Origin of the sequence: Alcaligenes phenolicus, assembly GCF_032063905.1 — a bacterium.
In the GTDB taxonomy this organism is placed as follows: Bacteria; Pseudomonadota; Gammaproteobacteria; order Burkholderiales; family Burkholderiaceae_B; genus Alcaligenes; species Alcaligenes phenolicus.
In genome coordinates this window covers 55,988-113,658 of the sequence record NZ_DAMBOE010000001.1, presented here as the reverse complement: position 1 = coordinate 113,658, position 57,671 = coordinate 55,988, and the positions used below count along the sequence as shown (strand labels likewise).

46 protein-coding genes (2 of these 46 running past the window's edge) are annotated in these 57,671 nt (G+C 56.2%); 21 read left to right on the top strand and 25 right to left on the bottom strand.

The features are described 5' to 3' along the window. From U2949_RS00510 to U2949_RS00470, 9 genes are all read right to left on the bottom strand, one after another. Positions 1 to 1,888 carry the 5' portion of a DUF3141 domain-containing protein gene (locus U2949_RS00510; RefSeq protein ID WP_407654142.1) on the bottom strand. The gene continues 923 nt to the left of window position 1, outside the view, so only the first 1,888 of its 2,811 coding nucleotides appear in the window; its start codon is at positions 1,886 to 1,888; the stop codon falls past the left edge of the window. Between the two features lie 28 nt (positions 1,889 to 1,916). Then, on the bottom strand, positions 1,917 to 3,101 hold the full coding sequence (locus tag U2949_RS00505; protein WP_321285533.1) for an acetyl-CoA C-acetyltransferase: 1,185 nt from the start codon (positions 3,099 to 3,101) through the stop codon (positions 1,917 to 1,919). 70 nt (positions 3,102 to 3,171) lie between these two features. Next, the gene (phbB, locus tag U2949_RS00500) at positions 3,172 to 3,918 is read right to left on the bottom strand and encodes an acetoacetyl-CoA reductase (protein ID WP_026484632.1); all 747 of its coding nucleotides are present in this window, start codon (positions 3,916 to 3,918) and stop codon (positions 3,172 to 3,174) included. Between the two features lie 5 nt (positions 3,919 to 3,923). Next, positions 3,924 to 4,364 (bottom strand): phasin family protein, encoded by a 441-nt coding sequence (locus U2949_RS00495; protein WP_230940634.1) that lies wholly within the window; start codon positions 4,362 to 4,364, stop codon positions 3,924 to 3,926. Positions 4,365 to 4,418: 54 nt separating this feature from the next. After that, complete coding sequence (locus U2949_RS00490; RefSeq protein WP_021446932.1) at positions 4,419 to 5,543, bottom strand: ABC transporter permease; 1,125 nt, start codon at positions 5,541 to 5,543, stop codon at positions 4,419 to 4,421. 1 nt (position 5,544) lies between these two features. Continuing rightward, positions 5,545 to 8,283 carry a ribosome-associated ATPase/putative transporter RbbA gene (gene rbbA, locus U2949_RS00485; RefSeq protein ID WP_257723583.1) on the bottom strand — a complete coding sequence of 913 codons (2,739 nt, stop codon included), beginning with the start codon at positions 8,281 to 8,283 and terminating at the stop codon, positions 5,545 to 5,547. Positions 8,284 to 8,286: 3 nt separating this feature from the next. Then, complete coding sequence (locus U2949_RS00480; RefSeq protein ID WP_321285529.1) at positions 8,287 to 9,366, bottom strand: HlyD family secretion protein; 1,080 nt, start codon at positions 9,364 to 9,366, stop codon at positions 8,287 to 8,289. Further along, positions 9,363 to 10,868: an efflux transporter outer membrane subunit gene (locus tag U2949_RS00475; protein ID WP_321285526.1), complete on the bottom strand. Its 1,506-nt coding sequence runs from the start codon at positions 10,866 to 10,868 to the stop codon at positions 9,363 to 9,365. Before U2949_RS00475 ends, U2949_RS00480 begins: the two co-directional genes overlap by 4 nt. 136 nt (positions 10,869 to 11,004) lie before the next feature. Beyond that, the gene (locus U2949_RS00470) at positions 11,005 to 12,759 is read right to left on the bottom strand and encodes a PHA/PHB synthase family protein (RefSeq protein ID WP_026484637.1); all 1,755 of its coding nucleotides are present in this window, start codon (positions 12,757 to 12,759) and stop codon (positions 11,005 to 11,007) included. Positions 12,760 to 13,228: 469 nt separating this feature from the next. Here U2949_RS00470 and U2949_RS00465 point away from each other — a divergent pair, with 469 nt between their 5' ends. From U2949_RS00465 to queC, 3 genes are all read left to right on the top strand, one after another. Beyond that, a complete protein-coding gene (locus tag U2949_RS00465; RefSeq protein ID WP_321285523.1) occupies positions 13,229 to 13,894 on the top strand; it encodes a TetR/AcrR family transcriptional regulator in 666 nt (221 codons plus the stop codon). Between the two features lie 250 nt (positions 13,895 to 14,144). Further along, positions 14,145 to 14,819 (top strand): 7-cyano-7-deazaguanine/7-aminomethyl-7-deazaguanine transporter, encoded by a 675-nt coding sequence (locus U2949_RS00460; RefSeq protein WP_022983354.1) that lies wholly within the window; start codon positions 14,145 to 14,147, stop codon positions 14,817 to 14,819. Further along, positions 14,816 to 15,529 carry a 7-cyano-7-deazaguanine synthase QueC gene (gene queC / locus U2949_RS00455; protein ID WP_321285520.1) on the top strand — a complete coding sequence of 238 codons (714 nt, stop codon included), beginning with the start codon at positions 14,816 to 14,818 and terminating at the stop codon, positions 15,527 to 15,529. The genes U2949_RS00460 and queC overlap by 4 nt, the downstream gene beginning before the upstream one ends. Before the next feature lie 8 nt (positions 15,530 to 15,537). Here the strand turns inward: queC and U2949_RS00450 are convergent, their stop codons facing one another. From U2949_RS00450 to serC, 3 genes are all read right to left on the bottom strand, one after another. Further along, complete coding sequence (locus U2949_RS00450) at positions 15,538 to 16,350, bottom strand: DUF6216 family protein (protein ID WP_321285519.1); 813 nt, start codon at positions 16,348 to 16,350, stop codon at positions 15,538 to 15,540. A 51-nt stretch (positions 16,351 to 16,401) separates the two neighbouring features. After that, positions 16,402 to 17,691 (bottom strand): serine hydroxymethyltransferase, encoded by a 1,290-nt coding sequence (gene glyA, locus U2949_RS00445; protein WP_257723589.1) that lies wholly within the window; start codon positions 17,689 to 17,691, stop codon positions 16,402 to 16,404. 73 nt (positions 17,692 to 17,764) lie between these two features. Then, on the bottom strand, positions 17,765 to 18,847 hold the full coding sequence (gene serC, locus U2949_RS00440) for a 3-phosphoserine/phosphohydroxythreonine transaminase (RefSeq protein ID WP_321285516.1): 1,083 nt from the start codon (positions 18,845 to 18,847) through the stop codon (positions 17,765 to 17,767). A gap of 126 nt (positions 18,848 to 18,973) precedes the next feature. Here serC and pdxR point away from each other — a divergent pair, with 126 nt between their 5' ends. Next, on the top strand, positions 18,974 to 20,479 hold the full coding sequence (pdxR, locus tag U2949_RS00435) for a MocR-like pyridoxine biosynthesis transcription factor PdxR (protein ID WP_021446938.1): 1,506 nt from the start codon (positions 18,974 to 18,976) through the stop codon (positions 20,477 to 20,479). An 11-nt stretch (positions 20,480 to 20,490) separates the two neighbouring features. Here the strand turns inward: pdxR and U2949_RS00430 are convergent, their stop codons facing one another. Continuing rightward, on the bottom strand, positions 20,491 to 21,786 hold the full coding sequence (locus tag U2949_RS00430; RefSeq protein ID WP_321285514.1) for a serine hydroxymethyltransferase: 1,296 nt from the start codon (positions 21,784 to 21,786) through the stop codon (positions 20,491 to 20,493). Between the two features lie 664 nt (positions 21,787 to 22,450). On the opposite strand from U2949_RS00430, the gene U2949_RS00425 reads away from it, so the two are divergent. The 5 genes from U2949_RS00425 (at position 22,451) to U2949_RS00405 (ending at position 28,152) form a co-directional block, all read left to right on the top strand. Beyond that, on the top strand, positions 22,451 to 23,404 hold the full coding sequence (locus tag U2949_RS00425) for an AurF N-oxygenase family protein (protein ID WP_035272004.1): 954 nt from the start codon (positions 22,451 to 22,453) through the stop codon (positions 23,402 to 23,404). After that, positions 23,401 to 24,453, top strand: coding sequence for a 2Fe-2S iron-sulfur cluster-binding protein (locus U2949_RS00420; protein WP_321285511.1), 1,053 nt, complete (start codon positions 23,401 to 23,403; stop codon positions 24,451 to 24,453). Before U2949_RS00425 ends, U2949_RS00420 begins: the two co-directional genes overlap by 4 nt. Before the next feature lie 33 nt (positions 24,454 to 24,486). After that, positions 24,487 to 25,209: a glutamine amidotransferase gene (locus tag U2949_RS00415; RefSeq protein ID WP_321285508.1), complete on the top strand. Its 723-nt coding sequence runs from the start codon at positions 24,487 to 24,489 to the stop codon at positions 25,207 to 25,209. Further along, positions 25,206 to 26,075 (top strand): pyridoxine/pyridoxal/pyridoxamine kinase, encoded by an 870-nt coding sequence (gene pdxK, locus U2949_RS00410; protein WP_321285504.1) that lies wholly within the window; start codon positions 25,206 to 25,208, stop codon positions 26,073 to 26,075. The genes U2949_RS00415 and pdxK overlap by 4 nt, the downstream gene beginning before the upstream one ends. Before the next feature lie 85 nt (positions 26,076 to 26,160). Further along, entirely contained in the window at positions 26,161 to 28,152 is a 1,992-nt protein-coding gene (locus tag U2949_RS00405) for a BCCT family transporter (RefSeq protein WP_035275289.1), read from the top strand. Here U2949_RS00405 and soxR read toward each other — a convergent pair. Further along, positions 28,149 to 28,625 carry a redox-sensitive transcriptional activator SoxR gene (soxR, locus tag U2949_RS00400; protein WP_026484650.1) on the bottom strand — a complete coding sequence of 159 codons (477 nt, stop codon included), beginning with the start codon at positions 28,623 to 28,625 and terminating at the stop codon, positions 28,149 to 28,151. The two genes, U2949_RS00405 and soxR, sit on opposite strands and share 4 nt — an antisense overlap. Positions 28,626 to 28,906: 281 nt before the next feature. Between soxR and U2949_RS00395 the strand changes: the two genes are divergently transcribed. The 3 genes from U2949_RS00395 to U2949_RS00385 are packed head-to-tail and all read left to right on the top strand — an operon-like array spanning position 28,907 to position 34,523. Then, positions 28,907 to 29,980: an efflux RND transporter periplasmic adaptor subunit gene (locus U2949_RS00395; RefSeq protein ID WP_321285502.1), complete on the top strand. Its 1,074-nt coding sequence runs from the start codon at positions 28,907 to 28,909 to the stop codon at positions 29,978 to 29,980. Beyond that, entirely contained in the window at positions 29,977 to 33,093 is a 3,117-nt protein-coding gene (locus U2949_RS00390) for a MexW/MexI family multidrug efflux RND transporter permease subunit (RefSeq protein WP_257723596.1), read from the top strand. Before U2949_RS00395 ends, U2949_RS00390 begins: the two co-directional genes overlap by 4 nt. After that, entirely contained in the window at positions 33,090 to 34,523 is a 1,434-nt protein-coding gene (locus U2949_RS00385) for a TolC family protein (protein WP_321285500.1), read from the top strand. The genes U2949_RS00390 and U2949_RS00385 overlap by 4 nt, the downstream gene beginning before the upstream one ends. Before the next feature lie 2 nt (positions 34,524 to 34,525). Here U2949_RS00385 and U2949_RS00380 read toward each other — a convergent pair whose 3' ends face one another. From U2949_RS00380 to U2949_RS00365, 4 genes are all read right to left on the bottom strand, one after another. Then, positions 34,526 to 34,912, bottom strand: coding sequence for a hypothetical protein (locus U2949_RS00380; RefSeq protein WP_321285498.1), 387 nt, complete (start codon positions 34,910 to 34,912; stop codon positions 34,526 to 34,528). A gap of 212 nt (positions 34,913 to 35,124) precedes the next feature. Continuing rightward, a complete protein-coding gene (locus tag U2949_RS00375) occupies positions 35,125 to 35,814 on the bottom strand; it encodes an ANTAR domain-containing response regulator (RefSeq protein WP_321285496.1) in 690 nt (229 codons plus the stop codon). Between the two features lie 3 nt (positions 35,815 to 35,817). Further along, positions 35,818 to 36,993, bottom strand: a complete 1,176-nt coding sequence (locus U2949_RS00370; protein WP_222653572.1) for a transporter substrate-binding domain-containing protein — start codon at positions 36,991 to 36,993, stop codon at positions 35,818 to 35,820. 111 nt (positions 36,994 to 37,104) lie between these two features. Then, complete coding sequence (locus U2949_RS00365; protein ID WP_321285493.1) at positions 37,105 to 37,587, bottom strand: AmiS/UreI family transporter; 483 nt, start codon at positions 37,585 to 37,587, stop codon at positions 37,105 to 37,107. Between the two features lie 677 nt (positions 37,588 to 38,264). On the opposite strand from U2949_RS00365, the gene U2949_RS00360 reads away from it, so the two are divergent. Further along, the gene (locus U2949_RS00360) at positions 38,265 to 39,125 is read left to right on the top strand and encodes a DMT family transporter (RefSeq protein ID WP_063691118.1); all 861 of its coding nucleotides are present in this window, start codon (positions 38,265 to 38,267) and stop codon (positions 39,123 to 39,125) included. Positions 39,126 to 40,219: 1,094 nt separating this feature from the next. Here the strand turns inward: U2949_RS00360 and U2949_RS00355 are convergent. Genes U2949_RS00355 through U2949_RS00345 form a run of 3 tightly spaced genes read right to left on the bottom strand, consistent with a single transcriptional unit; the run spans position 40,220 to position 43,072 of the window. Beyond that, positions 40,220 to 40,810: a c-type cytochrome gene (locus tag U2949_RS00355; protein WP_026484660.1), complete on the bottom strand. Its 591-nt coding sequence runs from the start codon at positions 40,808 to 40,810 to the stop codon at positions 40,220 to 40,222. Further along, on the bottom strand, positions 40,807 to 41,415 hold the full coding sequence (locus tag U2949_RS00350; RefSeq protein WP_026484661.1) for a cbb3-type cytochrome c oxidase subunit II: 609 nt from the start codon (positions 41,413 to 41,415) through the stop codon (positions 40,807 to 40,809). Before U2949_RS00350 ends, U2949_RS00355 begins: the two co-directional genes overlap by 4 nt. Positions 41,416 to 41,419: 4 nt before the next feature. Then, on the bottom strand, positions 41,420 to 43,072 hold the full coding sequence (locus tag U2949_RS00345; RefSeq protein WP_321285489.1) for a cbb3-type cytochrome c oxidase subunit I: 1,653 nt from the start codon (positions 43,070 to 43,072) through the stop codon (positions 41,420 to 41,422). A gap of 233 nt (positions 43,073 to 43,305) precedes the next feature. Here U2949_RS00345 and U2949_RS00340 point away from each other — a divergent pair, with 233 nt between their 5' ends. Together U2949_RS00340 and U2949_RS00335 are read left to right on the top strand one after the other, a co-directional pair. Beyond that, the gene (locus tag U2949_RS00340; protein WP_257723603.1) at positions 43,306 to 44,733 is read left to right on the top strand and encodes an aminotransferase-like domain-containing protein; all 1,428 of its coding nucleotides are present in this window, start codon (positions 43,306 to 43,308) and stop codon (positions 44,731 to 44,733) included. A gap of 41 nt (positions 44,734 to 44,774) precedes the next feature. Beyond that, on the top strand, positions 44,775 to 45,275 hold the full coding sequence (locus U2949_RS00335) for a lipocalin-like domain-containing protein (RefSeq protein ID WP_321285486.1): 501 nt from the start codon (positions 44,775 to 44,777) through the stop codon (positions 45,273 to 45,275). A 43-nt stretch (positions 45,276 to 45,318) separates the two neighbouring features. Here the strand turns inward: U2949_RS00335 and U2949_RS00330 are convergent, their stop codons facing one another. Beyond that, on the bottom strand, positions 45,319 to 46,242 hold the full coding sequence (locus U2949_RS00330; RefSeq protein ID WP_026484664.1) for a LysR family transcriptional regulator: 924 nt from the start codon (positions 46,240 to 46,242) through the stop codon (positions 45,319 to 45,321). Positions 46,243 to 46,342: 100 nt separating this feature from the next. Here U2949_RS00330 and aptA point away from each other — a divergent pair, with 100 nt between their 5' ends. Beyond that, positions 46,343 to 47,689 carry an omega-aminotransferase AptA gene (gene aptA, locus U2949_RS00325; protein WP_026484665.1) on the top strand — a complete coding sequence of 449 codons (1,347 nt, stop codon included), beginning with the start codon at positions 46,343 to 46,345 and terminating at the stop codon, positions 47,687 to 47,689. Between the two features lie 88 nt (positions 47,690 to 47,777). On the opposite strand, the gene U2949_RS00320 is transcribed toward aptA, so the two are convergent. Further along, positions 47,778 to 49,184 (bottom strand): amidase, encoded by a 1,407-nt coding sequence (locus U2949_RS00320; protein ID WP_026484666.1) that lies wholly within the window; start codon positions 49,182 to 49,184, stop codon positions 47,778 to 47,780. A gap of 41 nt (positions 49,185 to 49,225) precedes the next feature. Then, positions 49,226 to 50,239 carry a Bug family tripartite tricarboxylate transporter substrate binding protein gene (locus tag U2949_RS00315; RefSeq protein ID WP_257723607.1) on the bottom strand — a complete coding sequence of 338 codons (1,014 nt, stop codon included), beginning with the start codon at positions 50,237 to 50,239 and terminating at the stop codon, positions 49,226 to 49,228. A gap of 135 nt (positions 50,240 to 50,374) precedes the next feature. On the opposite strand from U2949_RS00315, the gene U2949_RS00310 reads away from it, so the two are divergent. The 5 genes from U2949_RS00310 (at position 50,375) to U2949_RS00290 (ending at position 57,195) form a co-directional block, all read left to right on the top strand. After that, a complete protein-coding gene (locus tag U2949_RS00310; RefSeq protein WP_257723608.1) occupies positions 50,375 to 51,268 on the top strand; it encodes a LysR substrate-binding domain-containing protein in 894 nt (297 codons plus the stop codon). Between the two features lie 69 nt (positions 51,269 to 51,337). Next, positions 51,338 to 52,174: a glutamate racemase gene (gene murI, locus U2949_RS00305; protein ID WP_321285482.1), complete on the top strand. Its 837-nt coding sequence runs from the start codon at positions 51,338 to 51,340 to the stop codon at positions 52,172 to 52,174. 524 nt (positions 52,175 to 52,698) lie between these two features. Next, positions 52,699 to 54,777, top strand: coding sequence for a LamG domain-containing protein (locus U2949_RS00300; protein WP_257723609.1), 2,079 nt, complete (start codon positions 52,699 to 52,701; stop codon positions 54,775 to 54,777). Positions 54,778 to 54,798: 21 nt separating this feature from the next. Further along, positions 54,799 to 54,996, top strand: coding sequence for a hypothetical protein (locus tag U2949_RS00295; RefSeq protein WP_035275294.1), 198 nt, complete (start codon positions 54,799 to 54,801; stop codon positions 54,994 to 54,996). Positions 54,997 to 55,017: 21 nt separating this feature from the next. Further along, entirely contained in the window at positions 55,018 to 57,195 is a 2,178-nt protein-coding gene (locus tag U2949_RS00290; RefSeq protein WP_026484670.1) for a phosphocholine-specific phospholipase C, read from the top strand. 156 nt (positions 57,196 to 57,351) lie between these two features. Here U2949_RS00290 and U2949_RS00285 read toward each other — a convergent pair whose 3' ends face one another. Next, on the bottom strand, positions 57,352 to 57,671 hold the 3' portion of the coding sequence (locus U2949_RS00285; RefSeq protein WP_026484671.1) for a hypothetical protein. The gene runs 157 nt beyond the window's last position; the window shows 320 of its 477 coding nt (coding positions 158–477); the start codon falls outside the window, past its right edge; it ends in the stop codon at positions 57,352 to 57,354.

Below are 57,671 nucleotides of genomic sequence, written 5' to 3'. Positions count from 1 at the left end.
CGCTGTTGCGCTGCTTGGCGATATGGAACAAACCGCGCAGTGCCGCCTCCAGCAAACCGCCTTCGTTCAACAAACCGTCCAGTCTGTGCATCTGCTGACGCACAAAAGCCAGATGCTCGGGGGAGCTGCCAGGATGCGGGCGTGCCGGTGCAGAGTCTCCCGGCGCATGGCCCGCCAGCGCCATCAGCAAGGGCGAGCCGTATACCGTGTCGAACCAGATCTGGTAGATGCTGTCGCGACGGTCACGGTAATTATTCAAGGCCCGTTCCATGGCCTGAGAGAAATTCTCCTGTGCTTCCAGGAACAGATTATCGTCATCCACAGTCTGGCGCTGCTGGCTGATGTTCTCGGCCCATTGATGAATCGTGGCAGCCCAAGGGTGGGCGCTGGTCCAGGACTCGTAGGACAGACGCATAGGGTGCAGCGCTTCCAGCAATGCCGCGGTATACGGCGTGGACAACGCTTTGACCCACGGTTGCAAGGTGCTCTTGTAGAAAGCCAGGTTGATTTCCGACAAGCGTGCAGCCGCTGCAAAGCGGCGGTCTGATTCAGGATCTGGCTGCACAATCTCGGCAATTTCCGCCAGATTGCTTTGACGCACCGACATCAAATAGGGGTCGTTCAGCAAAGTGTCGTCGTCAGGTGTTTCTTCAACCGTGGCCCGATAAATACCGGCAGGCAACAGATCAATCTGATCAATGGTGCTGGCAAATTTGCGGTGCTCCTTGCTGCCCACACTGCCGGACACAAAAATACCCAAATGCCCGATACGGTCATGGGTTGTGAACACGATAGTCTGGTCGTGACTGCGTACATCGTCGTCATCCAGATACAGATCGGTAATCCAGCCCAAAGCCTGTGCAGGCGGCGTGATGTTGTCGCCAAAGGAACTGAACACCACAATGGGCGAACGGATATTACGCAGGTCGATACGGATGCCGTCCGAGGTCATCAACTGGGCCGTAGACAGCTTGTTGCCAATGAAAAGGTTGTCCACGATGTACTGCATTTCCACATCGTTCAAAAAGACATAGCCACCCCAGTACTTCTCGAAACCGATATAGCGCTCGGCCTCGGTGTCGGCCTTGGCGTACACGTTGTACTGCTTGGACCACAAGGTATTGGCAGGGTCCAGGTTTTCAAAGTTCTTGACCAGCCACGCGCCATCAAAGCGGCCATTGCCCAGGTCGCTGGTCATGGCAGTCAACCAACTGCCGCCCAGCAAACCACCGGCATAACGCATGGGGTTGCGACCAGCCCAGTAGGACACGGGGGCCCCGGCCAGAATCAGAGGGCCAAACAACTCGGGCCAGACAGCGGCGGCCATCATGACCTGCCAGCCTGCCTGACAATTGCCGATCACCACTGGCTTGCCCTGACTTTCCGGATGCAGTTCAGCCGCTTTGCTGACAAAGGCAGCATGGGCACGCATTACATCCTCGACCGTCTGGCCGGGGACGGGGTCTGGTAAAAAACCGACGAAATAGCAAGGGTGCCCTGCTTGCAGCGCGGCACCAATTTCACTGTCGGATTTGAAGCCACCAATCCCAGGCCCATGCCCGGCCCGGGGGTCCACCACCAGGAAAGGACGTTTGCTGGGATCGGTAGGCTGATCTTCCGGTGCCAGAATACGCACCATCAGATAGTTGACCGGTCGGGGAAGAGTCAGACCCGACATGACCAGTTCAGCCGGGAAGTTCAGCACATTGGGCACTTCAACCTTGCGTTGGGCCTGGTACTGATCCCCGACCTGACGCTCGATATCGGCATACAGAATGGCGCGCTGCCAGGCGTCCACAAAGTACGAGGAGACGGTCTGACCCAGGTTCCAGGGATTCATCATCCAGGAGGACCAGGCCGTGCTGTCGTCACGAGACTTATCTGTCATCATCTTCTCCCTTCAATCAGCTATCTGTTCAAGCGGCCTCAATGGCAATCGCTACGCCTTGACCACCGCCAATGCACAAGGTGGCCAAACCTTTCTGGGCACCACGGCGACGCATTTCATGAACCAAGGTCACCAGCACGCGCGCGCCGGAAGCACCAATGGGGTGGCCCAAAGCGATGGCACCGCCATTGACGTTGACCTTGTCCATATCCCACTGCAAGTCTTTGGCCACCGCCAGCGATTGAGCGGCAAAGGCTTCGTTGGCTTCGATCAGGTCCAGTTGATCCAGTTCCCAACCCACCTTCTTCAAGACCTTGCGGCTGGCCGATACCGGGCCAATACCCATGATGGCCGGGTCTACGCCCGTGCTGGCCCAGCCACGAATCCAGGCCAGAACGGGCAGGCCCAATTCCTTGGCTTTCTCTGCGCTGGCCAGCAAAAGTACGGCTGCACCGTCGTTGATGGTGGACGCGTTCCCGGCGGTAACCGTGCCGTCTTTCTTGAAGGCAGGACGCAGCTTGGCCAAGGACTCCAGCGTGGTTTGAGCACGGGGCTGTTCGTCGGCCTCAACGCGCACAGGGTCGCCTTTACGCTGAGGTACGTCGATGGGGGTAATTTCATCCTTGAAGCGCCCGGCTTCCATTGCGGCTACGGCTTTACGCTGGGACTCCACCGCAAAAGCATCTTGTTGTTCGCGGGTGATGCCGTAGCGCTCGGCCAGGTTTTCTACCGTGATCCCCATGTGGTAGTTGTGGAAAGCGTCGGTCAGACCATCACGCAACAAGGTGTCGTCCATCATGGCGTGGCCCAGGCCCAAGCCAGTACGCGCCTTGTGTACAACAAAGGGAGCCAGGCTCATGCTTTCCTGACCTCCAGCCAGCACCAGATCGGCATCGCCCAACGCGATAGCCTGCGCCGCCAGATGCACGGCTTTCAAACCCGAGCCGCACAGCTTGTTCAGGGACATGGAGGGGACTTCATAAGGCAGACCGGAATTCACGGCGGCCTGACGGGCCGGGTTCTGACCAGCGCCGGCGGTCAGAATCTGGCCCAGAATAACTTCATCAATCTGTTCGGCTGCAACGCCCGTACTCTGGAGCACGGCGCGAATCAGTTGTGCGCTCAAATCGTGGGCGGGCACCGTAGACAGCCCCCCTTGAAAACGGCCGATGGGACTACGAGTCGCAGCAACAATGGCGATATCTTTGTGCATATCCATTCCTTTCATAAGTAGCAGGCCCGACAAGCGGACCCATACAGGCAGCAGCCGAACCGGGTGGGGCTCAATACATATGCTGGCCGCCATTCATGGCGACATTACTACCTGTCATAAACCCAGCTGCTTCGCTGGCAATAAAGGTGACCAGAGCGGCAATTTCCTCGGGCTTGCCCAGACGGCCAACTGGAATGCCCGCGATAATGCTGTTACGCACATCTTCCGGCACGGCCATGACCATTTTGGTGGCCAGATAACCGGGGGAAATTGTGTTCACGGTCACGCCCTTGCGCGCCACTTCCTGAGCCAGCGCCTTGGTAAAGCCGTGCATCCCTGCCTTGGCGGCCGAGTAGTTGGTTTGACCGAACTGTCCCTTGCTGCCATTGATGGACGAGATATTGATCACTCGGCCCCAGGTACGCTCCAGCATGCCGTCAATAAAGGGCTTGGTCACGTTGAACACCGAGTCCAGATTGACGCGCAGCACATCGTCCCACTTGTCTTTGCTCAGCTTGCGGAACGTGCCATCGCGCGTAATACCGGCGTTATTGACCAGGATGTCCACTTGCAGACCGTCCTTCTCGATGGCTTGCGCCATTTGCTGGCACGATTCGAAATCGGCCACATCAACGTGATAGCCCTGAAACACATAACCTGCATCGGCCTGCTCTTTAAGCCAGACCTGGGCATCGGCCTCGCTGCGCGAGTGAGTCACCAGAACTTGATGGCCCGCATCATGCAGGGCACGGGCGATCTCTTGGCCCAGACCGCCCATCCCACCTGTCACCAACGCCGTGCGTTTAACCGTAGACATACCGCTTATGCTCCCTTTTTAGTGTCAGAGGCGCTGGCAGCATTTGCCCAAGGTGCGCCCCACTGCTTGAAAATATCCATCATTGGCACGGCCGCACTGGTATTGCTGACTACCGCCATCACCGACTTCTGCCAGGCTTCCAGCGCTTCCTGCAAACCGGAGGTGAACTCGGTCTGGTTCTGAATCGCTAATTGATTGATGGTCTGGCTGTCGTTAACGCCGTGCTGGAACAAGCGCCAGAACGTGTCGGCGGGCAAAGTGGCCAAGGACTGCCAGTTACCCGTTTGCAACAAGCCTTCAATCTCGGCCGTGGTCTGCTCCATGCTGCGCAAATTACTTTTCTGTACGGACTCCAGCCAACGATGGCCGCCCTCCTGCAGCAGGCGCGTGATACGCAGTTGCAACTCAACATTGGCCTTGTACAGATCCAGGGGAAGTGTTTCCATGCTCATCGAAATCTCCTTAAAGGAAAAAAGTGCCCCCTGACGGGGCCCAGTCCATCAAGCCATCTGAGAGATGGTGTTACGAAAACGCCGCAGTGACAGAAGGAACAACGCCGTCCCGATCACCAGCAGGGCTAAAAAGGGTTGCCATACGGTTTCAATCCCTGCGCCACGGAACAAAATGGCCTGACCCAAGGACACGAAGTGCGTGGTGGGAGCCAGTTGCATCAGGTTCTGAACAATTTCAGGCATGCTTTCGCGGGGGGTGCGTCCACCCGAGAGCAAGTTCATGGGCAGCAAGGTCAGCATCAACAACAAGCCAAACTGCGGCATGCTGCGCGACAAAGTAGCCAGATAAATCCCCATGGAAGTCATGGCAAACAGACACAGAACGGCGCCGCACAGGAACAAGGGAATGGACCCCTCAATGGGCACGCCCAGCAGACCTCGCACCACAAAATTCAGCGAAGCCGCCGTCGCCACCAGAACCACCAACCCCATGGCCGTGACCTTGGACGCCATGATCTCGCCGGGTGTGACCGGCATCACCAGCAAGTGTTCGATCGTGCCGTGCTCGCGCTCCCGAATCAGGGCGGCTCCAGTCAGGATGATGGACAGCATCGCCACCGAGTTGATGACCTCGGCAATACTGCCAAACCAGGCTTTTTCCAGTGTGGGGTTAAACCGCACCCGCAAGGCCAGATCCACCGGCAAGGTGTCAATGCTGCGATACCGCCGCACAAACTCGTTAACCTCACCCATCACCACCTGCTGGATGTAGTTATTGCCGGTAAAGGCCTGACTCATGCGGGTGGCGTCAATGTTCAACTGCACTTCGGGGCTGCGTCCGGCCAGCACATCGCGCTGAAAGTTCGGTGGAATGTTCAGCACAAAGGTGAACTGCCCCGTATCCATGCCCGAGTCCATTTCCCCATACTCGATCATGTGCGGGTGGATGAATTCAGGCGGATAAAAAGCCGACGTAATGCGCGCTGACAAGGGGCTCTGGTCCTGGTCCACAATCGCGATGGGCGCATTGTTCAAGGTTTCGGGCTGCGCGGTCGCGGAGGTGTAAATCGAGACCGAAAACACGTACACAATGAGCAGCAGCATCATGGGGTCGCGCGCCAGACTCCACAGCTCCTTGCGGCCCAGCAACAGTACATTCTTGAGTTTTCTCATCTCACTTCTCCTGCTTTTTCAGCAGCATGACCGCCGCGCCCAACACCACCGGAATGGCCAGCAACAAGGCAAACAAGGCCCCGTGCAGATCCGAGAACGTCAGCGCTTTGTTAAATACCCCGCGACTGATGTTGAACATATGCGTAGCCGGATAAATCTCGCCCGCCCAACGGCTGATCCCTTCCATGGAGGACACCGGGTTCAGCAAACCGGACAATTGCGTGGCTGGCAGCATGGTGCCGATCATGGCAAAGAACATGGCTGCGATCTGACTTTTCGTCACGGTGGAAGCCACCAGCCCCATGCCGGTAGAAATCACGCAGAACATCAAGGTGGCCAGGCTCAAGGTCAGGAAGCTGCCCTTGATGGGCACATCAAACACCGTGATGGCCAAGAGGCACATGCACAGAAAGTTGATCATCGCCAGGCCGATATAGGGAATCTGCTTGCCCAGCAAAAACTCCACTCGGGTGACCGGCGTGACGTACAGGTTGATGATGGAACCCAGTTCCTTTTCACGCACCACGGACAGTGCAGTCAACATCGCGGGCAGCATCAGCAGCAGCACCGGAATCACGGCAGGCACCATGGCCGGCAAGCTCTTGACGTCCGGGTTGTAGCGGTAACGGTCCTGAATACTGGCGGGCACGACCAAAGCCCCTGCCCCCAGACGCTCCTTGGCTTGAGTAATCAGCCATTGCTGATGCATAGCCTTCACGTAGCCTTGAATGGTTTCGGCACGGGTAGGCATGGAACCGTCCACCCAGGCGGCGATTTCCGGCTTGCTGCCGCGCAGAACATCACGTCCAAAACCGGGCGGAATTTCGATCGCCAGCGCAATCTTGCCGCGCCGCATTCTGTCGTCCAGATCCTGGTAATCCGTTAAGGGGGCCTGCTCCAGAAAGTAGCGTGAGCCGGACAGGTTCAAAGCGTAGTTCTGGCTGATACTGGTCTGGTCGCGGTCCAGCACGGCGTAGCGCAAATCCTCTACGTCCAGCGTGATCCCGAAACCCATCACAAACAGCAAAATCAGGGAACCGGCCAAGGCCAAAGTGGCTCGTACCGGATCACGGCGCAGCTCCAGCGCTTCGCGCCAGGTGTAGCTCAGCAAGCGCTGCAAGCTGAAGCGTTCGCGCTTTTCGCTATGAGCTTCGTTTGCCACCACAGCCTGTTCTGTCGCCGGTTCCACTTCAGGCTCGGGGCCACTGGCTTCCAGCAAGTAGCCAATAAAGGCTTCTTCCAGATCAGCGGCGCCGCGCTTTTTCACCAGGTTCGCAGGCGTATCGCTATCGAGCACTTTACCGGCGTGCATCATGGACATGCGGTCGCAACGCTCGGCCTCGTTCATGAAGTGGGTGGAGATAAAAATCGTGACCTTGTCGCGACGGGACAACTCAATCAGCAAGCGCCAGAAGTTGTCGCGAGCCACTGGGTCCACACCGGAAGTGGGTTCGTCCAGGATCAGCAGCTCTGGCTTATGCACCATGGCCACCGCCAAGGACAGACGCTGGCGCATCCCCAAAGGAATGGCATCGGGCAAACGGTCCAGAATCTGGCCCAGCTCAAAACGCTCCACCATTTCCGCCACACGGCCTTCCACCTCGTCCTCGGGGACGTGGAACAACTGGGCGTGCAGCACCAGGTTTTGCCGGACCGTCAGCTCGCTGTACAGGGAAAAAGCCTGTGACATATAGCCCACACGACGGCGGGTATCGATGTCTTTGGGATCGACCTCGTGGCCAAACAACCAGGCCTGACCTTCGGAGGCAGGCAACAGCCCCGTCAGCATCTTCATGGTGGTGGATTTACCGCAGCCGTTCGAGCCCAGAAAACCAAAAATTTCGCCACGACGTATCCGGAAGGACACATTGTCCACGGCGGTAAAGTCGCCAAAGCGAATCGTCAGCCCTTCGGCCTCAATGGCAATATCGTCCGCATCCACATCCAGTGGCGGGATTTCTACGGCCTTATGGCCTTGACGCTTGTCCTCGGGCAAGAGGCGAATAAAGGCCTGCTCCAGACTCTTGCTTTCCGTGCGCTCCAGCAGCTCTTTGGGCGAACCTGTTGCCAGAATCTGGCCGTCGTCCATGGCAACCAGCCAATCAAAGCGCTGGGCCTCGTCCATATAAGCGGTGGCGACAATCACGCTCATGCCGGGACGTTCGATGCGAATACGCTCGATCAGATCCCAGAACTGCTTGCGGGCCAATGGGTCCACGCCAGTGGTAGGCTCGTCCAGCAGCAGAAAGTCCGGATCGTGAATCAATGCGCAGCACAGCCCCAGCTTTTGCTTCATACCGCCCGAAAGCTTGCCTGCGGGCCGTGTCAGAAAAGGATGCAGGCCCGTGCTACGCGTCAAATCGTCAATTCGACGACGGCGCTCGGCAGCATCATGCCCGAACAATCGACCAAAAAACTGCAGGTTCTCTTCCACCGACAAGGTGGGATACAGGTTCTTGCCCAAGCCTTGAGGCATGTAGGCAATGCGCGGGCAAATCTGGTCGCGATGGCTTTTTTCCGCCATATCGCCACCCAGCACTTCAATACGGCCTTCCTGAATCACACGGGCGCCCGCCAGCAAGGACAGCAAGCTGGACTTGCCCACGCCGTCAGGACCAATCAGTCCGACCATGCAAGCGGCAGGCACATCCAGGCTTAAACGATCCAGTGCGAGCGTGTCGCCATAACGCTGGCTAAGTTCAACAACGCGAGCAACCGCCGCCGCTTGCTGCTTGGGCATGGTTTACTCCGTCAAGGTGGAAGTCAGCGACTCAGGCCAGCTGGCATTGGGGTCCAGCTTTACCCAGGCCACACCGGGCAAGCCGGTCTTGACTTGCTCCAGGTGCTTTTTCAACAGTTCGGGGGCAATCTGGGCCTTGACTCGGAACATCAGTTTTTGGCGCTCCGAGGCCGTTTCCACACTCTTGGGGGTGAACTGGGCGGAACTGGCCACGAAGGACACGGTAGCTGGAACCGGGATATCTGGAATGGCATCCAGCACCAGACGCACCTCGGTGCCCAACGCCACCTTGCCGGCCACTTCGCTAGGCAGGAAGAAGGTCATATATACATCGGACAGGTCCAGCACATTCAGCACACGGCCACCCGCACCCAATACTTCACCGGGCTGGGCGACACGAAACTGCACGCGGCCATCGCGGGGGCTAACCAATTCACTGTCGCGCAAGTCGGCTTCGATACGAGCCACAGCCGCCTTGGCGGCTTCCACTGCAGATTGAGCACCAATCAACTGAGCTTTGGCAGCATTAATGGCGGCTTCTGCGGCATTGGCCTGAGCCTTGGTAGCGGCTACCGCAGCCTGGGCACCACGCACGCGGGCACGGTCATCATCCAGTTCCTGTGCCGAAGCGGCACCTTCTTTGGACAAGGTAGTGGAACGCGCCAGACGACGTTGGGCCGCATCCAGTTCGGACTCACGCTGACCAATCAAGGCTTTGGCAGCGATGGCATCGCTTTCACGCAAGGCCACTTGAGCCTGAGAGGCCGCCACATTGTTTTCAGCCTGACGCAACCCGGCCACAGCTTCGTCGCGTGCCGCTTCCAGACTGTCTTGCTGCATGATGGCCAGCACTTCGCCTTCTTTCACAAAATCGCCCTCGTGAGCGGCAATGCTTTGGATACGTCCGGCAAACTTGGTGGAGATATCAATCTCGGTCGCTTCAATACGGCCATTACCGCTGACAAAACCATCGCCAGGACCGGTATTGGAGATTTTCTGCCATGCCCACCAACCCAGGCCCAGAACCCCGGCAACGATTAGGACAGGAACAAGATTTTTTTTCAAAGAAGATTGTTTGCTCATAGCTGGCTCGAGGATGGATCCGAATTGGAGGAGTTATGGGTGTTGGTCAGGGGCTCGGAGGGGTCCAGCCCACCGCCCAAGGCGCTATACATGGCAATCTGGCTGGCCAGGAGCGCACGGCGCGTTTGCACCACTTGCTGCTCCACATCCAGCAAGTCACGCTGCGCATCCAGCACTTCCAGATAGGCAGCCGAACCGTTGTCGTAACGCATCTGTGCCAAACGGGCGCGCTCGGTCTGGGCAGACCGGGCAACCAGTTGAACTTCCAGCTGCTGGCTTAACCAATGGCGAGTCGACAAGGCATCCGACACCTCACGGAAGGCGGTTTGAATCGCTTTCTCGTATTCCGCAATGCGCATGTCGCGACGCACATAGGAGACGTCCAGATTCGCGCTGCGGCGGCCGCCATCAAAGATGGGCAGGGAGATGGTCGGAGCAAACATCCAGGCTTTGCTGCCAGAATCAAACAAGCCATCCAGCTCGGCGCTGGCAGTGCCGAAATTGCCAGTCAAGGCAATGCGGGGGAAGAAAGCGGCACGGGCGGCCCCAATATTGGCATTGGCGGCACGCAACTTGTGCTCAGCCGCAATAATGTCGGGACGCCAGACCATCAGGTCCGAAGGCAAACCGGGGGACAGCTCGGCCAACATGATGTTTTCATTTAAAGGCACACCGGTTGGAGACACGCCCGGATCGGCACCCAGAAGCTGTTGCAAGGCATGTAGTTGCACCGCGCGTTGCTGTTCCAGCTGGGCCAGCATGGACTGAGCCTGCGTCAGCAAGGTTTGCACCTGCGTCACATCCAGCTTGGACGTTGCGCCAACTTCATAACGGCGGGAGAAAATGCGGTAAGACTCCTGACGAGTCTCTACACTTTTGCGGGCGATCCGCACACGTTCGTCCAGCTCGCGCACCACAATATAGTTATTGGCCACTTGCGAGACCAAAGCGACATGCACGGCTTGTCGGCCTGCCTCGGTAGCCAGCCAGCCTTGCAAGGCAGCATCTTCCAGGCTACGTACGCGGCCCCATAAATCCAGCTCCCAACTGGTCAAACCGACCTGGGCGCGGTAATCGCTCCCTGTCACCGCCTGACCGCTGGGGTTCATGTCCCCAGGCACACGTGAGCGGGCAGCTTGCCCCCCTACGGTAAATTCAGGAAAGCGTTCGCTGCGCTGCAAATTCAGCATGGCGCGGGCTTCGTCCACCCGTAAAACAGCCACGCGCATATCGCGGTTATTTTCCAGCGCAGTCTCAATGAGCTTGCTCAGAACCGGATCTTTAAAGTATTCGCGCCAACCCAGATCACGCGCTCGCACCGCATTGGCCGGGCCTGCGGACAGGTCCGAGTAAGCCTGCGGAACGGGGGAAGCGGGCTGATCGTAATCGGGTGCCATCGAGGCACAACCCGCCAGGGTGACCAGCAAGGCAGCCAGCGCGAAATGAGGGCGACGCGCAGCGCTTCGGTGCTTGAGACTCAAATCGTAGGTCTGTGGGGCCATTGGAAAAAATGCCTAATGAGAAAAAGGGAACTGCCGTCAAGGCAAAACAGCACGTCAGCGATGGGCTTTGCGCCTATCGCCGACATCAAACAGAGCGACAAGCTCACCATTTAGCGAGCTTGTATGAACTGACTGCTTACTTCACTAATACGTATTGACCGGGAGCCGGGCCGATTGGGGCGTAGCCCTGTTTGGCTGCACCCATTTGCGGTGGCTTCACCGCCGCTCCCGAGCGCGCCTTGAGCCATTCCGTCCAGGCGGGCCACCAGGAGCCCTGATGCGAGGCGGCTTGTGCCTGCCAGTCGTCCACCAGAACAGGCGCAGTGCCTGCCGCGCGGGTCTGAATCTGATATTTGCGACGCGGATGGCCCGGTTCGCTGACAATCCCGGCGTTATGCCCACCTGTGGTCAATACAAAGGTGATTTCGGCAGGCACCAGATAATGCAACTTGTAAACAGAGCGCCAGGGGGCAACGTGATCGGAAACAGTACCGACACAAAAAATAGGCAAATTAACTTGCGCCAGAGAAACAATACGGCCTTCAACCGGATAACGGTTTTGACTTAAATCATTATTCAAATACATGCGGCGCAAATATTGCGAATGCATGGTGGCGGGCATACGCGTGGCGTCTGCATTCCAGGCCATTAAATCGTTCAAGGGGCGGCGTTCGCCCAATAAGTATTTATTAACCATGGGCGCCCACAATAAATCAGCGGAGCGCAGCATTTGAAAAGCGGCTTCCATCTGATTGGCGCGCAAATAGCCCTCGTCGGCCATCTGAGCTTCCAGCAGGCTGACCTGACTTTCGTCAATGAACAGGGACAGATCGCCCGGCTCGGAAAAGTCGGTTTGGGCCGCAAAGAACGTCAGGGAGGCAAGCCTGTCGTCCCCATCGCGTGCCATGGCAGCCGCGGCAATCGCCAGCAAGGTGCCGCCCAGGCAATAGCCGGTGGCGTGGATTTTCTGGCCGGGAACAATGGCGTTGACAGCATCCAGGCTGGCCTTCCAGCCCAGGCGAATGTAGTCGTCCATCCCGAAGGCATGATCTTCGGCAAGCGGGTTTTTCCAGGACAGGCAAAACACCGTGTGACCTTGATCCACCAGGTATTTGATCAGGGAATTTTGCTCGGACAGATCCAGGATGTAGTACTTCATGATCCAGGCCGGAACGATCAGCACAGGCTCTGGATGGACCTGCTTGGTAGAAGGCGTGTACTGGATCAGTTCAACCAGCTCGTTGCGTAGTACCACCTTGCCCGGCGTGGCCGCCACATCCTTGCCGACCACAAAATCTTCGGTGCCTACGGGCGGTTCACCCGCGAATTGGGCCTGCATATCCTGCTGCCAGTTCTCCAGGCCACGGCTGAAGTTATCCCCCTGTTCTGCAAGGGTCTTATCCCACACCAAGGGGTTGGTCCAGGCAAAGTTGCTGGGGCTGAGCATGTTCAGCCATTGCTCGGCACTGAAGGCAATCAGCTTTTGATGATGGGGTTCAACACCGGCCACACCTTCCGTGGCGCTTTGCCACCACTGTTGCTGTGCCTGATAGGTTTGGCGCAGCAAATTAAAAGGCCAACGATCCCAGGCGGGATCGGAAAAACGACGGTCGGTAGAGGCAGGGGCGGGGGCTTGTTCTGAGCGTTGCGAGGACAGCTGCGCTGCTGCAGCCAGCTCTTCGCTCCATTCGCGAAACAGCTGTTCCCACTGATTTTGGGCCAACTGCCGCAACTGTTCTTGTTTGCCAGGGCTAAGGGCCAGATGACGTATCCAGTCCATCCAGGCAAGAAACTGCGATTCGGGGGAGATGGAACTCCAGATACGAGCCCAGGCGGCTCGTGCGGATGCGTCTAACTGCTCAGTCTGATCAAGGGACTGCCTGCTAACCATTGCCACTCCGCAAAAAGTACATATCAAGAAAAAAGCAGATACGACTGCTTAGTCTTTTTAATAATACACCAGTTTACATCTAAACTTTTTGCATGCAGGCCTTTTAACAAAGAGCGATAAAAAACCTTTGCGGTAGATCAAGTTCATGACAGATAAAAAACCGCCAGCCCAAGTCGCATTTGTTGTTATACCGTGCTTGATATGAAATGGGGAAATGAAAAACAGCCAAAAAACAAATAAAGCTTCCTTGAAAAGGAAAGGCTTTTAAAAAACCAAAGACGCTGCAATTCAATGAAACAAGTGGTAACTCAAACACATAGCAGAACTATTATTTCTCCAGCCATGTGACAAAACAAGCACAGCCCCTCGTCAAGCCCTCAAGCCGCAGCCAAGCTGGCTTGCCATCGGCCTGGGACAAGTGGCCTGATATACTGCAAGCCCCATATCTTGCCCATCCCCACAGGATGACATGACAGACAAGCACCAAAATAAACCTCCTAAAAACGAAAGCACAAACAAGCGACGTTACCTGCCGTCGGCCGAGCGAAAACGCGAAATCCTGAAAGCCGCTTTTGAAGAGTTTTCTCATCGGGGTTTTCTGGGCACTTCGCTGGAGCGCATCGCCGCGCGCGCCGGAATCTCCAAGTCCGGCATCTACGCGCACTACAGCAGCAAAGATGAAGTGTTCGAGGACATGCTCCACAGCACACTGTTGCCGCCCGATGGCAATACCTTTGAGCTGTCCGATACCTCCGAGGCAGACACCCTGTCCTGTATCGTGGATGAGTACCTGCACCAGTTGTATGAACGCCTGTCCAACCCGGATGTGCAAGCCATGTTCAGGCTTTTGATGACAGAAAGTGGCCGCGTGCCGGATCTGGCCCATTACTGGGGCAAACAGCTCCTGAGCCAGAACTACACCGCCAATCAGGCGTTTTTTGAACTGGGCATACAGCGAGGTCTCATCCGCCCCGACGTCAGTTCCTCGGACTACATCCTGGCCGCCTCCCCCTCCCTGATGTGGTTGATGGTTTTGCTGGTTCTGGGACCACAGAACTCGCCCGTGCCCTTTGAAGAAGTGCACCAGTTGCACAAGCGCTTGCTGATAGAGTGCCTGCAACCTGCATCGGCCTAAGGGCTGCTCATTAAGAACAAGCCAAACAAGTTCGTCTGCTTTGGCAAGCGGGCTTGTTTGAGCCTCTACACGCCCCCTACCCCTTGGTTGTGCCATAAGCCTCATCAAGGCAGACGTATAAGCGCGTCTGATGCACACGCTACACTTGCGGGCAACAACCATTCCATCGAACCGCAACTGACCGTACAATAGTCGGTTGCAGTCCATTTCCAATGGGTTCCCTCACCCCATCCACCAAAAAGGTCCAGACATGACTCTGCCTACCGTGCCGTCTTCACGGCTGTCGTTCTACGTGCGACTTCTGATTGCCTTTCACATTTTTATTGTGATTGCCAGCAATTATCTGGTTCAACTTCCTATTGAACTATTCGGCTTTCATAGCACCTGGGGAGCCTTCAGCTTTCCCTTTGTTTTTCTGGCTACCGACCTGACCGTCCGCTTGATGGGCAAGTCCGAAGCGCGCCGCGTGATTACCCGCGCGATGTTTCCAGCCCTGATCGCCTCTTATGTGGTCTCGGTGCTTTTTAATGAAGGCCAGTTCAACGGCTTGCAAGCACTGGGCGAATTCAACAGCTTTGTGTTCCGTATCGCCTTGGCCAGCTTTGCCGCCTATGTATTAGGGCAACTGCTGGATGTACAGGTCTTTGATCGCATCCGTCGCGACTACAAACAATGGTGGCTTGCTCCAGCGGCCGCCTCGATCTTTGGGCAGGCACTGGATACCTTGGCCTTTTTCGGCATCGCTTTCTGGCACAGCAGCAATCCCTTCATGGCCGAACACTGGGGCGAGATCGCCGTCGTCGATTACGTCATCAAACTGGGCGTCAGCCTGCTGCTGTTTGTACCCATGTATGGCGTGCTGCTCAACTCCCTGATCAGCACCATGAAGCGCCGCGCCCTGAGCACCGCACAGGTCAAAGCATGAAGCCGCACACTCCCCGCCGCCGGGCACTGGTTCTCTTTTCGGGCGGACAGGATTCAGCCACCTGTCTGGCCTGGGCTTTGGACCGCTTTGCCTTTGTAGAAACCGTGGGCTTTGACTACGGCCAGCGCAACCATGCTGAACTGCAGTGTCGTCAAACGCTAAGAGACAAGCTTTGCCAGCAGTTCCCGCATTGGGCTAAGCGACTGGGGCAGGACCATGTGCTCGATGCCAGCGTCCTGGCTCAGATAGGCGGCAGCGCCATGACTGAATCCATGACGATCGCCATGCAGGAAGACGGTCTGCCCAATACCTTTGTGCCGGGTCGAAACCTGCTGTTCTTTACCCTGGCTGGTGCCCTGGCCTACCGTCGGGGGCTGGATACATTGGTTGGCGGCATGTCTGAAACCGACTATTCGGGCTACCCCGATTGCCGCGACAACACGCTGAAAGCACTGCAAGTGGCATTAAGCTTGGGGATCGAACGCCCACTGACCGTGGAAACACCACTGATGTGGCTGGATAAAGCGGATACCTGGGAACTGGCCCACCAGCTTGGCGCGGATGCTTTGGTGAAGTTGATTCAGGAAGACAGCCATACCTGCTACCAGAACGAGCGGGAAACCCTGCATGACTGGGGATATGGCTGCGGGCAATGCCCGGCTTGTGAGCTGCGGGCCAAGGGGTATGGGGATTGGAAGTTGCGGGGCTGATCGCCTCGCTACTTCTTGCAACGGCACGGGTGAAGAACACGATACACACGCCGTGCCGCATTGCAGGACTGCATTGCTCTGACTAAAAATATCAAAAAAAACAAAAGATAAATCAAGGCCGGAATTCCAAAATAACGCTGAGACTTCACCCCTGATTTCAAACTGGAGAAATAAGCTCCTGACTGAACAGAATTGCAAATATAGTCAATTTCATTCTGAAAGAGAGGCGTCTCTGACTTCCTTGCCTCCAGCGAACAATCCGCTATATTAAAAACCCATCGCTTACCATCCGGAGCAAGAAGCGATCTCATACCCTGCTCCCCCTGCCAAGCCCAAACCTCGCTTCCTTTAAACTTGACAATAGCCTCAGAGCCAAAAGACAAAATAGAAGCGGGAGCCACAAAAAGACCAAGAAGAACAATAAAGAAGTACAAAACTCCCATCTGAAAATAACCAGGATTTTTCACATCCTGCTCTGGCCAATTAACCCAATCCCCAGCTTTACCCAAAGTTCTCAAGGGGATAGCAACGCTATCTGCCCACTTAATCGCCTGGTGCGTATCCTTCACCGTACGAATTCCCTGCCCCCGAACCATTCCGAACATCACCTTGAAGCGCTCAACATCCAACGTATTTTTCCGTGTGCAGTCCAGATAAGAATCGTAAAATTCCTCTCGATGAAAGATAGCCCAAAGCTTATTAAAAAATACAAAATAAGCACGATTAAAGAAAAGAAAAAGAAAGCCAATAATAATAAAACTGAAAAATATAAAATTAGCAATAGAAGAGAAAGAGTAAAAAACAGAAGACATTAAATTCATAAAAAAACCCAACCACCAAAGTGGCTGGGCTCCTATAAAAAATTAATCAAATCACAGCTGCGCTGGCTCCGTCTGCACCTGATACACCGGATAGCTTCGGCACAAGCTCACAATTTTTTCGCGGATCTCGTGCTTGACCTTATCTAAAGTGCCAGCCTCGTAGGCCTCAAGCACATCACACAAGTAATGCGCCAGCTGCTCGCAGTCCTCTACCGTAAAGCCACGTGTCGTTACAGCCGGCGTTCCGATACGAATACCCGAAGTCACCATGGGCGAACGGGGATCATTGGGCACCGAGTTCTTGTTCACGGTGATATAGGCATCTGCCAAGGCATCGCTGGCCTCTTGCCCGGTGTAGGGCTTGGTCGACAAGTTGATCAGCATCATGTGGTTATCTGTCCCGCCTGACACAATGTTGTGACCACGCTGCATCAGTACCGCCGCCATGGCACGGGCATTACGCACCACGTTTTGCTGATAGGTACGGAATTCCGGCTGCAGAGCCTCTTTGAAAGCAATGGCTTTGGCCGCAATCAAGTGCATCAAGGGGCCGCCTTGCACGCCCGGGAATACAGCGGAGTTCAGGCGTTTGTAGAAATCTTCGCTTTGCCCTTTAGCCATGATTACGCCACCACGTGGACCGCGCAGGGTTTTGTGCGTTGTGCTGGTGACTACATGGGCGTGTGGCAAGGGGCTGGGGTACTCACCCGCCGCCACCAGACCAGCTACGTGGGCCATATCCACCCAGAACCAGGCGCCGACCTTGTCAGCAATCTGGCGCATACGCGCCCAATCCTTCACACGCGAATAGGCGGAGAAACCACCAATCAGCATTTTGGGCTTGGTCTCGATAGCAATGCGCTCCATTTCGTCGTAATCGATCAGCCCGGTTTGGGTATCAACTCCGTAAGGAACAATGTTGTAAAGACGCCCGGAAATATTGATGGGGTTACCGTGGGTCAGGTGACCACCCTGAGCCAGGTTCATCCCCATCACCGTATCGCCCGGTTTGAGCAAAGCCAGGAATACAGCAGTATTAGCCTGCGCTCCAGCATGAGGCTGTACGTTGGCGTAATCACAATCGAACACAGCTTTCAGACGCTCGATAGCCAGACGTTCGGCTACATCTACAAATTCACAACCGGCGTAGTAACGCTTGTCCGGATAACCCTCGGCGTATTTGTTGGTAAACACGGAGTTCTGAACCTGCATAACCAAAGGGCTGGCGTAGTTTTCCGAGGCAATCAGTTCTACGTGATCTTCCTGACGGCTTTCTTCGCCCTGAATGGCCTGAGCCAATTCCTTGTCGAATTCAGCCAGGCTGAGTGTGTTGTCGTACATCGCTTTTCCTTAAAAAAATTTCTATCCACATCGCGGCTACCTGCTTGGCCGCTTTGCAAAGCAGGCGCACGCCCTAACCGTGCGTGCGCTTGAACTCGCGCATGAACTCTCCCAGCGCCTGTACCGCATCCAAGGTGACGGCGTTGTAGATGCTCGCGCGCAAGCCCCCCGTTGATTGATGGCCCTTCAAGCCGTGAAAACCATTCTTTTGCGCTTCTTCAACAAATAAAATATCTAAATCAGTTTCAGCAATATGAAATGGAACATTATTGATGGATCGATAGTCAGGCAAAACATTGTTGATATAGAAACCATCACTGCCATCAATAAGCTCATAGAGCAGCTGCGATTTTTTCTTATTTATTTCGTGCAAGACTTCTATTCCACCAACACGCTCTATCCATTCCAGCATCAAACCCAGCACATACCAGGAAAAGGTTGACGGCGTATTTAATAGAGATTGCTTTTTTGCTTGAATGGAAAAATCCAAAGCTTGTGGCGTATTTGCCAAAGGCCTGTCTAAAATAGCGGGATTAAGTAATACCAGCGTAACACCGGCGATTCCCATATTTTTCTGGGCCGAAGCATAAATCAAATCGTGAGCCGAGATATCAATCGGTTTTGACATCAAGCTGGAGCAAGCATCACACACCAAGGGAATGGGAGAAACAGGTGGTTTTGAAAATTGCAAGCCCTGTGCAGTTTCGTTCTCTGTGTAATGCAAGTACGCAGCATCCCGATTAATATTAGATTCATTAATCTCGGGAATGCGATCAAATCCAGTTTCATAAGAACTGGCTACGATTTCGACATTCCCATATTGCTTGGCGGCATTAGCCGCCTGTTCCGACCATAAACCCGTATGTATATAGTCCGCTGTGTTTGCTTGATGAAGCAAGTTCATCGGTATTTGAGAAAACTGCAGGTACGACCCTCCTTGCAGGAGCAAGACGTGATAGTCCGTTGGCACGGCCAGAACACGACGCACAGCGGCGTCGGTACGATGGGCAAAATCCATGAAAGGCTGGGAGCGATGGCTGATTTCCATCACGGACACCCCTGTGCCCGCAAAATCAAGCAGCTCATCACGTATTTGCAATAAAACATCCATTGGCAAGGCGCTGGGCCCTGCGCTGAAATTAAAGGGTCGGGACATACTTGCTGAGATCCTGTACAAACCTGAACGCCGGAACAGGCCCCCCCTATTTCGGCAATGACAATCAAGTCTACGAGCACAATGGTCTGACTAGTCAGACCATTAATATTCTCTGGAGCAGACCGCATGACGCGTTCGTTTGAACTGGACACCTTGAAGATGCGTCTTAACGATGACGAACTTCAATCCCTGGATCTTCACCAGCGCATTCAGCGTGCCTTGCGGGCATTGATTCTGGATGGCGCCCTGGGTCCGGGGGTCAAGCTGCCTGCCACACGCTCCCTGGCCAAATCCTTGGGCATGGCCCGCGATACGGTTGAAAACGCCTATGTTCAACTGCATCGCGACGGCTTTATCGTGCGGCGCGAGGGCTCGGGCAGCTATGTTTCCGAGTCGGTAGGCACCGAGCTGCGCGGCAGTGCCTACCGTCGCATCAAAGCCCAGGATCTGAAACGCAGCGTGATGGAACCCGGCACGGGTTTAAGCCGCCGGGGTCGCGCCGTGTTTGAAAGTGGCGGCATTGCCGATCAACAGACCATCAAGGCCTTTGCCACGGGTTTGCCGGAAACCCGCAACTTCCCCACCGATGTGTGGGAGCGCCTGCAACGTCAGGCCATGAAAGACTACCGGGCCAACATCCTGCTGCATGGCGACCCGCAAGGCACCGAGTCCCTGCGTAAAGCGATTGCCGTGTACCTGAATCTGGAGCGTGGTGCGAAAGTCTCTGCCGATCAAATTTTGATTCTGAGCAGCACGCGCCAAGCCCTGTTCCTGTGTGCGCAATTGCTGGTCGATGCTGGCAAACCCATTCTGGTCGAGAACCCCGGCTACTTCGGCGCCCGCAAAGCCTTTGAAGCGGCCGAGGCCCGTGTGGTACCGATTGGTGTAGACGAACAAGGTTTGCGCACCGATTTGCTGAATGAAGATCGCAGCGGCGCAAACTGCATTTATGTGACGCCCTCGCACCAGTACCCTACCGGGGCCACCATGTCCCTGGAACGTCGTCTGGAACTCATACACTGGGCGGCTGAAAATGGCCGCTGGATTATGGAAGACGACTACGACAGCGAATTTCATTACGACGGCTTACCCACGGCGTGTGTGCAAGGTCTGGATAAATACCAGCGCACCATCTACCTGGGCACCTTCAGCAAAACCCTGTATCCGGGCCTGCGCATGGGCTATATGGCCTTGCCGCCCGAGCTGGTCAAACCCTTTACCCAAGCCCGCAGCATCATGGATGGTCATACGCCGCAAATCCTGCAACTGACGCTGGCGCGCTTTATGGAAGACGGGCATTACAACTCTCATATTCGCGCCATGCGCAAACTGTATGCCGGGCGACGAGAAATCATGCTGGAAGCCATCGAGCAGCACTTGCAAGGCATAGTCCGTGCAGCTCGACCTGAAGGTGGTTTGCAGATTCCCTGCTTTCTGGAGCCGGGCTGGTCAGAAGAACACACGCTGCGCCGCGCCTTGAGTGCGGGCGTTCAACTGCCAGGTTTGAGCCGTCTGTACATTGGTGAGGAAAAACAACAGGGCTGGTTATTGGGCTATGCGTCCCTGACCGCCTACGAGATCGAATCCGCCATGTTGCGTCTGGCCAACGCTCTGCGTCAGGGCAAAGGCTAAGCCGAGAAAAATCAGTACATCAAGGGGTATCGCCGGTTCAGATCTGCGACCCCTTCCAAAATGGCATTCTCGGTGCGGGGATTGCGCGAACCACTGCGCACCCCGCCCAGCAAGGCCAGAATCATGTCGCCAATTTCCTTGAAATCATCTTCACCCAAACCGCGAGTCGTACAGGCGGCACTGCCAACCCGTACCCCCGAGTAGGCGCCAGAGGCTTGCTCATACGGCACACGGTGTTTGCTCAAGCTAATGCCCAGCTGAGCCAGAACCTGCTCCACCAAAGGCCCGGACAGACCCCAAGGGCGCAAATCCACCACACCAAAATGACAGTCTGTTCCCCCTGACACCACCGTCAGTCCACCCTCGGACAAGCGGCGACACAAGCTGCGCGCATTGATGATGACGGACTGGGCATAGGCCTTATAGGATGGGCTCATCGCTTCACCCAAAGCCACCGCCTTGGCGGCCAGAATGTTCAGCAAAGGCCCGCCCTGCAGCCCTGGATATACGGCCTGACTCAAGCGCTCGGCCAGCTTGGGCTCATTGCTCAGGATGATCCCGCCACGCGGACCGCGCAAGGTGCCATGCGTGGAGAAAGTCGTAACGTGGGCATGTTTGACGGGTGACTCCATCAGGCCGGCCGCCACCAGCCCCGCGCCGTGGGCCAAATCCACCATCAAATAAGCGTTGATCTCGTTGGCGATATTCCTGAACTCGGCAAAATTTGGCGTACGTGAATAGGACGAACCTCCGGCAATGATCAACCGTGGCCGTTCCTTGTGGGCCAGGGCACGAACCTCGTCCATGTCGACCCATTGCGTCTGACGATCCACTCCATACGAGCAAGTCTGAAACCAGCGTCCGGACACATTGAAATGCGAACCGTGGCTAAGGTGCCCGCCCGCACTTTGATCCAGCGCCAGAATCGTGTCGCCCGGCGAGAGCAAGGCCAGATACACCGCCAGATTGGCCTGGCTGCCCGAGTGCGCCTGCACATTGGCGTAAGAGGCCCCAAAAACCGATTTGGCCCGCTCGATAGCCAGCTCTTCGGCTTGATCGGCTTGTTCGCACCCGCCGTAAATCCGTTGCCCAGGATAGCCTTGCGCCTGCTTGTTGCTGAGCAAGGAGCCCTGCACGTCCAAAACGGAGCGGCTCAGGTAATTCTCGGAAGCGATCAGCTCAATGGTGTGTTGTTGGCGACGCCGTTCGGCTTCGATGATGTCCCAAAGATTTCGATCACTTTGCTGTAGAAATTGCGAACCCGCCAGAGGCTGGTGGGGGGTGTCGCCACCGGCAAGACTCTTCATGGGAGTTCCTGTTTAGAGATTGGCCACGATAAGGTCGTGGCTCATTGCCCGATACCAGGCAAAAGTACTGCCCTGGACGCACGGACTCCAAGGGCGAAAAATAGACATCCTATTCTGTTTATCGACCTATATAACAGTCCATTAAAAATTAATTCACCAGACCACTTTTAATTATTGTTATTTGAATAAACATTCAAAGCATAAAGAATTCAAAACCCTCTGAAACACAGAGAGAACGCCAATCCCGATTATCCTGGTCAAGAATTAAAACAAGATTCAAATTTTTATTATTAAGTGGTCTGTTAAATGATCTTGAAATGGTCTGTCATTTATTGTCATAGGATCATTAGAATGCAGCCAACAAATACTCAACGCCCGTACTTCTAAACGCTCAAGCAGATTATCACTTTTTTCAATCCGTACACGATAAAACATCCCCAGTTTTCCCATGACTACAGGAAACGCCATTGCTTTAGCGGCAGTTCAACCATGCTGATCCCCACGGCTCAAGAAACCCGGCAACGGGATTTTTTTGGGCCTTGTCCATAAGAATCGGCAAATCCTTTTAAACCTGCGAATTTCCATTTGGAAATAAAGACAGGTGGAATAAAGAAACGACCTGTTCATTTCGAACAGATCGCAATCAACAGCAAGGAAGTTTGAAATGACAATCAAAAGCTACGAAACTGATGACGCCGTACGTAATATGCTGCAAAAACTGTCGGTACTTTGGAAAAACCGGGCTGCCGTGAATCAGGAACTGCCTGACTACAACAATCTGGCTTTCGACCCCAACAAGGCCGATTTCAGTGAATGCCTGCTGCCTTTTCGCGAGCATCAGGCCTGGCTGGAAGCTCCTGAAGAATTGAAATCGCAGTGCTTGTCCTACGCTTGGGGCATTTACAACCTGAAGACCATTTACGTTGAGTGCAACGTGGTCACGCCTTCTTGCGAAGACATCATCAAGACCCCGCCCCCAAGCGCCAACCGCAATCTGCTGCAAGACGTGATGTCCCAGGCCTTGCTGGACGAGGCCCTGCACACTCGCATGTCCATCATGGCCTGCAACTACATCTACTCCATGCGTGGTCTGACGCCCCTGGATTTCACCAATTTCAACCTGGTGCAGTGGCGCAATGACATCCTGAGCCAATGCGGTTCCGAATCCGAGCGTCGTCTGACCCGCTTCGCCATTGCCTGCGCGTCCGAGACCCTGATTACCGACTACCTGAAGACCATGGCCGAGGACAAGAGCATCCAGACCGTGTGCCATGAAGTGACCCGCACCCATGCCATGGACGAGTGGAGCCACTCCAGCGTGTTCAGCTTTGTGGCTTCGGACATCATTCACGGACTGAGCCAGAAAGAGCGCGAACATATGCGCGCCGTTATTTTGCGCACCGTGGAAATGTTCGCCAACAATGAAATGGGCGCCTGGGAAAAAGTCTTCTCCATGGTGAACTTCCCCAATGCTCGCGACATATTGCACGACACCGGCGACTCCAACGAAATTGGTGTGTACACCGGCTCGGTAGAAAGCCTGATCGAACGCATTGGCCTGAACAGCAAGTCCGGCAAGGCTCCTGCCGAGGCCGAACAACAGGAGGCGCTGCAATGACAGCCATGATTCAGGCGCGCTGCGAGACCGTTCGCCCCGAGGCCGGAAACGTCAAAGTGTTTACCTTGCGAGTGCAAAGTGGCCACTTTGATTTTCTGAGAGCCTTGCAGGCAGGCAAGCATGTCGCCCTGAGCTACCCCGATACCGGCGGCACCATTCAACAGCGTATGTATTCGATCACCCGTGTGGCCGATCCAGACCTGATTGAAATTGCCGTGAAAGGGTCGGGCCGCAATAGCGTCTCCGATCACCTGCACGCCACCTTGCGCGAGGGCATGAGTGTGCCCCTGCAATATGTGGCGGGTGAAATCTCGGTGAACTCTATTGTGGGTTACGAGCGTATCGCCATGATCGCCGGCGGCATTGGCATTACCCTGCCCATTGCCTTGCTGCGTGAGTTGGCGGCGCGAGCCCAGGACGGCTTGCCTGTACCACAAGTACATTTGCTCCTCAGTATTGCCCGTATTGCCGACATTCCCTTCCTGCATGAACTGCTGCAACTGGATCTGGGCACCAGCTGGTTCACGCTGACCGTGTTTGTCACGCAGGAAAAGATTCGCGAAAGCGCTCATTTCAAAGTGGGTCGCCCCTCTTTTGAAAATATGGAGCAGTTAAAAGACCCACAGGCCGTCGTGATTTGCGGTAGCCACGGTTTTGCCCAGGCCTTGCGCGAATACACCCTTCAGGCTCATCCCATCTCGCACATGTTGATCGAGGCTTTTTCCCCGCCCGTCAGTTCCGGCGTGGAAATCCTGCCTGAAACAGGCAGCGCGCCCTTGCAAATCAATGTACGCAGCACCGGGCAAACGCTCTCGCCTGAACCGGGCAGCAGCTTGCTGGAAATGCTGGAGGCCGCCGATGTGCCTATTCGCAGTCAATGCCGCTCGGGCATTTGCGGCGCGTGCCGGGTACAGATTTCGGAGGGCAAGTACCGCTCTGAACCGGATTTTTGCCTGAGCGACCAGGACAAGGCCCAGGGCCATGCACTGGCATGTTGCACCTTCCCCTTATCGGGTGCCATTAATGTAGACATCGGTACCACGAGCTGACCATCCTTACCATCTGGATTGAAAGAACCTCTTATGAAGAAAGTCATCGCACTGCGTCATATCCATTTTGAAGACTTGGGCACACTGGAACCTGTTCTGATCGAACAGGGCTACCAAGTTCAATACATTGACCCTTCCGTCGAGTCACTGCGTCACGTGGGTGAACAGGACGCTGACCTGCTGATTGTATTGGGCGGGCCAATCGGCGCCTACGACGAAAAGATTTACCCCTTCCTGTCTGATGAGCTGGAACTGATCAACAAGTTCTTGCTGGCAGGCAAACCTTTGCTGGGCATTTGCCTGGGCGCACAACTGATTGCGCGCGCCCTGGGTGCCAATGTCTACCCCCTGGGTGTGAAAGAAATCGGTTTCTCTCCGTTGAAACTGAGCGAAGCGGGCAAAGAATCGCCCCTGGCCGCCGTTAGCGGCATTCCCGTCCTGCACTGGCACGGGGATCAGTTCGATATTCCTGACGGAGCTATTCACCTGGCCAGCACGGACGTAGGCCCCAATCAGGCCTTCTCCTTCGGAACCCAAGTCCTGGGCCTGCAATTTCACCTGGAAGCCGACACCAGCAAGCTGGAACGCTGGCTGGTTGGTCATGCCAACGAACTGGGACAAGCTGATATCGATCCGCAAATGCTGCGTCTGGAAGCCATGGCGGTACAAAAACGCCTGCACGCCGCTGCCGCCACGGTCCTGACCAGCTGGCTCAGCCAACTTAAACAGGCCAGTTCCGCTGATTGCGCTGCATGAACACTGCTGCTGTAACGTTTGTCGATCGTGAACGACATCCCTACCATGTGGATGTCGTTTCGATTCAGTCTCAAGTGGTCTACGGTCGGGTGGGCAACAATGTTGCCGGCCCGACTTTACGTAGGCACGGCTTTAAAGTGGCCGCCGTTCCCACCGTGTTGCTCAGCAACAACCCGCAATACCCCACGGTGCACGGCGGTGCCGTCCCCGATGAATGGCTGGAAGGCTTTCTGAACGATCTGGTCTTGCGCGGTGCGCTGGACAAGGTACGCGCTGTCCTGATCGGTTATCTGGGCAGCGCCAATCAGGCCGTCATCATTGCGAACTGGCTGAAGGCCTTGCTGCAGGATCATCCGGACACTCTGGTCATCGTGGACCCGGTCATCGGCGATCTGGATGTAGGAGTCTACGTGGACCCGGCGCTGATTCCCGCCTATCACGAAACCTTGCTGCCGCTGGCCACGGGCCTGACTCCCAATAACTACGAGCTGTCCTTGCTGTCCCAACAGCCTTGCGACACCATCCAGGGCAGTTCAAGCGCCGCGCACGCCTTGCTAAATGGCCGTACCGAATGGGTCATTGCTACCAGCGCCGCTCCCGACTCCTGGCAGGATGGTCAGATCAAATTATTGATGTCTCGCAAGGAGCCGCGTGCCGACACCCTGCTTAGCCATCCGCGCGTGGATTGTGCCGCCAAAGGTACCGGAGACCTGTTTGCCTCCACCTTGCTGGCCCATCTTATTTTGGGTGCAGACCTGCATTCCGCGGTGCATACGGCCAGTGCCAGTGTGTTGCATCAATTGGAGTTGACCCGCCAGGCTGGACACCAGGAATTAATTTTGCCAATAGATCCTTTCCGAGCCTGAGCAAATATTTCTTAATCTAACAAACCTTTCAACCGGCAGTCGTTCTCGTTAAGCTGTGCCCTCTTAGTTACAAACGGAGCATGACATGGGGCTGCCTTTTAAAAGCACGCTACATCCACGGGTGTTCTGGGGATCTACCTTTATCGTCCTGGTCTTTTTGCTGATCGGGATTATTTTCCCTAAAGACGCCGCACTTATTTTTGAGCAGTTACAAAACTGGGTCATCAAAAGTTTCGGCTGGTTCTATATCCTGGCTGTGGCCCTGTTTTTCTTTGCCGTCGTCTATCTGGCATTAAGCCGCTACGGTAATTTGAAATTAGGGCCGGACGACTCGGAACCTGATTACCCCTATCTCACCTGGATGGCGATGCTATTTGCCGCCGGTATGGGTATTGGTTTGATGTTCTTTGCCGTGGCCGAACCACTGCAACACTTCTCGGCCCCGCCCTCGGGTCTGGCCAGCACAGTGGAAGCCGCCCATCAGGCGCAGATCATCACCTTCTTTCACTGGGGCGTTCATGCCTGGGCCGTCTATGCGGTCGTGGGTTTGTCGCTGGCCTATTTCTGCTTTCGCTACAACCTGCCTTTAACGATTCGCTCGGGCCTGTATCCCTTATTTGGCAAGCGCATTGAAGGCTGGATTGGCGATAGCGTGGATATTTTCGCTGTTTGCGGCACGCTATTTGGTATTGCTACCTCCATGGGTTTGGGCGTACTTCAAATCAATGCCGGTCTGGAGCATTTATTTGGCTGGCCGCAGGAAACCTGGCTGCAAATTGTCCTGATTGTGGTGGTTACCTCACTGGCTACCTTATCTGTTGTCAGTGGACTGGATGTTGGCATTCGCCGCCTGTCCGAACTGAATTTGCTGGTTGCCATTGCCTTGATGCTGTTTGTGCTCGCCGTGGGCCCTACAGCCTTTTTGATGAATGCTTTTGTACAGAATATCGGCGGTTATCTCGATAACTTCTTTGCACGCTCATTTAGTACACAAGCATTCCGCGGGCAAAGCTGGATGAAAGCCTGGACCTTGTTTTACTGGGCCTGGTGGATCGCATGGTCGCCTTTTGTCGGCATGTTCATCGCCCGCATCTCGCGTGGTCGCACCGTGCGTGAATTTGTGCTGGGCGTACTGCTGGTGCCCACCGTCTTCACCTTCTTCTGGATGACCGTTTTTGGCAACACCGCCATCTTCCTGGATATGGGTGTGGCCGCGGGTCAACTGGCGCAGGACGCTGCCGCCAATGCATCCGTGGCGCTGTTCGAATTCCTGGAATACCTGCCCTGGTCCAATGTGACCTCGACGCTGGCCATTATTCTGGTCGCCATTTTCTTTGTGACCTCGGCTGACTCGGGCTCTTTGGTTATCGATACCTTGGCCGCCGGCGGGGTGGAAGACGCTCCAGTCTGGCAACGCATTTACTGGTGCGCGCTGGAAGGCACCGCTGCCTCGCTGCTCTTGCTGGCCGGTGGCCTGACAGCGTTGCAAACCGTCACGCTGGTCAGCGCCCTGCCCTTTGCCATCATCATGTTCTTGTTGATTCTGGGGCTGTTCAAAGGCATGAAGGCAGATATGTCACGATTGCGTCGTCAAGGTCCGATGTCCGGCCCGGCACCGGGTTCGGAAGTGTCCTGGCGTCGCCGCCTCTCGACCATTCTGCACACGCCCAACCAGCGTGATGCCCGTCGCTTCATGGGTGAGACCGTGGTTCCCGCCTTGCAGGCTGTGGCAGACGAGCTGGGTAAACGCAACCTGAATGTCAGCCTGGAAACGGGCGAGCCGGATACGGCGCAACTGACCATTCAGGCCGACAACCAGCGCAACTTTGTCTATGGCGTGGAATTGCGTGCACGTCGGGTTGCCAGCTTTACGGCAGCGGCTGCTCGCAACGAGCAGGCTCGACCTCAGGAATGGCAAGTGCGCACTGTCTTTGCCGATGGCAGTCGGGGTTATGACCTGATGGGCTTGTCTTCCAGCCAGGTCATCAACGACATCCTGAACCACTTCGAGCGCTATCAGTCGCTGGTCACCTCCGAGGCGACAGCCCTGTACGCGCAGTCGCCCGACCCGACCTAAACCTCTGATCCGGCCTCCAGCTTTCTTTCCAGAATCTGGGGGCCGGGCCCTTGCTGGCCCAGAATATCGGCCGGATTACGCAAGGGACATTCACTCATGGACAAGCACCCACAGCCAATACAGTGGGTCAGCTCATCACGCAATCGCGTCAATTGCTCAATTCGATCATTCAAACTGGCTTGCCAACGACTGGACATGGCCCGCCATTGTTTGCTGGATGGCTTGCTGCCCGGTGGCAAACCGCGCAAGGCCTCGTGGATTTCCTCCAGAGGAATCCCGGTACGCTGCGCCACTTTGATGATCGCAATGTAGCGTAAAACCACCGAATCAAAACGACGCTGGTTACCACTGTTGCGGGTGCTGGCAATCAAGCCTTTGGCTTCATAAAAATGCACGGTCGAGACAGGGACACCACTGCGTTTGGCCACTTCCCCCACCGTCAAGGCACGACTGAAATCCACTGTTTTTGCCATCTTGACACCCCTTGACCTCAAGTTAACTTGAGGTTTTATAGTCCAGGTACCTAATTAAGGCAAGCCATGTTGGCTGCCTCTTTGTTGTCACAGGAACCTGCCATGCCTCCCCTCATTTGGATTCTGTTTGCCGGACCTCTGTCATGGTTACGGCAAGCCCAGCTTGTGTCAGCCACCTACTTCAAACCCGAAGACTGGTCGCAAAGTGATCAGCGATTCGGCTGGACTCTTCCCCACAAACAGCCTTTGTGGCCCTCTTCCCTGACAGGAGGGTCGGCAGCATGAGTTCGCGTCGTACTTGGATCATGATTCCCGTTCTGGCCGGCGTATTGGCCATAGGCTGGCGTTTGCTGCCAGCCTCGCAAGAAGCTCAAGCAGGGGGAGCCTACCCGCCTGCCGTCGTCGAACTATCCAGCGTCGAGTCCCAGACCGCTCCTCGTCTTTTGCATGCCGTCGGTGCACTGGAAGCCTGGCAGCAAGTGTTGCTCAGTGCAGAGACCAGCGGCCGTATTCGCAAGATTGATTTCACCTCCGGACAGCAGGTCAAGGCAGGCCAGCCACTGGTTTTGCTGAATGACGAACTGGAACAAGCCAGCGTGCGCCGCGAGCAGGCACAGGTCAAACAGGCCGCCATTCAGCTCACCCGTGTACGCAAGCTGAAAGAACAGCAAGCCGCTACCCAGGAGCAGTTGGATCAAGCCCAGGCCGATCACGCTGTGGCCCAGGCCCAACTGCAATATCAACGCGCTGAACTGGCCTTGAAACAGATTGCCGCCCCTTTCTCGGGCCGCATCGGTATCACCAGCCTGCACCAGGGCCACTACTTGCAACCCGGCCAGCCCATTGCCAGCCTGGTCGATGACAGCCAATTGCGCGTAAACCTGACCGTGCCAGAGCAAAGCCTGCCGGATCTGAAGGTCGGCCAGACACTGCAAGTACAGGTGGACGCCTGGCCGGGCGAGAACTTCCAGGCTGAAATCAGCGCTATCGATCCCTTGATTGGTGATTCGCGCACCATACGCCTGCAAGCGCTGCTGCCCAACCCCGACAATCGTCTGAAAGCGGGGATGTACGCCCGCGCTCAATTGAAGCGCCCGGCTGAGGCGCCTGTGCTGACCGTACCGGAGACGGCACTGACCTACACCGCCTACGGCCAGACCGTGTTTGTGGCCTCCCCCACGGATCAGGGTCTTTGGCAGGTCAAACGTGTGGCGGTACAAACCGGCGAGCAATGGGACGAGCGTGTCGAAATCATTGATGGTCTGAAGGAAGGCGACACCGTTGTCAGCGCCGGTCAGATCAAGATTCAGGACGGCTCCACAGTGCAGACCGCCAAGGACAAGGAGCCCGTATGAACACCACCTCCCGTCCCGGCTTTACCGACTTGTTCGTTCGTCGGCCGGTACTTGCCCTGGTGGTCAGCGCTTTGCTCCTGATGTTGGGCCTGTTCTCCCTGGACAAGCTGCCCATCCGGCAGTACCCCCTGCTGGAAAACTCCACCATCACAATTACCACCGAGTACCCCGGCGCCTCTGCACAGCTGATGCAAGGCTTTGTCACCCAACCTATCGCCCAGGCTCTGGCCTCGGTCGAAGGGGTGGATTATCTGTCCTCCAACTCCGTGCAAAGCCGCAGTGTCGTGACCTTGCGCATGGAACTGAACCGCGACTCCACCCAGGCCCTGACCGAAGTCATGAGCAAGGTCAGCCAGGTGCGCTATCGCCTGCCTGAAGGCGCGTATGACCCGGTTGTGGAACGCTCCTCCGGGGACTCCACTGCCGTGGCCTATGTGGGCTTTTCCACAACATCGATCTCCATCCCGGAACTGAACGACTATCTGTCCCGCGTGGTGGAACCCATGTTCTCCACCATTGACGGTGTGGCGAAGATTCAGACCTTTGGCGGTCAGAAACTGGCCATGCGACTGTGGCTGGATTCAGACCGCATGGCGGGCTATGGCCTGACGGCTGCCGATATTGCCCAGGCTGTACGCGCCAACAACTATCAGGCCGCTCCCGGCATGGTCAAAGGCCAGCATGTCTTGAGCAATATTCAGCTCAACTCGGACCTGACCAGCGTGGCCGAATTTCAGGACCTGATCGTGCGTGAGGATGGCACCTCGTTGATACGACTGCGCGACATAGGCAAGGTAGAACTGGGGGCAGCGGCGACGGAAACCAGCGCCTTGATGGATGGTCTGCCCGCGATTCACCTGGGTTTGTTCCCTACTCCCGGCGGCAATCCCTTGCGCATTGTGGAAGGCATTCGTGACCGCCTGCCCGCTATTGAGGCGACCTTGCCACCCGGCGTAGAAGTGGCCTTGGCTTTTGAAACCGCCCGCTTTATTCAAGCCTCGATTGATGAGGTACTGAAGACCCTGACCGAAGCCATGATTATCGTGGTGCTGGTGATTTATCTGTGCCTGGGTTCCTTCCGCAGTGTGCTGATCCCCTTGGCTACCATTCCCTTATCCATGCTGGGAGCCGCGGCCTTGATGCTGGCCTTTGGCTTCAGCATCAACTTGCTGACCTTGCTGGCCATGGTGCTGGCTATTGGTCTGGTCGTGGACGACGCGATTGTGGTGGTTGAAAACGTGCACCGTCATATTGCCGCCGGGCGTTCGCCCGTGGTGGCTGCCCTGCTGGGCGCGCGTGAAGTGGCTGGTCCTGTAATCGCCATGACACTGACGCTGGCTGCGGTTTATGCCCCGATTGGTCTGATGGGTGGCCTGACTGGAGCACTCTTCAAGGAGTTTGCCCTGACACTGGCCGGTGCCGTGCTGGTATCCGGTGTGGTGGCCTTGACCTTGTCCCCGGTGATGAGTTCCTTGCTGCTGCCCTCCCAGCAAGATGAAGGCCGCATGGCCCATCTGGCAGAGAGCTTCTTTGGTGGCCTGTCGGCCCGCTATGGCCACTTGCTGGCCCGCTCCCTGCGTCATCGCTGGATTACCGGCGCGGTCGCCTTGCTGGTCTTTATCAGCCTGCCCGTGCTCTATCAAATGACGCACAGTGAACTGGCTCCCATTGAGGATCAGGCCAGCGTGCTGACAGCCGTGAAAGCTCCGCAAAATGCCAACCTGGCCTATGCCGAGCGCGACGGCAAGCTGCTGGATGACACGTATCGTGAAGTGGCCGAAACCGAAAGCACCTGGTTGATTGTGGGGACAGACGGCCCGGCCGCCAGCTTTGGCGGGATCAACCTGAAGGACTGGAGCAAGCGCGAGCGCGATGCCAGCGCCGTACAGGGTGAACTGCAAGGACGCGTCAGCGCGATTCCCGGCAGCAGTATCTTCGCCTTCCAGCTTGCCCCCTTGCCCGGTTCCAGCGGCGGTCTGCCGGTTCAACTGGTACTGCGCAGCCCCGGCGACTACCGCACGGTGTACGACACGATGGAATGGGTGAAGCAGCAAGCCCGTGAAAGTGGCTTGTTCGTTGTAGTGGATAGCGACCTGGACTACAACAAGCCGGTTTCCCGTGTGGAAATTGACCGCAGCAAAGCCGCCAGCATGGGCATCAGCCTGCGTGATATTGCCGACTCTTTGGCTGTACTGGTGGGCGAGAACTACCTGAACCGCTTCTCGCTGGATGGCCGCTCGTACGACGTCATTCCGCAAAGCCAGCGTGAACTGCGCCTGACGGCTCAAGCCCTGACACGCCAGTTTGTACGCAGTGCCAATGGCGAGCTGGTGCCCTTGTCGACCATGGTTCAAATCCACAGCGAAGTGGAACCGAACAGCCTGCGCCAATTCAACCAGCAAAACTCGGCCACGCTGCAAGCCATTCCAGCACCGGGCGTCACGTTGGGTCAAGCGGTGGGCTATCTGGACGACATCGCCCGTCAATTGCCTGCAGGATTCACGCATGACTGGCAATCGGAGTCGCGCCAATTCACCCAGGAAAGTCAGTCTCTGGTGTGGGCCTTCCTGGCTGCGCTGGTGGTGATTTATCTGGTGCTGGCCGCGCAGTACGAAAGCCTGGTGGACCCCATCATCATTCTGGTGACGGTGCCCTTGTCCCTGTGCGGTGCCCTGCTGCCTTTGGCCCTGGGATTTGGCACGCTCAACATCTACACCCAGATAGGTCTGTTAACGCTGGTCGGCCTGATCAGCAAACACGGCATTCTGATGGTGGAGTTTGCCAATGAACTGCAATTCAAAGAGGGCCTGAAAAAGCCCGAAGCCATCTTGCAAGCCGCCCGCATTCGTTTGCGCCCTGTGCTGATGACAACCGGGGCCATGGTCTTTGGTCTGGTGCCTCTTCTATTTGCCTCGGGTGCGGGTGCTAACAGCCGCTTTGGCCTGGGTGTGGTGCTGGTCTCGGGCATGTTGATCGGCACGGTATTCACCCTGTTTATCTTGCCGACTTTGTATACCTTGCTGGCGCGTGATCACGCCCATCAAGCAGACACCCCGCGGGCGCGCGATTTGGCGCAAGCCCTGCGCCCTTCGACTGGAGAACACTCATCATGACGCCACAACTATCAAACAGGCTAGCGCCTGTGGCGCGTGCTCTGCGACTGGTGATCCCCAGCCTGATCCTGAGCGGCTGCGCGGTGGGGCTGGACACCTCCATTCCCACCGCTCCAAGCTTGGCCGACACCAACTGGAACAGCCAGTTCTCTCAAGCCACCGAGCAACGCGAAAACTGGTGGACCTTGCTGCAAGACCCGCAGCTGGACGCCTTGATTGCCAAGGCCCTGGACCACAACCTGGATATTGCCCAGGCACAGGCCCGCTGGCGGGCCTCCCGCGCCCTGATCGACGAGCGCCAACACGACCGTCTACCCGCCGTCACGGCCCACGCCAGCTACAACCGTAGCGGTTCACAATTTGCCGCGCCCGATGGCTCCATTGATCACGGTATTACCGAGAACTGGCGCCTGGGCATGCAGGCCACTTGGGAGATCGATCTGTTCGGTCGTCTGGAGCAACTGGCCCGTTCTGCGCAGGCTCGCAGCGAGGCCAGCGCAGATCAACTGGATCTGACTCGCCAGGCTATCGCGGCTGAACTGGCACGCCAATATGTGCAAGCCCAAGGTTTGCAGCGGCGACTGGCTCTGGCTGAGGACGACGTACGCAGCTGGGAACACACGATCAGGCTGGTGCAGGCTGGCGTATCGCTGGGACGGGAATTGCCGGAGAATCTGGACAATGCCCAGGCTGGTCTGGAGCGTGCCAAAACCCTGGTACCCCAACTGCGCAGCGACCTGGAACTGGCTCGTTTGCGCATCCAGGTACTAAGCGGCGGGCAAGCCGGGAGTATTGATACGCCATTGCCTAGCGCCAAGGCACCTTTGGCCGCTTCCCTGCCGTTGGGTGATGTGAACGCCATGCTATTCAACCGACCCGACGTACGCGCCGCCCGACAGGAAATCCTGGCCAGCTCGCATGAAGTGGCCGCCGCCACCGCCGAGCTGTACCCCCGCCTGGATCTGGCTGGCTTTATTGGCTTTTTTGCTCTGCGGGGTAGCGACCTGGGCCATGCTGCCCGTGCCTTTGATGTTTCACCTGCCATGCAATGGCCTGCCCTGCGCCTGGGCCATGCCAAAGCGCGCTTGCGTGGCATGGAGGCAGTGGCCGATGAATCACGCCTGCACTATCAACAAGTACTGTTGCAAGCTCAGGAAGAGATTCAGGGCTCTTTGCAAAGACTGACTCAACATCAGGAAAGCCTTCTTAGCCTGACAAGAGCGGCGTCACATCTGGAAAGTGCCCATGAGCGTGCCTTGACGCGTTATGAAGTGGGAGCCGGTGCCTATCAGCAAGTGCTGGAAAATCAGCGCAGCCTGAACCAGACCCGGCAAGAGCTGGCAATAGCGGAAACCGGCTCGTACCTGAATGTGATTGCCTTGTATCAGGCCTTGGGTTGGGGAGTGGCAACACCAAACACCACTGAGTAACTTCAAGCTTGATCGGATTGGGGGTGGTCTGTCTCGAAGATGGACCGCCCCTTTTCTATTTGTGCATCCGTCTGTTGCAGAAACTCGGATAGATTCGCAATCTTGCTTTGCATCAGCCGATCCAGCAGCTTTCCGCCAAACCACAACAAGGCGCAGCAGAAAAACGTAATCGGCAATACATACCAACGCAGCCAGACCGATGCATCCAGCAACCAGCCAAGCGCGGTAAAAATCACCACTAAAGTGCTGGCAATCCAATTATTGCGCTTGACCTTGAGCAAGAATTTCCTCAAGTCCAGGTGACCACGGTTCAGAGTCTCTAATTGCTCGTAAAGCTGATCGCGGTCTTTCTGCAGTTGCACCCAGGCAGCACGCTGCTTTGATGTCACCGCAAGGGCAGACCGGGGCTGTTCATATTCCTGATGGCTCATTATCTCTACGCTGGGGCAGCGACGTACTCTGGAAAAACGCTATTGTCGGAGGAATGAAAACGGGTAGTGTTTCTGCCTTTTTCTCTTTACCAAGCTAGCCTATGCCTATCGCTTCACTCACGCGCCTGCTCTAGCCAGTCACCGCACATCAGCATAGCCAAGACGCCTTGCTAGTTCCCCCGCAAGGACGAACCTTTCTGCCCCAGGGACAGCACTTCACTGGCATTCACAATGGCGATCGAAATATCCTCAATGGTGCTGCGTTTATTCATGGCCTGCTCACGAATCAAATCGTAGGCCTGATCCTCGGATACCTGATGGGTACGCATCAAGATCGTCTTGGCTTGCGCCACATGCCGCTGCCCCATCAGTTTGGTTTGCAGCTTGCTGATCAGACGACGTTGCTGGCGCAGTTCTTTATGATATTTGCGCGCCAGCACCACCGTGGACAACAAGCCAAAAGAGCGAATGGGCGACGGCAGGATCGCCTGAATATTCAAATCCAGCACGGCCGACACGATCGTGGGGTTTTCATAATTGACCACGGCAATAATCGTGGGCGCTTCCTCCTCGCAGACCCAATCCAGACGCAAGTGCAACAGATCAGGTTGCACGGCCAGAAACACCAGATCCGTTCCTGAAGGCAGGTTTTGCGTGGGCGGCCAGATCGTCTGGACCGAACACCCGATACGCTGCAGTTGCTGGGTCAGCAAGCGGCCATCGCTATCGTCCGGATGCATGACCACCATCGTCAATTGCCGCAGTTCCTTGAGCTGCGGCGAGGTGGCATGCGGAAAACGATTCCGCGCTCGCAAGGGCTTGTTTGCCGGCTCATCACCGTAGGAAGAGGAGTTGGCCACGCTTTATGTCTCCAAAGTATCCAGCTTGGCAGTCCAGTCACCCAAGGAATGGGTGACCAGATACGGGTCGGGCGAGACCGGGCGCGTTGCCTGGCGCACAATCGCAAATTCGCCGTCGGCATTGATGCGGCCAATCCGTGGATAAAGCCAGGTGTGGTGATTATTGGGATCGATCTTGATACGCCCCTGAGGCGCGTCCAGTTCACTGCCTAGCAGGTAGGGCAGCAAATCCCCGATCGCATCACTGGCGGACTGCCGATACGCATTGGCGAACAAATGCATCTGTGAATAGGCCGCTTCCCAACACAGATTAGGGTGGCAGTCGGCCCCAAAACGCTTGCGCAAACTGGCCAGGCAACGCGCATTGACCTCCGACTCGATGGATTGAAAATACGGTGCAGCGGTGAAGTGCCCACAGGCAATATCGGCCCCCATCTGCGCGATCTCGGCCTCGGAAGTCGTCAGACTGGCAATGGGCATGGTTTGCGGATTAAAGCCCGCATTGGCATAAGCTCGATACAGATTGGCTGTGGAGTCCCCCACCACGGTGGAGAAAATAAAGTCCGGCTGCTTCTGGCGTATGTCTTCCATGATCAGGCTGTAATCGCTCTCGCTGGCATCCAATGGCAGATAGTGTTCGCCCAGCACCTTGCTATCGGGATGCTGCATGACCAGCTCGCGCATGATGCGGTTGGACTCGTAGGGGTAGATATAGTCCGAGCCAATCATGTAGACCCGCGCGCCAAAATTGCTGGTCATGAAATGGGCCAGCTGCACACTGTTCTGATTGGGTGCAGCGCCGGTATAGATCACATTGCCCGAAAACTCGAAGCCCTCATACAAGGTGGGGTAGAACAACAGCTTGTTCCACTTCTCCACAATCGGGATCACGGCCTTGCGGCTGCTGGACATGTAGCAGCCAAAGATCACATTGACGCGGTCCTGCACAATCAGCCGCTCGGCCTGTTCAGCGTAGCAAGCGGGCCTGGAAGCCGGGTCATAGCACACCGCCACCAGCTCGCGCCCGAGCAGGCCACCGGCCTCGTTGATTTCCTCAATCGCCAGTTTGGTGCCCTGCCATTGCGACTGACCAATGGTAGAGGTCATGCCGGTTGCGGAATAAAGAACGCCGACGCGTACGGGTTCGTTGTGAGCCAAAGTCCATCTCCTGTCTAGCATGGTAGGGGCGCAGGTCGACGGACCTGCCGGTAAACACTACGAGCGAGCATCAGGTTACTCCAAAAAACTGCATTACTCTGGCTTCCCACCACGCTTGCACTCCTATGAAAACTACCAGGCATCCATCATGATCAGGGTGCCGGGCAACCAGCAGGTCAAGGCCCCGATCACGACGGTATACGCAGGCAAGATACGCAAGGACCGGCCCAGTCCCAAGGCCAGAAAAAACAGGAACCACAGGCTGGACCACAAGAGCCACATGGTGATCAAACGCGGGTCGCTGGCAGTCCCGGCAAAGGCCAACGCGCTGATGGCCACAAACAGGCAATACCAGCCAAAGCCCACTCCTTTCAGGCCATACCACTGCACCACGGCCAGATATAGATAGGTGAAGGCAAACAGCAGCCCACCGGCGACGGCAAAGTAATCCGCCATTTGCTCGCCGCGCTGCAAGCCCAGCAAATTGATGAACAGGGCCAACAGCCCCACCAGCAAGTTAAAGGGGGCCAGGTCCCGACTTTCAATACGTCCAGTCAAACCCACGCCATTCACAATCAGCACAGCCCCAATAAAGAAAAGCGCAACACCCAACATGGCATAAGCCTCCAAAACAAGGTGACGGTTCCGGCCTGGCTGGCGTCAGGATTCTCCTGGCGCTGCGTGAGCTCTGTGTATCGCGATGGCGTCTTGCCGGGAGGCATGGTCCGAATAGTTCGCGCCCTAATTACGAGGTCGGATTTATTTCAGGCAAACAAAAAGGCCCAGACCGGTTCAGGTAATGAACCGGTCTGGGCCTTTTTGCCCAACATCGGCGCTGGCAGCATTGGCAGCGGATGTCGTGTCTATTCGGAAATGTCGCAGCGATCTGAAATCGCGATCGGTGCAATTCTTACATAGCCTGCTCTATCGTCTGTACTAGCGATTACCCTAGCGGCTGACTATTGGCGTCCTAAATATATTTTGTGCTACAGTATTTCATCGATTTAACGATCTGATTCTTATTTCATGAACCGCCCCGCATCCTCTTTGCCAAGCACTCTGCCCCTGTCGCGGGCCGCGTCGCTGCGGGCGGGCTCCCCTCCATCTGTCTTGCTGTTGACTGTCGTCGCCCCAGGCGTCGTCAATCAAGCCGCAGTCGTGTCCGACGTCGTCGTCGACACACGCGTCTACAGCGTCTGCTCCTAAGACCTCTTTCTCTTTTCCTGCGCTCTTGATGCGCTTGGAATGTCTTTGCAGACAAACCTAATTTATTTAGACAGATAAAGAACATCATGATTTCTTCTTCTCGCGCCCAAGGGGGTGCTATTGCCCTGTTCGTGCTGCTTTGGGGCAGCGCGGGTATTTTCACTCGTATCGGTTTGGATCATGGCTCGGTTATGGCCATGCTGATTCTGCGTTTTGCCATTGCCCTGCCTATGGTGATTATGCTGGGGCACTTCAATGGCGGCTGGCTACCGCCCAAAGGGCAACGTCTGCTGCCGGCTATCAGCGGTTTGCTGATGATCGGGCTGTATTCGTTTTTCTATTTTGAAACTCTGGCCCAAGGGATCACGCCTGGTCTGCTGGCCACGATTCTGGGAGTACAGCCGATTCTGACTTTGGCTTTGACCGAGCGGCGTTTTTCTTTAAGCCGTGTGGCCGGTTTGGCACTATCGCTGACAGGACTGATTCTGGTGGTGTATCAAAGCCTGATTGTCAGCCGTTTGTCCGTAATGGGGCTGGTATTTGCGATTGCTGCTTTGTTGAGCATCACCATCGGGACGATTGTTCAAAAGCGTCAGCCTGTGGGGGCGTTGCAGGGGATGCCCTTGCAATACTCCTTGTCTCTGGGCTTGTTTATTCTGGTGTCCCTAGGTTTGGGACAGGAAATCCGCTGGGAGAACACGTTGGGCTTTTGGGGGCCGGTGGTATGGCTTGGCCTGGTGATTTCCGTGCTGGCCCAGTTGCTGCTGTATCGCATGATTCGCAGCGGGAATCTGGTCAATGTCACTAGCCTGTTTTATCTGGTTCCTGTGGTGACGGCGGGATTGGATTTCCTGATTCTGGGGAATACCTTGGCGGCTCGCGCAGGACTGGGACTGGTGGCTATCTTGGCGGGTCTGTGGCTGACATTACGGAAGAAGGCGGCGTAAGTCTGCTTTTTATAAGTGGGGTTTCACGGAGAGTTAAATCGGTCTTTGAATGATGAGATCGGTCTCCGTGAAGCCACCACTTGGGGCCCTCTACAGGGATTGGGCTGAGCACTTGCCGGTGCTGCGCACCGGTGCCCTTGTCAGGAGATAGCTACGGGCGCATCCTGAACTCGCCGGGTACTTGGTCCCCCGGACCAAGTACAAGCGTCCGGCTCAAACAGCAGGATGCTTGAACCCCTACGCTATCTCCTGACCGCGGCAAGTACTCTGATCCGCCCAATCCCTGTAGAGGGACCCAAGTGGTTCACAGTGATGCAACTCCACGATTCAAGCTGGTTTGCTTCCAAGATCTAGATGCCCAAAGACAGATTTCAATGCCTGGTCTCTATTTTTAAGCGCAACCCTCAAAGCCCCCCCTCTAAAAGCCCCTGACTTACGTGTTCTCGCTACATACAAATAGATGCCAGTCATTAACGTGTGAGTACTGCAAGCATGCTGATCATCATTGATGATTACTTTTGGGCTTTTTCAACTGGCCTCACTGTGCTCAATCGCAGTGGCCCTTCAATCCATCTCAACAACTTGGCCGACAACAAGCCCTAAGCCCACCAAGCGCCAAGCCAAGGAACACTAAAAAGCCCCCTGTCTCCTATACAACCAGCACTTTCTCCCGCCACTAATCGGTTTTTTTTTATTTCTCCGTTGTGAGCCGCTTGGGGGCCGGGTCCAGGGGGGTGGGCGATTCAGACTGCTTGCCGCAGGCGATGTCTTGATACGGGATGCAAGCACTCTGCTGTTTGAGCCCGACGCTTGTGGTTTGTCCGGTGGACAAACCACCGGGCGAGTTCAGAGTGCGCCCGTATCAAGACATCGACAAGGGCACCGATGCGCAGCATCGGCAAGTAGTCAAGCCCCCCCCTGGACCCGGCCCCCAAGCGGCGTCCCCACAGAGACACCAAACAAAAAAAACCGACATCTCCAACCCTGGGGTCGGGCGAGATATCGGTTCAAAAGCCGGGGGCCTGTTCCCGGCGTGCTACCGTTTCAAAACGTGCTTCTAATTATTAATTCCAGAAGAGCCAATCCCAGCCACCTCACTGCGCCGCAATCCAGTCCTGCAATTCCTTCTCCCCTTGCCAGGGTTGGCTTCGATCAGCACTAGCCGCACGCGCCTCGGCAACCAGTTCGGGAGTGACCGCCTCAGCCTCATTCCCCCACTCATGGCGAATGAAATTAAACACGGCAGCTAGCTCCGCATCACTGAACTGCTCCGCAAAAGCAGGCATCGCGCCCTGATATTGCTGCCCTTTCACCGTGATAGGCCCGTTAATGCCATGCAGCACCAACTGAGCTAACACTTTGGGTTCGCCCTTCACCCATTCAGAGTCAGCCAAAGGCGGAAACACCCCCGGCAAACCTTGCCCGCTTGCCTGGTGGCAAGCCACACAGGCATTGGCATATAGCTGCTTGCCATCCGCAGACGCACTGCCAGGGGCAGGAGCCAGAACCGCCAAAGGACGCTGATCCCCCAAACGCGGCGAGCTGTTGGGCTGAGCCGAGACGATGTAATACACCGCCCAGGCCAGCAAGGCCAAAATCACCAGAATCACCACTCGCGGAACCGGGTTGTATTGCTCGTGAGGATCCGCATTTTCGCTTTGACGACTTTGCACAGGGCGACTCATTCCTCACCTCCCACTGCATCCGCACTCAAGATCGGATACACATGCTTGAGCGACTGCAAATACACCACCAGATCCAAAGCCTCCGGACGGGCCACCACAACCTTGCCCTCCGGTGCCACACCCGGCGGCAAGCTCACGACGCGCTCATCGGGCTGCACCTGATCCGGGTTCTTGGCTTCAAACAGGAAACGATAGGGAGGCATATTGCTACCCGGTGAATAAGCGCGCGGATCGTACAAGTGCCCCAAATGCCAATCCTGACTAGGCTGACGCACACCAATATTGAACAGATCCGGCCCGGTGCGCATGGTGCCCAGCAAAGGCGGATCGTCGTAGTGATAATCCCCCGCGACCGAAGCACGCCCCCAGCCACGGCTGGCATCCGCCACACCTGCGCCCGTTGTACTGGGCTGCTGAGTGTGGCAGGTGATGCAGCCATTACCCCGATACACCGCCCGTCCCCGTACTTCCTGACTGGTATAGGGCGACAAACCTTCCGGGGCTGGCTCGTCTTTCAACTGCAAAAAGGGCACCACAATCATGGCGGCCGTTGCCAAGGACAAGGTCACCATGGACCCGATAATCAACTTCAGTTCGTTTTCCATGTCCTTAAACCTCCAGCTCAGCGGTACGGCGCACTGCAGCCGAGCGGGACTCGGTCAAGGCAAACGCACCCGACTTCACAATCATCAGCAATACGTGCAGGGCAAAGACCAGATGGCCCAGCGTCATCATGGCGCCGCCAATGGAACGGCCTTGCAACCAGGGCATGGTGACTGCCACCGACTCCATAAAGCCACGGGCGGGATCCAGCAAGGCCAAACCTTGCAGCACGCCACCAATGCTGAGCGTGATCATGTACACGGCAAAGCCAGCCACCACCAGCCAGAAGTGCCAGAAGATCAAGGCAGGACGGGGCCAGGCCGTGTTCAGAATGCGAGGCAAGGCAAAGTACACTCCGCCGAAAATCACCATGGTCACAAAGCCGTACATACCCAGATGAGCATGAGCCACCGTGAAGTGCGTGAAATGTGTAATGGAATTCAGCGAACGCAAGGCTTCAGCAGAACCTTGCAGCGACGCAACGGTGTACATCATGGCGCCAAAGACGATGAAACGCAGAACGGGCGAGTGACGCAGCGCACTGAAATGCCCCTTCAACGTCAAATGCTGGTTAGCCGAGAAAGCCAACACCGGGATCACCATCATCACGCTTTGCACGATGGACAAGGTAATCAGCCATTCAGGGATAGGACCACCAATCAGATGGTGCGCACCCACCTGTCCGTAGAAGAAGGCCAAGGTCCAGAAACCCAGTAGCGACAAGTTGTAGGAGCGCACAGGGCGTCCAATGACTTTGGGCAGGAAGTAGTAAATAGCGGCAATCGACATGGGGGTATAGAACAGGCCCAGCACGTTATGCCCGAACCACCAGTTCATGGTGGCTTGCTCCACCCCGAAGTGCACGCCAGGAACCTTGGCGACCAGATACAGGATGGGGAACCAGAACAGCGCCGCGCCGATGTACCACACCGACACGTACAAGTGCTTGACCTTGCGTTGCGAGAGCATCAAGGCCAGCGGCATGCCAATCATCATGCCGCCAAAGGCAAACAGCACACCGATTTGCCAGGGGATTTCCAGCCACTCCAGGCCCGCATTCAAGCCTATGGCCAAAGCACCAATCCCCGCCACCAGCGCAGCATTCCAGACCAGACCGCCTACCATCACCAAACGGCCACCCAGCAAAGGGGTTTGCAGCAAGCGCGGCAACATCCAGATCGTTAGCCCCAACAAGCCCATGGGTGCCCAGCCATATGCCACGCCGTTCAGGTGAATCGTGCGCAGACGGCCAAAGCTCAACCAGGAAACGTCACCCAGAAACTCGGGCCAGTGCAGTTTCAAGGAGCTGATCAAACCCGCAAACGAGGCCACCACCAGCCAGACCACCGCACAGACAATCAGCAAAAACGCAGGCATGGAACTGGAACGATCGGCCTGTTCACGCGCCGCCATTTCAAGCGCGCTGGTTTGCTGACCATGGTTCTCTGCAATATGGTCGGCCGCCGCCAGGCTTAGCGCCTGCCGTTGGGCAGCATCAGCCGAGGGTTCTTCGGGCTGGCCGATTTCGCCCTTGTGAAAAATAGTGCGCGCACCACTGACGTCAGCATCGAACAGGCCCTTGCGCAAGGACCAGATAAAGGCAAAAAGCCCGGCAATCGACAGGATGAATGCGGCAAGCAAAAGCGCCGTCGGGTTCATGGTATTCCTCTGATTAGATAGGCCCGCAACCCACACGGGCACGGACGAAAACACCCGGCAAGGCTACCTGTCGGTACAGAGCATTCCAAGAATCAGTTAAAGCTTAAAAAACCCTATCAGTTGGCTTGAAAGCCGCGTAAATCGCGACTTGCTTGTGCTTGAAGACATACCCATCAGATAATAAAAAAACCACATTTATCGAAATTACCATATCAGATGGAGCACAGAAGGACATGAAACTGTACGAGACGCTGGCCAAGGAACTGGCCCAGGCCATTCTTGACGGCACAGTTGCCGCAGGCGAGCGCATGCCCTCTGTGCGTCAATTGATGGATAAGCACAAGATCAGTGCCTCGACGATTTTCCAGGCCTATTACCGCCTGGAAGCACAAGGCTTGATCAAGGCGCGCCCTCGTTCGGGCTACTACGTCTGCTCCAGCCTGGCGCCTCATACCTTGGAGGCGGACACGGCCTCCCAGCCACCGCTGCAAGCGACCAGCGTCAACAATAGCGACCTGATCATGGCGATCCTGCAATCCAGTTCAGAGCGCTCCGTAGCGCCTTTAGGCTCCGCTTTCCCCAGCCCTCTGCTCTTTCCCCTGGAACGCTTGGGCCGCTTCTTGTCTGCCAGTCTGAAACAGCAAGATCCCTGGGCCAGCGTGGACGATCTGACCCAAGGCCACGCTCCCCTGCGTCGCCAGATTGCCTTGCGCTATCTGGCTCAAGGCATGGCCATCAATGCCAACGATATTGTGATTACCAACGGAGCTCTGGAAGCGCTGAACCTATGTCTTGCAGCAGTAACTCAACCGGGTGACATTGTGCTGGTGGAATCGCCCACCTTTTATGCCGCGCTGCAATCGCTGGAACGCATGAAACTGCAAGCACTGGAAGTGCCCACCCACCCGCGTGAGGGCATTGATCTGGAAGCACTGGAACACGCGATCAAGCATCACGCCCCCAAAGCCTGCTGGCTGATGACCAACTTCCAGAACCCGCTGGGCAGCCTGATGCCCGATGCGAAAAAAGCCCAATTGGTCGAGCTGCTGGCCCGCTATGAAATCCCCTTGATCGAGGACGATGTTTACGGCGAACTGTACTTCGACACGGAGCGCCCCCGCCCCGCCAAAGCCTTTGACCGCCAGGGACTGGTAATGCACTGCTCCTCTTTTTCCAAAACCCTGGCACCCGGCTATCGCATCGGCTGGGCTGTGCCGGGACGCTATATACGTGAAGTCGCCCAAGCCAAACTGACCACTACCCTGACGTCCCCCGTGCCCACCCAATTGGCACTGGCCAGCTACCTGGAAAAAGGTGCGTACGAGCAACACCTGCGCCGTTTACGCACTCAACTAAAAAGCCAGTATGCGCAGTTCTCCAAAGCCTTGGGACGCTACTTCCCCGCAGGGACTCGGGCCACCCGCCCCGAGGGCGGCTACTTCCTGTGGGTGGAGCTGGAAAAAAGTGTGCAGACCCTGGAACTGCATCGCCAGGCCCTGTCACAAGGCATCAGTCTGGCACCAGGCTCCATCTTTTCAACTACCCGGAATTACAGTCATTGCCTGCGTCTTAACTTTGGCCACCCGTGGACAGAACACAGCGATCACGCGCTGGAAATACTGGGTAATTTATGCCGACCATTGCCACTTAAAAAGTCATGAAACGTAGGGCCTGAAGATAGAAAATAAGAATAGGCAAGTCATTGAATAACAAACGAAAAGACAGCATGATGGTTCAGTTACATAACGCAACAACACTGTCTATTCAGGAGTTTTTGATGGCCCATACCTTACGTAGCAAGCTGATCGGTGTCTGGCAATTAGTGTCCTTTGATTTTGTCCCGGAAGACGGCTCGCCCAATTACCCGGGGTTTGGGCCAAATCCCATTGGGCAATTGACGTACACAGAAACAGGTTATGTGACAGCGCAACTAGGTAGCAAAGACAGAACGGAGCAAGACAGCAGCCAAACGCTACTAGACAAATACTTGGCCTACGCAGGAACATTTGAGGTCGATGAAACCTCTCAGTGTGTTACCCACTTTGTAGATATGTCCCTATCTCCCAATTGGCTCGGTATTCCCCAACCGCGGTTGGCACGTCTTACCCAGGATGAGCTCGAACTGACGACAGGCACGCCCATCACCGTCGCAGGCAAGCTGGGCACAGGCACCCTTCTGTGGCATCGTGCCAAGCCTGTCTGACCGCTTGGGGACACCAGCCCACGGCCAGCTTATGCTGGCCGTTTCAGTTCTGAACAGCCTTATCCAGCAGGCCCAGAAAATAATCCACAATGGCGTGCGCCCGCCTGTCCTTGCGCATGGCCAAGGACAAGGGGATCGTGAATTGACGCTGCTGCGGGTCTACCGCAATCATCTGGCCTTTTTCTACCCAGCGAGCCGCCACGTGCTCGGGCAAGAAACCGATGTACTCCCCCGTCAAAATCAAAAAGGCGATCCCTTCCCGGTCACTGGCCGTGGCAACACAATTCAGATCCTGATGTTGTCCGATCGCCTCCGGGCTCATGCGATAAGCAGGCGCAATGGCCGCAGCCCGGCGCAAGGCTTCCTGAGACACTGTCCCTTCTTGCACCGTGGCAAACAAAGGATGTTCGCAGGAGCAATAGAGAAAATAAGGTTCGGCATAAAGAGTGCGATACTCCAGCCCGCTCAAGGCATTGGTTTCAGGCAGCACGCCCATGTGCAAGCGACCATCCAGTAAACCACGCTCAATCTCACCCGGCGTACTCATGCTGATATGGACACGCACCGCCTCACTGTTTTTCCGCAAGGCACGCAAGGCCGAGGTGATGTGCATATGAGGCTGCGAGATCAGGCTATTCATCAAGCCTATATTCAAGTCCCCCCGCAAACTGGAATGCAGCTGGTTCACCTCACTGCGGAAATTCTCCACCGCAGCCATCAAGGTTTCACTGGCCCGCAAGACCTGTCGCCCTTCTTCCGTCAAGGCAAAACCCGCCCGGCCACGCTGACACAGCCGGATTCCACCCAAACGTTTTTCCAGATCGCTCATATGCAAGCTGATGGCCGAACGTGTAATGCCCAGCACGCCTTCCGCAGCCGAAAAGCTGCCCACTTGCGCTACCGTTCTGAACACACGCAGCAGACGCAAATCAAAATCGGAAACCTGCAAGAGTCCTTTGAGTTGCATATAGGTGAGTAAAACAATAAGTGAAGTTGAATAAAAACGTATTTTACTCAACAACTTAGCTGCCTACACTGGGGGTATTCACCGCCTTGAGGAGACCACCATGAACTCACCCTACTTTGCGCCACAGCAGATTGCCAGTGAACTCAATCTCCAGTCCCACTGGATGCCCTTTACCGCGAACCGACACTTCCAGCAGGATCCGCGTCTGGTCGTCAAAGCCGAAGGCAACTGGCTGTACGATCAGGATGGCCGCCAGATTTTTGACAGCCTGTCCGGGCTTTGGACTTGCGGTGCCGGGCATGCTCGCCATGAAATCCAGGCCGCCGTGCATCGTCAACTCGGGCAACTGGACTACTCTCCCGCCTTTCAGTTTGGGCACCCCACCGCGTTTCAACTAGCCGACAAACTGACGCAATACACCCCCGAGGGTCTGGATCACGTTTTCTTTACCAACTCCGGCTCTGAATGTACCGACACGGTCGTCAAGATGGTGCGGGCCTACTGGCGCATCAAAGGCCAGGCGACCAAGACTCGTTTGATTGGTCGTGCTCGTGGCTACCACGGCGTGAACGTGGCTGGCACCAGCCTGGGAGGCATAGGCGGTAACCGCAAAATGTTCGGCCAACTGATGGATGCCGACCACCTGCCCCACGTACTGCAAGCAGACTGCGCCTTCACGCGCGGCCAGCCCGAAACTGGGGGGCTTACCTTGGCCGACGAACTGCTGAAACTGATCGAATTGCACGACGCCAGCACCATCGCCGCCGTTTTTGTCGAACCCGTCTCCGGATCGGCAGGCGTACTGGTGCCACCTACCGGCTACCTGCAACGCCTGCGCCAGATTTGCGACCAACACAACATTCTGCTGGTCTTTGATGAAGTCATCACCGGCCTGGGCCGCCTGGGAACCTATACCGGAGCCGAATACTTTGGCGTGACCCCCGACATCATGACCATGGCCAAGCAGTTGACCAACGGTGCCATCCCCATGGGCGCGGTCGTTGCCAGCAAGGAAATCTACCAAACCTTCATGGGCCAGGACTTGCCACTGCACGCTGTGGAATTCAGCCACGGGCACACCTACTCTGCCCACCCCGTCGCCTGCGCCGCTGGACTGGCTGCCCTGGAGTTGCTGGAACAGGGCAATCTGCTGCAACGCTCCGCTGAACTGGCTCCGCATTTTGAACAAGCCCTGCACCAGCTGCGCGACAGCCCGAATGTCATCGACATCCGCAACTGCGGCCTGGCAGGTGCCATCCAGCTCGCCCCACGTAATGGTGACCCCGCCATCCGCCCCTTTGAAGCGGGACTGCAACTTTGGAAACAGGGCTTTTACGTACGCTTTGGTGGCGATACTTTACAGTTTGGCCCGACATTCACCAGTACACCGGCACAACTGGATTCTCTGTTCGATGCAGTAGGCAGTGCCTTACGACAAGTTTCCTAACCGTACAGGCTCCTGATGACAAAAAGGCCACTCGCAACAAAAGCGTGTGGCCTTTTTGTCAGCGATGCGAATTCCGGCGTTAGATACGTCACAAGCCGGGCGTCACCACTGCAACACCAACACCACCCTCCAACACTTTAGCAGCATGCAAACACAGATCTTCGCGATAGCGACCAGAAACAATCTGCACGCCACCACATAAATGCCCCGCAACCTTTACGGGTGCACTCAAGGCAGGAAATCCCAGTACCGCCAAGGCTAATAAAGGACTTTGCGCATGCAAAATCTTCTCCATTTGCTGAACCGACTGCTGATCCAACCCTATATCAAAAGGCCGCTGCCAGGATACCGGCATCAACAGCACATCGAACGAGGACAGCAACAGAGCCCACTCGCGCATGATTGCTGTACGCCGACCCAATGCCTGCTGATGAGCTTGCCAATCAAGCGCTGGTGTCAAGGACATCATGGACGTTACCGCATGACGGATCGCAGCATCTCCATACGACTGAATCGCCGCCAACATGCCATCTTTAGCCTCATTCATTAATAAAGAACGCCAAAGCAATGCTGCTTCAGCCAGGGACGGCAACTCGATACTCTGAACATCATGCCCCGCCTCACGAAACGTTTGGCTGGCCGTCTGCAACGACTCACTCACCAAGCAATCAGGCTGGGCATACACATCCTGGCTAATCAAGCCAATTTTCAAACGAGGTGGCAAAGGGGGATTACGAAGACGGGCAGGCAGACATAAAGGATCCCGGGGATCGCCCACCGCCATCACGTCAAACGCCAGCGCCAAATCGTCTACTGACCGTGCCAGAGGGCCTTGCACCGACATCATTTGAGACATGGGCAGTCGCTCCCCTTTGGCGGTGCCGTTAAAAACTGGGACAACGCCGGGGGTGGGTCGCAACCCGTATACTCCGCAAGCATAAGCTGGATAGCGAATGGATCCCCCTGCATCCGTACCGTGGGCAACAGGTCCCATACCCGTGGCTACTGCAACGGCCGCACCCCCACTGGACCCCCCCGGTGTCACAGATGCATCCAGCGGGTTGACAGTACGCCCATGTAGCTCATTATCGGTGAACCACCGCCAGGAAAAAGCCGGCGTATTGGTTCGGCCAAGCAGGATAGCCCCTTCACGCCTAAGGTTAGCCACTACCGCACTATCATGATCCGCCAAGCGCTGCGCAAAGGCCGTGACCCCATCGGTGGTAGCCTTTCCCTGCTGATCCGTGTTCACTTTGATCGTCACGGGTACGCCATGCAAACGCCCCAAGGGTCGGCCCTCAGCCATATGACGATCCGCGTCAAGCGCCATTTCCAATGCTTGCTCACGATTCTGGTCAACAATCGCATTGACCGCCGGATTAACCCGCTCAACACGCTCAAGCACTTGCTCTGTAACTTCTACACACGACACGCGCCTGGCTTCAATTGCCTGGCGCAGTTGAACCGCTGTGCACTCCCACAATGCCTGCCTCATAACTCCTCCTTTAAAACGGACCACCCTGCTTAACGAAAGATTTAAAAAGTCGAAGCACCCGAAATTTGAATAATGTCACGCCATTGAGGCAGCTCACGCTCAATGCGTTGGTGAAAAGCCTCTGGCGTTGAGGGCATAACCTCAACCGCCAAGGTCTCATTCGTACGAATCACTTCCGGATCCTGCAAGGCTTGATGTACAGACTGATTGAGCTTGGCAATAATTTCCGGAGCAGTTCCCGCTGGAGCAATCAGCCCCCCCCAGGCCACAAAATCCGCAACATCAACGCCAGACTCCAGCAAGGTAGGCACCTGCGGTAGCGCTTGCGCACGCACCGCACTGGTTACAGCCACAACGTTGACTTTGCCATCCCGTATATAAGGCAGAGCCAAAGCCATATTCTCAAACATGATGTCGATATCGCCTCCCACCAAATTAGACAGACCGTCCAGTCCGTTCTTGTAGGGCACATGAACCATTTTCACTCCGGCCTTCTGTTGCATCATCATTCCCGACAGATGGCCGGTAGATCCTATTCCCGCAGAGCCCATCAATAACTTCTCAGGATTCTGACGGGCATAATCCAACAATTCCTGAACCGTGCTGAAAGGCAGATCCTTGCGCACCATCAGCGCATTTGCATTACCGATGGCCAAACTGATCGGGGCGAAATCCTTAACAGGGTTATAAGGAAGATCAGGGTACAAGCCAGCATTGATAGCCAAGGACACGACATTGCCGAACCCCAGGGTATAGCCATCCGGTTTAGAGCGCATCAAAGCCTGCATACCAATAATGCCACTGGCTCCAGGGCGGTTCTCAATCACGATAGACGCGCCCAGATTCCTGGCCATGGAAGCGGCCAACGGACGCATCGCCACATCAGGCGCAGAGCCGGGCGCATACGGCACAATAATTTTGATCGGTGCTGCCGGCCATTGGGCCCAGGATGTCGCTGTCCCAGCAAACAGAACAAGACTCACGACGGCTTTCAACAGGCCGTGCACTGTGGTCCTGCAAGCGCGACCGGTACGCGACGTGAACGGATTGTGCATATTTATCTCCTGATCTGGCGGGTGTCAGGCACCCTGCTCGTTGGGCTAATGAAAGACCATTCTATTGAGGCAATCAGAAAACCATAAGACTATAATTTCTTGTTGATGAACACTAAAAGTTGTCACGACAACTCCATGAAAACCCACCATATCCGCTCGTGGTTGGCCTTGGTTGAAGCTGGCACCATCCGATCAGCGGCCAAAGCGCTACATCTGAGTCAGGCAGCCGTTACCAAAGCCATCAAGGAACTGGAGGCCGACCTGGGCGCGGCTCTCATTATTCGCAGCACTAAAGGGATCGTGCTGACCAAGCAGGGAGAAGCGCTCACCACGCGACTGCGTCTGGTTCAACGTCAAATGCAGTTGGCTCGGGAAGACATCATTCGTCTGCAAGGTGGAGATCAGGTATCAATTGCCATTGGAGTTACGCCCATGGTCACCATGACCACACTTGCTCCGGTACTTCAAAGATTCAGAAACACGATGCCACGGGCGTCAATTAGCGTATTTGAAGGCTTGGCACCCGCTGTCGAGCCGGCCGTACGCTGTGGTGAAATCGACTTTGCCCTAGTTTTGCTTGACCCGAACCATGTTTCGTCGGACATGTTGTTCGAGCCCTTAAGTCAACTGTCCTACATCATCATCGGGCGCAAAGACCATCCCTTGAAAAACGCCCATCATTGGGATCAGATCCGAGATCAGGAATGGTTAATGAATCTGTCTGTAGGTTCGCATAATCAGCGCTTTCTGGAGGCTCTGGATGCACACGGCTTGCCCCGACCCAACAAAATTATTCGCTCCGACGCTTTTGGAGTGATGTGGAATCTCCTCTTGCGCAGCGATGCCCTGATTGCCTGCCCCGCTTCCATGTTGCAAACCAGCTACGCCCCGGACTTTGAACATATCGATGTCCCCTTGCCCATGCCTTGTTCTTACCTAGGGATTTTAAGCAGCTCCCATACACCGCTATCACTCGCAGCGGAAACTTTGGCTCTCTTATTTCGAGAAGAAAACGCCCGACAGCCTTAAAGGTGTCGGCCACCCATACAGCAAAAGCGCCATAATACAAACTTTGCCCCGCAAGAATCATCAAGCGCCATGAGTCCATCCATACCCCTTGCATTTTCTCAGGCCCCTGTAGGCCTGTTTGACTCGGGGGTGGGCGGCTTGTCCATTTGGCGTGCCTTGCGTCAATCCCTGCCCAACGAAAATTTACTATATCTGGCCGACTCGCGATGCGCCCCGTACGGTGACCGATCCCCCGAATGGATCGTGGACCGCACCCAGCGCATGGCGCAAATTTTGGTGGACCAAGGCTGCAAGGCACTAGTCATCGCCTGCAACACCGCCACTCTGGTCGCAGCCTCAACACTGCGAGCTCGACTGGCCATGCCCATCATCGCCATAGAACCAGCTATCAAACCCGCCGCGGCCTTGACCCGTAGCCGCATCGTCGCCCTGATGGCCACTAGTCGCACCCTGGACAGCAGCGGACTGCGAAACCTGATAGACCGCTACGCCAGCGATATAGAAGTCGTTCGCATCCCCTGCCCCGGCCTTGCCGACCGAGTCGAAGCCCTGCAACTGTCCGGCCCCGACATTGAAGCCGAACTACGCGAAAGGCTGGCACCCGCCCTGCAGAGTCAGGCCGATACCCTCGTACTAGGCTGCACACACTACCCATTCCTACGCCCCGCTATCGAAGCCATCTGCGGTTCGCGCTTCCATATCCTGGAACCCTCCTTTGCCGTCGCTGCCCAAGTGCACCGCCGCCTGGCTCAGGCCAACTGCCTGAACACACAAGCCCAAGCAGGTAACAACGCCTTCATCAGCAGCGCGCCGATAGACCAAGCTCGAGAAGTCATCCGAGTCCTGACAGGGCTGGCCGAACCTACCATGCTGGCATTCCCGACACACTCGCTAAACCCACTGTAAAACCCACTCGCTCACCACCTCCGCGTGATTCCATACACGAACTGACGTGGTGACTTTTACCCCCTCAGGGCATTTTTAAACGTCGCCCCAAACAGTAAGCCATAGCCATCGCGTCAAAAAACAGCAATCCTCAAAAGCCAAGAACCCAGACCTCACTCTTCAAACGGTGAAGAGCTGCTCGGGGTGCTGGCACAAATCAAATCCATCACCTACCTTAAATTCGCTACTTAAAATAAAAAAAAACCTAAACTCCAGCCAAACCACGCCACCGTAACAAACCATCCATCAAGCCGCCATATGCCTGCCAAGCCGCAGCCAGACAGCCCTTGAGCCCCCCCTGCTCCCACCCCCGCCCGTCCCTTCACATAAAACACAATCCAATCATCGGCGGATTTGCTGATCCGTTCACAGGGCAGTCATACGCCCTTCCTACACTGCCCGCAGTCCTGATCCGATGCCGACTGGGCAGCCCACCCCCACGCACAGTCTGGCCTCTCTTTTCACTTTTCTACACGAGTGGCTGTATGACCTTCTCTCCCCGTCTTCCCAAGTCCCCGGCATTGCAGCGCATGCAGCAAGCCGGGCTTACTCTGTCCATGGCCCTGCTGCTAAGCGCTTGTAGTGGTGGCTCCGGCGGTAATGATGGCTCCACCAGTCCTGGCGTGGACCCGGAACCCCCTACCGTTGAACCCGGCGACAAACCCCAGGCCCTGGGTGGCAAAAAAGCACTGATCGTCACCATCGACGGTTTGAGCTACGAAGCCTTGTTGCAAGCCCGCCAGGCCGGCCAGCACCCCGCCCTGAAATCGCTGACCATCGCCCCCGCACAAACCGGCGGCTATGTCGGCACCAGCAGCGAACAGCGCACCCTGCCCGTCCCTGGCTGGGCCTCCCTGATCACCGGCGTTTGGGCAGACCAGCACGGCCTGCGTGGCGTAGGCACTGCCGCTCCCACACTGAGCGCCCCCACCCTGCTAGCCCTGGCTGACAAGCAGCCCCAGGCCGCCATGGCCCTGAGCGCCGCCGACTACCGCAAACTGCTGGGTGAAGACCTGCAGGCCGGACGCATCATCGAAGCAGCCAACTGTACCGACTCCGACAGCTGTGTCAGCGAGCAAACCGAAAAATACCTGCAGCAAGGCAAATCCCTGATTCTTGCCCAAATCCAGGCTCCCGCCCGTGCCGCATCCCAGGGTGGCCTGGGTGGCCAGGCCTACCAGCAAGCCGTGCAAGCCTCGCTGGCCTCCCTGGACAAACTGTTTGCCCTGATCGAAAAACGCAAGCAGGCAGACGCGTCGGAAGACTGGTTGGTCATCCTGACCACCAGCTATGGTCTGGACGAATTTGGCGGCACCACCGGCTCGCAATTCAACCGCAACAAGACCAGCTTCATCGCCACCAACAAGACATTGGCCTCCTTGCCAGCGGCTGACAGCGCCGTTACCAGCTCCACAGACATGAACACCCTGGCGGCTGTCATCGACATTGCCCCCACCGTGCTGTCCCACCTGGGCATCCAAAGCGAACAGTACCGCTTCCGTGGCTCACCACTGCAAGCTGAAACTCGTGTGCGCAACGTGTCCTTCAGCAAACCCGCCGACAAGAACATGGTGGACCTGAAATGGGTACTGGATGGTGACGCCTCGCAGGAAATCCAGGTCATGCGCGACGGCAAGCTGATCGCTACCCTGCCTGCCGGCACAAGCCAGTACTCCGACCCATTGCCAGTATCGGAAAATGCCCAGACTTACTCGCTGATCTACTCGATAAGCTCAGGCAAGGCCGCATCTACCATCAAGGCTGAAGTCGGGTACCAACCCCCTCCCAAGCTGGCCGACACGCTGAAAAATGGGTTGCGCAGCTACTACACCTTCAGCTCACAACCTTTTACCGATGCTAAGGGCGGGAGCAGCCTGCAAACATCCAGCCCTAGCGTCCCGAGCGGTGAACTCATTGCTGCAGACTTCCTGGATCCCTCCCAGCCTAAAGGGGGCTTGCGCCTGGTCGGTAGCAAAGCCGATGCCAATGGAAACCGTGGTTATCGCCTGTCCTTGAGCCGCGAGTTGCTAGGCACAGGTGGTGCGCAAAAACTGACCATCGGTTTCTGGTTCCGGACCCCTGACAACTGTCACGGTTATGGCGCTTCCATCATGGCCAACAAGAACTACGACTCCGGTAACAACCCCGGTTTTGCACTGGGCCTGTTCAACGCCAATGGTTGTGACGTCCGCTTTAACACCGGTTATGGGGGCGGTCGCAATGAAAGTCAGGGTTACAACGTTACACCCGACCAATGGGCCTACATAGCCGTCGTGATTGACAAGTCCAAAGGCATCATGCGTGGGCACGTATTCGATACCAAAAAGGGGGCGCAGTTCGGTTCCGTTGCCTTGGAGGCCCGCACAATCGCCGCATTGGGCGGAACCGGCACCAGCGAACTGGGGCTGAACGAAGACGTTACCGGCCAGTACTACAAACGCTGGGGTCGCAGCGACATCAATATGGACTTTGGCGAACTGGCCATCTGGGATCGTGACCTGAGCACGGACGAGCTGACCAGTATTTACGAATCGCGCAAACCCTTGTCCAGCCTCCAACCCTGATAGCACAACCAAGGAATTCTCATGACTCCAACGAGCACCTCATTCACTTTCGAGCGCATGAAACGCGCATCCGTGCTGCTGATGTTCTGCGGCCTGCTGGCTGCTTGCGGCGGCGGTAACGACACAGGCAACTCGAACAGCTCCGGCTCTACCGAAGAACCTGCTGAGCCGGGCAAACCTAACCCAGAACCTGCGCCGCAACTCAAATGCGCCCCTTGATTGATTAAGAGATTAAGCACAATGACTTCACGCCGCACATTCCTACGCAACATGACCGGTGCCAGCCTGGCAGCCGGCTCCCTGGCCGCCTTTCCTCCCAGTATCCGCAAAGCGTTGGCCATCCCCGCCAACAACAAGACGGGCACCATCAAGGATGTAGAACACATTGTGGTTCTGATGCAAGAGAACCGCTCCTTTGACCACTACTTCGGCACCCTGAAAGGCGTGCGTGGATTTGGAGACCGTTTCACAATCCCAATGCCCAATGGGCGCAACGTCTGGCAGCAAAATGTCAGCTCGACCGAAACCGTGATGCCTTATCATCTGGACGCCACCAAAGGCAATGCCCAGCGCGTTAACGGCACACCGCACTCCTGGTCGGACGGCCAGCTTGCCTGGGACCACGGCCGCATGGACTTCTGGCCCAAGCACAAGAACCGTCACTCCATGGGCTACTACCGCGAAGCCGAATTGCCTTTCCAATTCGCGATGGCTAACGCCTTCACCATCTGCGATGCCTACCACTGCTCCATGCACACCGGCACGAACTCCAACCGCATGTTCCTATGGACCGGCACAAACGGTCCGACCGGCACCGGTGAGTGTACCGTCAACAATGCGTGGGACAGCCTGTGGCCCTCGATCTTTGGCGGCTACACCTGGAAAACTTATCCCGAACGCCTGGAAGAAGCCGGTATCAGTTGGAAGGTGTACCAGAACCTGCCTGACAACTTCACCGATAACCCCTTGGCTGGCTTTATCCAGTACCGACTTGCCGCTGAAAAATCGGGCAAACCCACCAATGCCCCGTACGAACCATCTGACGACGTCGGCAATCCTCTATTCAAGGGCATTGCCAACACCATGCCCGACGGCGGATTTCTGGAACAAATCCGCAAGGATGTCGAGTCCGGCACCTTGCCACAAATTTCCTGGGTGGTGGCCCCAGCCAACTACTCTGAGCATCCTGGCCCTTCAAGCCCCGTGCAAGGCGCTTGGTACACCCAAGAACTGCTTGATGCGCTGACGGCCAATCCCGAGGTCTGGAGCAAGACCGTATTGCTGGTCAACTTTGACGAGAACGATGGCTTCTTTGACCACATTCCCTCTCCTTCAGCCCCGTCGATCGATCCTGTCACTGGCAAACCGGCTGGCAAGACCTCGCTGAGTGAAGAAGAAATCGCGTTTGAGTACTACAACTACCCCAGTCCCAAAGGTCTGGCCGGCCAGCCTCCACGCGATGGCAAAGTATTCGGCCCCGGCGTGCGCGTGCCCATGTATGTGATCTCCCCCTGGAGCCGTGGCGGCTGGGTGAACTCGCAAGTGTTTGATCACACATCCGTCATCCGCTTCATGGAAGAGCGCTTCGGTGTGATGGAGCCCAATATCAGCCCCTACCGCCGTGCCGTGTGTGGTGACCTGACCACGGCCTTCAACTTTGCCAGCCCGAACGACGAGCCACTGCCTACCTTGAACGGCCGTCGCAACCGTCAAGAGGCTGATGCCATTCGCAACGCTCAGGAACGTCTGGCTCAAGTGCCTCAGCCCGTGGACAACCAGCGCATTCCCGTGCAGCAAACCGGCGTACGCCCATCGCGTGCCCTGCCTTACGAACTGCACGTCAGCGCCCGTTGTGACAGCGAAAAAGGGGTACAACTGCTGTTCTCCAACACAGGTAAAGCCGCCGCTGTTTTCCACGTCTATGACAAGCTGAACCTGGACCGTATCCCTCGCCGCTACATGGTCGCTCCCGACCAGATTCTGGACGATGTCTGGGACGTGCAGGCGAACAATCTGGGCCACTACGACCTGTGGGTTCTGGGTCCGAATGGTTTCCACCGCCACTTCCGTGGTGATGTCAGCGTATTGAGCCAGCCCGACACCGCCCGTCCAGAAATCCGCGTTTGTTACGAAGTGACCAAAGGTGATGTTTATCTGGAAATGATGAACGGTGGCCAGTCGGCCTGTACCTTCACCATCCAGTCCATGGCTTACCGTGAGGACGGCCCATGGGAAGTGACCGTGGAACCGGGCAAGCAAGCCAAGCAATCCTGGGTTCTGAAATCCAGCGGTCACTGGTACGACTTTGTGGTGCGCAGCAACAGCGACCCAAGCTACTACCGTCGTTTCGCTGGCCGCGTGGAATTTGGCGAGCACGGTGTCAGCGATCCGGCTCTGGGCATTCCTGCTTACCTGTAAGACTTAAACGCTGTGCATCTATAGTTCTCTATCGTCTGACTATGTGTGCGTGCGCACCACGCACACGTTTTACCCCGATGCCTTTGCTTGGCATCGGGGCTTTTTTTGTAGTGACTGGTGTGAAGCTGAAACTAAAAGCCCGCGGATCCAGCAAACCTAGCGGGTTAAGCGCGACCGAAGACCCAGGCCTAGGTAGTGCCTTCTACGTTGCCGCTTTCTTTTCACCGCCACTCTTTCATCACTGATGGACACCGGTTGCCGAGTGCTTGCCAATTCCACAACCGCGCGTAAAACACCAGAATACGCAGTACGAGCAGGCAGACAAACATCAGCCCCTGCATACATAGCACGCTCACAGGACAGGGCAGACTCATCGGCCAGAAACAGAATGCCGACATTATCCAGCTGCCGCATCGCGGAAATAACGGCGTACACATCAAACGCGCTCTCGCCCTCCCCGTCAATAATCAGAATGC

Coding starts and splice junctions, on each gene's coding strand:
- U2949_RS00505 (WP_321285533.1), bottom strand. CDS start 3,101: ATGCACAAAGATATCGCCATTGTTGCTGCGACTCGTAGTCCCATCGGC.
- phbB (WP_026484632.1), bottom strand. CDS start 3,918: ATGTCTACGGTTAAACGCACGGCGTTGGTGACAGGTGGGATGGGCGGT.
- U2949_RS00495 (WP_230940634.1), bottom strand. CDS start 4,364: ATGGAAACACTTCCCCTGGATCTGTACAAGGCCAATGTTGAGTTGCAA.
- U2949_RS00490 (WP_021446932.1), bottom strand. CDS start 5,543: ATGAGAAAACTCAAGAATGTACTGTTGCTGGGCCGCAAGGAGCTGTGG.
- rbbA (WP_257723583.1), bottom strand. CDS start 8,283: ATGCCCAAGCAGCAAGCGGCGGCGGTTGCTCGCGTTGTTGAACTTAGC.
- U2949_RS00480 (WP_321285529.1), bottom strand. CDS start 9,366: ATGAGCAAACAATCTTCTTTGAAAAAAAATCTTGTTCCTGTCCTAATC.
- U2949_RS00475 (WP_321285526.1), bottom strand. CDS start 10,868: ATGGCCCCACAGACCTACGATTTGAGTCTCAAGCACCGAAGCGCTGCG.
- U2949_RS00470 (WP_026484637.1), bottom strand. CDS start 12,759: ATGGTTAGCAGGCAGTCCCTTGATCAGACTGAGCAGTTAGACGCATCC.
- U2949_RS00465 (WP_321285523.1), top strand. CDS start 13,229: ATGACAGACAAGCACCAAAATAAACCTCCTAAAAACGAAAGCACAAAC.
- U2949_RS00460 (WP_022983354.1), top strand. CDS start 14,145: ATGACTCTGCCTACCGTGCCGTCTTCACGGCTGTCGTTCTACGTGCGA.
- queC (WP_321285520.1), top strand. CDS start 14,816: ATGAAGCCGCACACTCCCCGCCGCCGGGCACTGGTTCTCTTTTCGGGC.
- U2949_RS00450 (WP_321285519.1), bottom strand. CDS start 16,350: ATGAATTTAATGTCTTCTGTTTTTTACTCTTTCTCTTCTATTGCTAAT.
- glyA (WP_257723589.1), bottom strand. CDS start 17,691: ATGTACGACAACACACTCAGCCTGGCTGAATTCGACAAGGAATTGGCT.
- serC (WP_321285516.1), bottom strand. CDS start 18,847: ATGTCCCGACCCTTTAATTTCAGCGCAGGGCCCAGCGCCTTGCCAATG.
- pdxR (WP_021446938.1), top strand. CDS start 18,974: ATGACGCGTTCGTTTGAACTGGACACCTTGAAGATGCGTCTTAACGAT.
- U2949_RS00430 (WP_321285514.1), bottom strand. CDS start 21,786: ATGAAGAGTCTTGCCGGTGGCGACACCCCCCACCAGCCTCTGGCGGGT.
- U2949_RS00425 (WP_035272004.1), top strand. CDS start 22,451: ATGACAATCAAAAGCTACGAAACTGATGACGCCGTACGTAATATGCTG.
- U2949_RS00420 (WP_321285511.1), top strand. CDS start 23,401: ATGACAGCCATGATTCAGGCGCGCTGCGAGACCGTTCGCCCCGAGGCC.
- U2949_RS00415 (WP_321285508.1), top strand. CDS start 24,487: ATGAAGAAAGTCATCGCACTGCGTCATATCCATTTTGAAGACTTGGGC.
- pdxK (WP_321285504.1), top strand. CDS start 25,206: ATGAACACTGCTGCTGTAACGTTTGTCGATCGTGAACGACATCCCTAC.
- U2949_RS00405 (WP_035275289.1), top strand. CDS start 26,161: ATGGGGCTGCCTTTTAAAAGCACGCTACATCCACGGGTGTTCTGGGGA.
- soxR (WP_026484650.1), bottom strand. CDS start 28,625: ATGGCAAAAACAGTGGATTTCAGTCGTGCCTTGACGGTGGGGGAAGTG.
- U2949_RS00395 (WP_321285502.1), top strand. CDS start 28,907: ATGAGTTCGCGTCGTACTTGGATCATGATTCCCGTTCTGGCCGGCGTA.
- U2949_RS00390 (WP_257723596.1), top strand. CDS start 29,977: ATGAACACCACCTCCCGTCCCGGCTTTACCGACTTGTTCGTTCGTCGG.
- U2949_RS00385 (WP_321285500.1), top strand. CDS start 33,090: ATGACGCCACAACTATCAAACAGGCTAGCGCCTGTGGCGCGTGCTCTG.
- U2949_RS00370 (WP_222653572.1), bottom strand. CDS start 36,993: ATGCTAGACAGGAGATGGACTTTGGCTCACAACGAACCCGTACGCGTC.
- U2949_RS00365 (WP_321285493.1), bottom strand. CDS start 37,587: ATGTTGGGTGTTGCGCTTTTCTTTATTGGGGCTGTGCTGATTGTGAAT.
- U2949_RS00360 (WP_063691118.1), top strand. CDS start 38,265: ATGATTTCTTCTTCTCGCGCCCAAGGGGGTGCTATTGCCCTGTTCGTG.
- U2949_RS00355 (WP_026484660.1), bottom strand. CDS start 40,810: ATGAGTCGCCCTGTGCAAAGTCGTCAAAGCGAAAATGCGGATCCTCAC.
- U2949_RS00350 (WP_026484661.1), bottom strand. CDS start 41,415: ATGGAAAACGAACTGAAGTTGATTATCGGGTCCATGGTGACCTTGTCC.
- U2949_RS00345 (WP_321285489.1), bottom strand. CDS start 43,072: ATGAACCCGACGGCGCTTTTGCTTGCCGCATTCATCCTGTCGATTGCC.
- U2949_RS00340 (WP_257723603.1), top strand. CDS start 43,306: ATGAAACTGTACGAGACGCTGGCCAAGGAACTGGCCCAGGCCATTCTT.
- U2949_RS00330 (WP_026484664.1), bottom strand. CDS start 46,242: ATGCAACTCAAAGGACTCTTGCAGGTTTCCGATTTTGATTTGCGTCTG.
- aptA (WP_026484665.1), top strand. CDS start 46,343: ATGAACTCACCCTACTTTGCGCCACAGCAGATTGCCAGTGAACTCAAT.
- U2949_RS00320 (WP_026484666.1), bottom strand. CDS start 49,184: ATGAGGCAGGCATTGTGGGAGTGCACAGCGGTTCAACTGCGCCAGGCA.
- U2949_RS00315 (WP_257723607.1), bottom strand. CDS start 50,239: ATGCACAATCCGTTCACGTCGCGTACCGGTCGCGCTTGCAGGACCACA.
- U2949_RS00310 (WP_257723608.1), top strand. CDS start 50,375: ATGAAAACCCACCATATCCGCTCGTGGTTGGCCTTGGTTGAAGCTGGC.
- murI (WP_321285482.1), top strand. CDS start 51,338: ATGAGTCCATCCATACCCCTTGCATTTTCTCAGGCCCCTGTAGGCCTG.
- U2949_RS00300 (WP_257723609.1), top strand. CDS start 52,699: ATGACCTTCTCTCCCCGTCTTCCCAAGTCCCCGGCATTGCAGCGCATG.
- U2949_RS00295 (WP_035275294.1), top strand. CDS start 54,799: ATGACTCCAACGAGCACCTCATTCACTTTCGAGCGCATGAAACGCGCA.
- U2949_RS00290 (WP_026484670.1), top strand. CDS start 55,018: ATGACTTCACGCCGCACATTCCTACGCAACATGACCGGTGCCAGCCTG.